Origin of the sequence: Pseudoxanthomonas sp. X-1 (assembly GCF_020042665.1) — a bacterium.
Taxonomy (GTDB): domain Bacteria; phylum Pseudomonadota; class Gammaproteobacteria; order Xanthomonadales; family Xanthomonadaceae; genus Pseudoxanthomonas_A; species Pseudoxanthomonas_A spadix_A.
The window spans coordinates 1-56,440 of sequence record NZ_CP083376.1; the positions used below are offsets into that span (position 1 = coordinate 1).

Genomic DNA, 56,440 nt, shown 5'->3' on the forward strand with positions numbered 1-56,440 from the left:
GACCGAACGCGTTGATCTCATCGGTGCAGCGCGGAAACCGAGAATCGGGCAATAAGCCAATATCTGATTTTCGGATATCGAAGGGGACCCGATAACTTCGATTCGCGGACGCGCTGTCCGTCATGTCGAGGAAGCAGGCCGTGACGCCTTCGAAAGCCTCCAGAAGGGCTCCTAAGATCAGAGGGGTTATCACCGCGCCGCCCAGCGCGAGCTACGCGTTCGGCGCGACACAGGCGCAGATCGATCGGTTCCATCAGCTGCTGCGCACGATCAGCGCGCATAGCGACATGGTGGCGGTGTGCGCGGGCGCGCAGCTGGACGACGCCAGCCTGAGCACTTTGGGGGAGAGCATCTTCCATGCGGCGCACGAGGTGCGGGTGCTGGTCGATACGATTTATGCGCAGCGGCTGCGGGGCGGGGAGCCCTGGCCGGCATCGGCGCTCGCGGGTTCCGCTCCGCCCCCGTAAGCGGCCGGCGCAGCGAGGGGGCAGCGCCGGCGTCGGCCATCCGTCCCGGATGAGGACGGTCACGGATGAGCTGGCCCGCAATCCCGCGTAGCATCGGCGGCAGCACCGCGCCGCTGAAGCGCGGGGACACCTTGCGATCCGTCCGCCTCGCCGCTTCTTGTTCTGGTGGGGGTGGGGCTGGTCCGCAAGGCCAGGTGATCTCACCTGCCGGCGCCAGGAAACCAAGCACCGGCAGCACCGCGAACGGGAGTCGCGCGATGGCATGGGAAGGCAGGCGGAGCGGGCGAGGGATCTCGGTGGCGGCCTCCGCGGCCGTCGTGCTGGCCCTGGGCTGGCTGGGCATCGGCTTTCTGCATGCGGCGTACCTCAAGTACGCCGCGCTGGATTCGCCGGCGTACGCGATGTTCCTGCTGCGGCGGGGCTGGCTGTGGTGCCATCTGGCCGGTGGCGGGCTGGGCGTGGTGCTGGGCTTGGTGCAACTGCTGACCCAGCGCTGGCCGCGGCTGTGGCGCGTGCATCGGGTGTCGGGCCGCGTGTACTTCGCCGCGATGCTGGTGGCCATGGTCGGCGCGGTCGGCCTGATCGCGACCTCGCCGGCACCGACGGGCATCCGCGTGGCCTTCGGCTCCACCTTGCTGGCGTGGCTGGTCACCGGCGGTGCGGGCCTGGCGGCGATCCTGCGTCGCAACGTGGCCGCGCATCGCCGCTGGATGCTGGGCGCGTATCTGGTCACGCTGGCCCCGGCGGTGTTCCGGCTGTCGCTTGCGGGCGTGGTGGCGCAGGGCGTGGCGCCATCGCCGGACCTGATCGCGTGGATGCTGTGGGGCAGCTGGGCGGTGCCGCTGTTGCTGTATGCGCTGTGGCTCAGGCTGGCCGGCGCCGCGCATCGCGGGTCATGGGCGGAGGGCGCCGCGCTGCGCCATGACCGCGCGTAGCTCAGGCGTTTGGCAAGCGCATCCGCCGGGCGGCCTTGTCGGGTTGACTGCGTGCCCCCGTCCCGCGCGGATATGGGTGTGTTCGGTGGACACGGCGCTGATCGCGCCGTGGGTGTGACGCTGCTGGCTTGAACTCCAATCCATCCGCCTGCTGAGGGATAAAAGCCTTGGCGCAGGGAAAGCTGGAGGCAATGCCTAGGTGGTCAGGGCGACGGATCGCCCGCCCCAAGCCGCGCCACCACGCGCCAGAACGCGTCGGCATCTTCCGGGGGCACCGCGTCGATCAGGACGCGCCGCACGGCGTCGGCGTGGACGCGGCGGGCGTCGCGGACGGCGTCGCGTCCGTCGGCGGTGGCGACGACCTGCCAGTTGGCGGTCGAGCCTTCGCGGCGCAGCAGCCCGCGCGTTTCCATGCGGGTCAGTTGACGCGAGAGCCGGCTGCGCTCCCAGCCCAGATCATCGGACAGGCGCTGCTGGCGGATCTGGCCCGCGGGCGTTTCGACCACGCGCGTCAGCACGGAAAAGTCCGCCGCCGACAGGCCCGTGTGTGCGGTGATCTCCGCGACGACCGCGGCCATCACGGCCTCGGTGGCGCGCTTCCAGGCGATCCATCGCTGCATGTCCTGTTCCGAAAGTCTGCTCATGCGCATCCCCGCCTTGTTGACATGGCAACAATAGCGGACGAATGCTATTGACATGACAACACAACGCACGGTGCTCATCACGGGCGGCACGTCCGGCATCGGCCTGGGGCTGGCCAAGCGCTATGCCCAAGGCGGCGCGCGGGTCGTGATCACCGGCCGCTCCGCCGAGCGCCTGGAGCAGGCGCGGGCCGAGCTGCCCGGCTGCGTGACCATCGCCGGCGACCTGGCGCGCGCCGACGCGCGCGAGCGCCTGGCCGACCGCATCGCCTCCGAGCTGGGCGGCCTGGATGTGCTGGTGAACAACGCCGGCATCCAGCGTCGGGTGGACATCGCCCACGACACTGCGGCCTGGCCCGAGCGTCAGGCGGAGATCGATCTGCTGTTCTGCGCGCCGATCCACCTGGGCACGCTGCTGGTCCCGCTGCTGCGCAAGGCCCGCCAGGGTGGGCAGCTGGTCAACGTCACTTCAGGCGGCGCGTTCAATCCGCAGACCTTCGCGCCGGGCTACAGCGCGGCCAAGGCGGCGTTGCACAGCTACACGATGAATCTGCGCCGGGCCCTGGCCGGGGCCGGCGTGACGGTCACCGAGCTGATCCCGCCGGCGGTGGCCACCGCCCTGGCCGGGCCGGGACAGGCGCACGGCGCGGATCTGGACGCGTTCTGCGATGCGGTGTTCCCACGCATCGAGCGCGGCGAGGCCGAGGTCGGGTTCGGCCCCACCGACACGCCGGAGTTCCGCGAGCGTCTATCCGCCGAACATGCGCGGTTCGAGGCGTTCGCGCGGCGTAACGGTTAGATGCTCGGGCTGCGCTTCATGCCGGCGTTGCGCCTCGTCGTCTGCGGAACACGAGTGAGGCAGCAGGCAGTGCCTGGTTGTCGATGTTCTGCACGTTCCATGCCGGCATCGGCGCCCGTAAGGTTCCACTCCGCCCGCGTAAGAACCGGTCGTATCGAGGGGGTGCAGCGCCAGCCTCGCCAATCCGGCCCGGATGAGAAGGATAACGGACGAGCGAGCCTGCAATCCCGCTTAGCATCGGCAGTAGCACCGCGCCGCTGAAGCGTAGTGGCACCTTGCGATCCGCCCGCCTCGCCGCTGGATACTGGCAATGTCGCTGTCATCGGGAGATCCTCATCTACTTCATCATCTTGTGCTCTTCGAGAATCCGAAATAGATGCGAGTAAATGGAGAAAGACATGCTTCTATGCGAAGGATAAAATTGCGGATACCTAGCCAAGACGAATGATCATCTGTGCTCATCAAACGATCCACCGAAGCACCATAAGGAACACCGGGATTGCAATTGCATTTTATGCGATTGATTAATTGATCAAGGAGTGACTAACTTGCTAGTTACAGTGGCCTTCCCAGTTAAAAACTACGTTGAGCTCATGGAAAGCTGGCCGGTCAGGGCTGGAGATACATCGCTGTTTCTAGAATGTGAGTCCGGTGTCGTAAAAATGGTATGCGTTTCCTACTCAGGTGTCGGAATCGAGAATGCACCACAGCTGGAGGCCTGTTCAGAGTCGAGCCCTGCAGCCAGGATCAGCTTGCCTGGAGGCATATATATAGAATCAACTGTAGAAAAGCTGATGGAGTGGCAAACTGTACTTTCAGGCCAACAAGTGTTCGACTTAGATTTTGACAATCCTCAGTTGAGATTTAGGGCTGAAAATCCTTCAGAGGATGGAATGATACCGATTACTTCCTTTGGAAGCTCGCGTGGCGAGATACTAAACGCGGCATTAGATTTCGACGCGATCGGTAAAGCTTTCTTGGTCAACTCAGTTGATCACGTGCGAGTTGAGTCGGTAGCTCACTTTCGTGAAGGTAGAATTGCTTACGCTTCAGGAAGGCACGTGGACGCCTATAATAATTACTATCTGTTTTTGGAGACCCGGTACTGTGATGGAAAATTTGGGAATGAAAGACAGACGAAGTTGCTATGCCAAGTTCCGGATTTCTTGAAGTATCTTAATGAAGCGATAGTTTACTTTCGGCAAGAGGCGACGGAAAAGCAGCCGAGAAAATCAAAGCATCTGGAGGAAGTTTTCAAGCCGGATTCGACGGCGTACAAAAAAATTGAGTCTCTCGTATTACTGCGGGGGCACCTACGACATCATTCATTAAAAAGCCCCCATCGATGGAATCCAAACAGGCAGCAGGAATACGAAATGCCTGCAAGATTTCTAGGTTTGGTGGTTGGCAATATAGTGTTGTCTGAGTCACTTAGAGATATTTACGACCCGGTCATTCAAGAAAAGTTCCGAGATATCTCCTCAAATGCTGGGCTCAAGACGGAAATTAAAGTTTCAACCTATAGGATTGATAGAAAGCCCACGTTGGTCGTGGATATGACATTCCCGACCACGGTCACTTCCACTCGACTTTGTCTAAGGGCTACGCGCGACACCATTGATCTTTGCGAAAATAAAGAGCAGTTGTCAGATACAACGAAGTTAGCAGCGGAAGCTAATGGACTCGAATTATTTGTCGCCGAAGTTGGCATTTGGGCGTATACGGTGACGCGATCAGTAAAAGGAATGCCGGAACGGAACTACATTAGATGCGTTTTTGAATACCTGAAGGCGGGGGCCGTACTGAGAGGTGAGTTTAAGTTGCCGATACAGCGTAGCACTATAGATGTTCTGTCTGGATGGCGACTACTTGAGAGCTGTTTTGACTGGATTGAGAACAGAGATCCAACTACCCGTATCGTGACTTTGAGGATCTTCCTTAACGAGTTCGAAAGCCCTCTCATTCGTTATGCAGTTGGAGCTCAAGTAAAGCGGTGAACACTCTAGATATTTTAGTCGACCGGTTAAATGCCGCTGATATATGACCTTATAACCTCTCGCAACATAGGACGGGCCCCGCGCAATAGCTGATGATTGCTTCTACGGTACGCACATATCTGTGATCAGGGCCGTGGCTCTGCGGGCGACGGATAGCGATGCGTGATCAGCTGGCCGATGGACTTGCGGACTGATTGGGGGAGGGGCGTGCCTGACCCGATGCGCAGCATGAAGCTACTGTTGGTGCAGTTATTGACCAGTACTCGAGGAAAGACAGACTTCTCACTGTCCACATACCAGCCCGGCAATGCTACCACCGGGATGACGCGCACCTGTTCGATGCCGCCTTCGCGCAGATAGCTTTCCAGCCATCTAGCTTGATAGTCGGCCTGCTCGATCGGCTTGATCTCGGTGTGCTGGGGGAAGAATAGCTGTTGGTTGTCGTAGCGAACCCGAGCTGACGCCTTGCCACGTTCTGCTGGCTTGCGGCGAGACTTGGTTTCGATCGCGAAAACCGCGCCGGGTGCGACCACGACGTGGTCCAGGTTGAATCCGTTGGCCGGGACGTCGTGAAAGACCATCGCGCCTTCGGCGATCAACGGCGTCAGGCATTGCGCGACGGCCAGCTCTGCGTGAAGTCCGTCCAGTGCTCTGCGGCGTGCCCTCGCGTGGTGAATCATGCGCCATAGTGCGAAGGCCAGCATCGCCCCCAGCACTACAACGAACATCAAGTCGCCCATGCCGAACCGGATCTTCGTCCAGTCGATACCCGTCTTGTCGATGCGCGCGAGCAGCCAGAGGGCCAGGAAGGTCGGACCGGCCACGGAGATCATGCCGGAGAAATCCAGCAGCTTCTCCTCGTGGCGCGCGATGCGCCGGCGCAGGCCGTCGCCTGGGAGATTGACCAGTTGAATGTTGAATGGAGCGCGCCGGCGGTCGAGTGAGCGCAGGAAGCGCCAGATGAGCAGGCCCACAACTACGAGTAGCATCGGCAGCAATACCGCGCTGCTGAAGATCAGATACATCACTGGAGCTGCTCCTTGCTGCACTTCGTCCTAGCTGGGAGTGTGGAGCAGACGATGGAGTCAAGCAATGGCATCTGGCGGCGTGAAAGACCGGGGTACTGGCAGAACCGCGAACGGGAGTCGAGCGATGGCATGGGAAGGCAGGCGGAGCGGGCGATGGATCTCGGTGGTGGCATCCGCTGCAGTCGTGCTCGCCCTGAGCTGGCTGGGCATCGGCTTTCTGCATGCGGCCTATCTCAAGTACGCCGCGCTGGATTCGCCGGCGTACGCGATGTTCCTGCTGCGGCGGGGCTGGCTGTGGTGCCATCTGGCCGGTGGTGGGCTGGGCATCGCGCTGGGGCTGGTGCAGCTGGTGACGCAGCGCTGGCGCGGTGCCTGGGCGGTGCATCGCTGGTCGGGGCGGGTGTACTTCGGCGCGATGCTGGTGGCGATGGTGGGCGCGGCGGGGCTGATCGCGACCTCGCCGGCGCCGCTGTCGATCCGGTTGGCCTTCAGCGCGACCAGCGCGGCGTGGTGGGTCACGGCGGGCTTCGGGCTGGCGGCGATCCTGCGGCGGGATGTCGGGACGCACCGGCGCTGGATGCTGCGCGCCTATCTGGTCACGCTGGCGCCCGCGGTCTTCCGGCTGGCGCTGGCGGGCGTGGTCGGCGCCGGGCTCGCGCCGTCGCCTGGCCTGATCGCCTGGATGCTGTGGGGCAGCTGGGCGGTGCCGCTGCTGCTGTATGCGCTGTGGCTCCAGCTGGCCGGCGTGTCGCGGCGCGCCGGATCGGGGATGGAGGGCGCCGCGCTGCGCCATGACCGGGCGTAGTCCAGGCGCTCGGCAGGCGCATGAACGTGGGCGGGTTTGTTAGATCGCCTGAGGACTGGCCGAGCCGGGCCACCCCATTCAGAACATGTCGCTTGTTGCGTCGTGGGCGTCGCGCTATTGGCCTGAATTGTTGTCGGGCATCATCAGCACCAGCGGCGTACACGCGCTGGCGGAACAGCCAAAGGTGCGTACCACGTTGCCACGGGTCCACGTCGCGGTGGCGGCGGCATTGATCGCATAGGACCAGGTCTTGCCTTCCGCCTGCAGCTGGCCGCTGATCGTGCAGGGCAGCGCGTAGAACGCATCGCCCGTGCCGTCCGGATACTCGCGGCTGGCGCCGAAGAAGCGCGCGACGCCTTCGCGATCCAGCTTCCACGCCTTGCAGGCCGCTTCCAGTCCCGGATCCGCTGCACGTCCCGCGTCCGGCACGTAGACCGACGTGCCCACGCTCAGCACCTGGACGTTGTCGCTGCCTGCGGCGGCCGGCGCCGCGCCGGTGTCAGCGGGTCGGGCCTGCGGGATGTTGCACGCCGCCAGCAGCGGCAGCGCCAGGCACGTACAGGCCATCGCCCTCGCCCGCAGTCTTGTAGGAAATGGTGTCGTGCTTGTAGATGTCATGGTTGTCCAATCCATACTGCTGCTGCAGCACGCCGACCAGGCGATGGATCGAGGCGGTCTGCTCGGCGGTCGGCGCGTCCCAGGTCTTGGTCGTCGCGTTGTAGGCGCCCACGACCTCGATCCCGATGCTGTCGCTGTTGTTGGGATAGCGGATGGGATAGGGGTTCGCGTTCTCGTGGCTGTTGATGGCCGTGGGCTTGAAGCCGGTCTGCGCGTGCCAGGTCTTGTCGGGCTCGATCAGCGTGCCTTCCTCGGCGCCGCGCGAGCGGATCTTGCCCACGTGCCAGGTCTGGTGGTCCAGGCTCGCGGTCTGATAGATCGTGCCGTCCTTGTCGATCAGGAAGTGCGCGCCGGCAGGCTGGCCACCGGCGTTGTAGCCATCCAGCGTGCTTTTCGCCGTGGAGGATTCGGTGCGGTGCATCACGATGGCTTCCGGCGAGGTCAGCGCGCCATGCTCGAGCGCGGTGACGCGCGCATTGCGGATCTCCGGGACCGTGAGCATGCCGTCCTTGTCCACCTGGGAGGCAGGCAATGCGAAGGGACGCAGGCTGTCCGCCGCGGGCGTCTGTGCGCTCGAGGTCGGCGCGCTGGCCCGCATGGGGTCCGCCCCATAAGGCGGCGTATAGGTGGCGAAGACGGAGGGGACCTTCGCGGACGGATCGCCGAGCACCACCTGGCTGATCTGCTCCGGGAAGCGCGGGTCCGCCTTGACCTGCGCATAGAGTGCGGCGGCGACGTTGGCGTTCTGATCGCCCTGCCAGCGGTGCAGCCCCTCGACGCCCCGCAGGAGTTGCTGATACAGCGCGTGGTCGGGGTGGGAGGGATCGCTGGGCATCCGGTTCGGATCTGCCATGTCAGCTCCTTTGCATGGTGGGGTGCGTCCCCTTGTTTCGATACTAGCGCACGGGATCGATCGCCCGGCGGGGCCAAATCGAGATGCATGTCCCCGATTCGCCGCTGCGCGACGCGGTGCGACGGACGTGGTGCAGCGGGTCTTCGCGGCGCAGTGGAAGCGCGCGCGGCTGTCTGCGTCGACCGGCCAGCCGCTGGCGACCTCAGGCCTCGGAGAGCGTCGCGCTGCGCACGTAGCGCTCCACCGGCTTGCCGTGCAGCTCGGTGTTGCCGTCGAAGCGCAGGCCCAGGCGCTCGGCCACGCGCCGCGAGGCGATGTTGCCGGGGTCGATGAGGGCGTGGACCTGCGGCTCGCGGCGGGTCTGGAAGGCGTAGTCGAGGACGGCGGCGGCGGCCTCGCCGGCCAGGCCCTGGCCCCAGAACGGGCGGTAGATGCTCCAGCCCAGTTCCAGGCCGTCGCGGCCCTCGCGCAGGAAGGCGCCGACATGGCCGGCCGGCTCGCCGCCCTCGCGCGGCGTCACCGACCACCAGCCGGCGCCGTACAGCTGCCACATGCCCACGTGCGAGCAGAAGAAGCGCCAGGCGGTGGGACGGTCGACGACGCCGAGGAACTCGGCGCTGATCGGATCGGACAGGTGCCGGGCGAAGGGCTCGAAATCGCTGGCGCGGTACTCGCGCAGGATCAGCCGTGGCGTCTCCAGCAGGGGAACGGTCACGGCGGAGGCGGGCGTGGCAGGCGACATGGAAGCGGGCCGATCGGGCGGGTGAGAAGCCGTATTGGGCCAGTCGGTGCCGATCCGGTGCAAGCGTGGTGCGTGGCTTTGCGGTCTTGCGCATGCGAACCGAGGGCCTGCTCGCTTTCTGATCAGGCGAGGGGTTCGAAGCTCTGCATTCGTGCGCGAATCGCGTGCGTGGGCGTCGAAGCGAAGGCGCCGGCATGCCATCTTCGGCCTCATGCCACCGGCCAACGCGCGAGCGCACGCTTGATCCGCCGCTCGCGCCAACCCGCCCACCCTCAGCGATACGGCCCCGGTCCCTTCCACACCAGCTCGCCGCGGTGATACACGCGCTGCATGTTGATGATGTCGCGCGAGTCGCCGATGCCCTTGAGCTCGGGCGAATCGGGCGGCAGCGCGCGGCACGGGCCGGAGCCGTTGCGCAGCACGATCTCCAGCGGGCACACCATCAGGTACTCGGTGCCGGGCAGGGGAATGAAGAACTCCTTCATGCCCTGCGCCATCCAGGTGCGCACGCGTTCTTCCACGCGCGGTTCGTAATAGGCCTGGTAGCCGCCGACCGACAGGCTGGCGCCATCCATGCCGCTGTCGCGGCCGCGGCCCTGGTTGAGCGCGGGGCTGTCGTCGAAGCCGGCGTTCTCCGGCGCGCTGTCCTGGGCGATGTAGCCGGGCGGGTGGCCCCAGTTGGGCGAGCGGCGGTCGGTCGGCGGCGGGTTGGCCGGCGGGCGCGTGGACGCCTGCGGCGGGGTCTGCGCCGGCGCGGGCACGGGCGGGCTGGGCGTGGCGCTGGGCGCGGGCGTGGTGTCGGCCTCGGTCAGCAGCGGGTCGGCCGGGTGGTCCACGCGCGTGGTCTGCAGGCGCGAGGCCGGCGGCGGCTTGCGCGCGACCTTCGGCTTGGGCGGGACCGGCGTGGGCGGGGTGGGCTGGCGCGAGGGCGGCGGGCTGGGCGGGGCCGGATCGGCCGGCGCGGTGCTCTCGCCGATGAAGTCCACCCGCGTGCGGCCGCCGGCCGGCGCGCCCTGGGTGGTTTGCACCACCGGCACGTCGGCATGCAGCAGCACCCACAGCATCAGCAGGTGCAGCAGCAGGCTCAGCAGCGCGCCGACCCAGGGGTCGACGCGGTCATTCCAGGGCCGGGTCCGCGCACGCGCGGGGTTCGACGCGTCGCTCATGCCGTCGGTGCGTCGAAGGGGCGGGACTTCATGGCGCTCTGGTGCGTGCAGCGGTGGGGTGTGCGCATCGTAGCGCGCCGGCGCGCGGCTTCCGTGGCAGGCGTTGACGCAAGGTCGCGCGGGTCGGGGCGGGCGCGGGCGGCGCAATGGCGTTCGCGCCGGGCTGCCCGGCGCGCTTCGGGAGCCGGGCGTGGCGCGGCACGGCGGGGCCAAGACATGCTCTGGACGCGCAGTGTGCGATCCACGTATACGACAGCCGTTGGATCGATGCGAACCCGGCGCGGAACGGCCCGGGTGTCGGGAGGAGCGGCGAGTGCAGAACGAAAGCGTGCAACACCAGGACTCCGCGAGGGGCCCCGACCTTGGGCAAGCTGCCGACCTGGCGATGGCGCCGTTGCGCGGGTTAGCCTGCGTCACCGATCGCGCCGGCCGCCTGCTGCAGCTGGGCCAGGACCTGCGGCGGCTGACCGTGGCCGATGAGGCCGAGATGCCGACCTCGCTGCTCGACCTGGTGGCGGTGCAGGGCCGGCCCGGGCTGCGCAACGCCCTGGATGCGCTGGCGTCCGACGCCGCGCCGCAGGCGCTGGAGCTGCCGCTGCGCACGCCGGCCGGCCTGCGCTGGTGTGCGTTCGAGGTCGGCGCGCAGCCGGCGCTGGACGGGGGTACGCCCACCCTGCTGTGGCAGGGCACCGACATCCACCGCTACAAGCAGCGCATCGCCGAGCTGGAACAGCTGACCACCGCGCAGTCGCGCATGCTCGATGTCAGCCAGGACTGCATCAAGATCATCTCCCTGGACGGCCGCCTGCTGCACATGAACCGGGCCGGCTGCCAGGCGCTGGGCGTGGCGGCCGACTCGGGCTTCGGCATGCCCTGGCTGCCGCTGCTGCCGCAGGACGTGCATCGGCCCGGCGCGCGGGCCCTGGAGCGCGTGCGGGAGGGGCACGCCGATCGCTTCACCGGCCGCAGCGAGGTGGAGGGCGGTGCGCCGGAATACTGGGACAACCTGCTGACGCCGATGCTCGACGAGGCGCAGCAGCCCACGGCGATCCTGTGCATCTCGCGCAACGTCACCGGCGAGCGGCTGGCGCTGGAGGCCGCGCGCGACAGCGAGGCGCGGCTGGTGGTCGCCGCCCGGGTCGGCGGGCTGGGCATCTGGGACTACAACGTGTCCGAGGATCACTTCGAATGCGACGAGACCTGGTGCCGGATCATGGGCCTGCCGCCGGGGCAGGCGGTGTCCACGCTGGAGGAGTTCCGGCGGCTGATCCATCCGGACGATCGCGAGCGCGCCACACAGGTGGAGACCCTCGCCGCCGAGATGCTGACCGGCGCCAAGCAGTATTCGACGGCCTACCGCATCGTGCGTCCGGACGGCGAGGTGCGCTGGATCCGGTCGGCCGCGCGGATGGAGACCCGCGGCGGCGCCGCGCCGCGCGCGGTGGGCTTCGCGGTCGATGTCACCGATGCGATGCGCGGCGAGCACGCCCTGCGCGACGCCAACCGCCGGCTGCGGCACGAGCGCGATGTCCTCAGCCGCGAGGCGCAGGAAGACGCGCTGACCGGCGTGGCCAACCGGCGCGGCATGGACCGGCAGCTGGACGATCTGTTGGCCGGCGCGGGCGGCGCACCGGTGTGCGTGGGCATGATCGACCTGGACGACTTCAAGGCGTTCAACGACCTGCACGGCCATCTGGAAGGCGACCGCGCGCTGCGCCAGGTGGCGCAGGCATTGGGCGAAGCGGTGCGGCCCACCGACCTGGTCGCGCGCTATGGCGGCGAGGAGTTCGTCTTCGTGCTCGCCGGCACGGCGAACCCCGAGCCCTTCCTGCGGCGCGTGTTCGAGCGCGTGCATGCGCTGGGCATCGCCCACGCCGGCACCCAGGCCGGCATCCTGACCATCAGCTGCGGCTGCGTGGTCTGCCACGACGCGGCGCCGGACCAGGTCGAGACCATCCTGGCCGCCAGCGACGCCGCCCTGTACGAAGCCAAGCGCCTCGGCCGCGATCAGTACGTGATCGTGCGCCAGGCGCCGGCGCCGGAGGGATGAAGGGCGCGGGGTTGCGCAGGCTGAGCGGCTGCTCGACCTCGTAGGCTGGCGGGCAGCTCGAGCTCGCAGGCAGGCCGAGTGCGCGATCGCAACAAGGCCTGGGTCGTGCTGCCTCCCCGGCATTGAAGCCACTGACAGACCTTGAGCCGCTCACGCACCTCCTGCCGTCGCTCCCGCGAAAGCGGGGCCCAGGGACTTCCGCATCGAAGCGTCGACGTCCATGGATTCCCGCTCCCGCGGGAATGACGGATGGGGAAGAGCTTGGCAGCGACGGCGCCGCGGGCCGTTCTGCCTCAGCACCGAGGAATTTGCGACCAGCGCAGCGCATGTGGTTGGAGCCGACATGCCGGCGATGGGGATCTCCCGGGAAAGCCCGTCGCCGCCATTGGCCGAAAAGGCCACAAGGGCGGCTCCCACAAGGGCGGTGGCTGACAGCCGGCAGCCAATCCCTCCCGACATTCCCGCGTCCGCGGGAATGTCAGGCCCCTGTCGTGCTCAGCGCCCGCTCGAGCGTTCCAGCACGGTCTTGACGGTGGGGTCATGCGCCATGGCCTGCATGAAGCGGGCCAGGTTGGGGTACTTGCGCCAGCTCTCGCCGGCCTTGTCCGACCAGCGTGCCATGACGAAGGCGTAGGCGTCGGCCACGCTGCGGCGGCCGGCGTAGACGTGGTCGGTGTCGCCGATCAGCGCGTCCAGGTGGGCCAGCACGCGCGCGATGCGTGCGGGTGCGGCGTCGCGCACCGCCTGCAGGGCCGTCTCGCTGGCATCGGTGGTGTAGCGCTCGGGGGTGAAGAAGGGCCAGAACGCCGGATGCATGTCGCCAGTCAGGAAGGCCAGCGTCTCGTTGAACACGAACTGCGCCTCGATGCTCGCATCGGCGCCGAGCCCGGCCTCGGGATGACGCTGGACGATGTACTGCAGGATGGCATCGGCCTGGGTCATCGCGCGTGCACCGCCGATGTCCAGCGCCGGCACCGTGCCCAGCGGATTGATGGCGCGGTAGGCGTCCGCGTGCTGGTCGACCTTCACCGCCTCGTAGTCGGCACCGGCCCATTCCAGCGCGATCCAGCAGGCCAGGGCGCAGGTGCCGGGGGCGTAGTAGAGCTTCATCATGAGACTGTTCCTTGCGTATGGCCGGCGGGTGCGCGGCGCATGATTCCACGCGCCGGGTCGACCTGCTGTCGTCGGGTGCCCTGCGGCGTCGCAGGCGCGTGCCATCGAGCGTGGTCAATGCGGATTCCGAGCGTTCCAACTGTCGTGCCGTCCGCGTCGTCCACTGTGCTGCTGGTCGGCGACCCGCGCGGGCGGGCTCATGCGGGTGCCGCCGACCTTGTAAAAGGCGGCAGCATCAATCCTTGCCGTGCCGGTCGCCTGCTCATGGTGAACGGTGCCGCATTCCTACGGCTCCCGGCATTGCGCCAGGACCAGCTCGCGCAGCCAGCGATGCGCCGCATCGCCGTGCAGGCGCGGGTGCCACATCTGCGAGACGGTGATGCCGGCCAGCGGCACCGGCAGGCCGAAGGCATGGAGCGACGCCCCGTCCGCGGTGCCCTGGCTGGCGGCATAGGAGGCGGGCACCAGCGCGATCAGGTCCGAAGCGCGGGCCACGGCCACCGCGGCGGGAAAGCCGGGCACCACCGCGACGATGCGACGCCGCAGGCCGAGCCGGGCCAGGGCGTCATCGACCGGGCCGTGGTCGCGCGCATGGCGCGAGGCGACCACATGGCCGTGCGCGACGTAGTCCTGTGCCGTGACCTCGCGCGGCCTGGCCAGCGGGTGTCCCGCGCGGACCACGCCGACGAAGTGGTCGCGGAACAGCGCCTGCACGCGCACTTCCGGACCCATCGCGTTCAGCACGCCGATCTCCAGGTCGGCTTCGCCCGCGCGCAGCGGCGCCGCGGTCTTCTGCGGCTTGGCCGCGAAGCGCAGCTGCACGCCAGGCGCCGCGTGCGCGACGGCGGCGATCAGGCGCGGGCCGAAGGCCTCGATGAAGCCGTCGTTGGCGCGGAGGGTGAACACGCGCTGCAGCGTGTCCAGGTCGAGTGTCGTCGGCGGTGGCTGCAGCACGGCGCGTGCGTCCTCGACCGCGGTGCGCGCACGGTCGCGGAGCGCTTCGGCATAGGGCGTGAGCACCATCTGCCGGCCAGCGCGCACCAGCAGCGCATCGCCGGTGGTGTCGCGCAGCCGGGTGAGCGTGCGACTCATCGCCGAGGGGCTCAGGCCCAGCCTGCGCGCGGCGCCGGCGACGCTGCCGCTGGCCAGCAGCGCGTCCAGGGCGATCAGCAGGTTGAGGTCGGGGGCGGACATGGCGTGCGGCGGCGGGTCGGAGACGCGTGCATGCCGTGCACTCTATCAATGCATGCCGTGCGTCTTCCGCATGCGTGGGGCCGCTCCTAGCCTGAGGGGACTGGCGCACGGCGCCGCACGAGTGGAGTGGCACCATGAAACCCTCATCCAATACCGTCCTGCTGATCGGCGCCTCGCGTGGGCTCGGCTACGCGATGGGGGAGCAGTTCCTGGCGCGCGGCTGGCGGGTGATCGCCACGGCCCGCGCGCATTCCACCGAGCGCCTGGACGCGCTGTCGCGCCGGCATCCCGGGGCGTTGCGCGTGGAGACGGTGGACATCACCGAGCCGGCGCAGGTCGCCGCCCTGCGCGCACGCCTGGAAGGCGAGGCGATCGACCTGCTGTTCGTCAATGCCGGCGTGGTCAATACCGATGACGACGCGATCGTGGCAGACGTGGCCACCGACGAATTCCTGCGGCTGATGCTGACCAACACCCTGAGTCCGATGCGCGTGGTCGAAGCGCTGCAGGACCTGGTGCCCTCAAGCGGCACGATCGGGCTGATGTCCTCGGGCCAGGGCAGCCTGGCCAACAACACCCGGGCCGGGCATGAGGCGTACCGGGCCAGCAAGGCGGCGCTGAACATGTGCATGCGCAGCTTCGCCGCGCGCCATGCCGACGACCCGCGCACGCTGCTGCTGATGGCGCCGGGCTGGGTCAAGACCGACATGGGCGGGCCGGATGCGCGGCTGACCATCGAGGAGAGCATCCCGAACCTGCTCGACACCATGGAGGCGCAGCGCGGCCGCGCCGGGCTGCAGTATCTGGACTATCTGGGGCGCACGGTGCCGTGGTGACGCAGGCGGCTCAGGCGTCGGCGGACTTTGCGGTGGGCGGCGGAGCGTCCTGCGGGTCGTACCAGAACGGGATGAAGTAGTCGCGCTGGCGCTGCACGCCGCGCTCCCCGCCGCCGGCGTTCCACAACAGGCGCAGGTCGTGCCGGCCGGGCGTCTCGCCCTGCAGATCGAGATAGCCAACCAGGCCGCGCATGCCCAGGTCGCGACGCTCCATCGGGACGAAGCCGGTCAGCGCGACCGGCCGGCCATCCAGCGTCACGGTCCAGATCTTCGCCAGGCATGCGACGGCCTGATCGGCGGCGGCGCGGCCCTGGGCCGCGTTGCGGCCGTGCGCCAGGGTTGGACAGGCCTGCTCGGCGCGCGGATTGTCCAGGCGCGGGCGATGCGGGATGAACACCCGCAGCCGTCCCTCCTCGATGCGGTCGGAGGGGATCATCGGATAGCGCAGCATCACATCGTCCGGCCCGCGCATGGATTCGTAGTGGGCGCTGAGCATGCCGTGGTCGACCGCCTCGCTGGTGACCACGCGATAGCGGCTGAGCAGGGAGAAGCTGGCCGAGGACACGATCTGCATCCCGCCGATCACCATCGCCGCGGAGAGGACGAGGAAATACACCGCGCTGAAGCCGCGGTTGCCCAGATTGCTCTGCAGGGTGAACTGCACCGGGCCGCCCAGGCGCTGCAGCGCGATCGTGGAGAACACCCGCAGCAGGCGATCCATCGCCCGCTCCAGCCCTTGCGCGGGCTGATCGCGCTGGGCGCGGCGCGCGACGAGCTTGTCGAGCACGAAGATCGCCATGCCGCCCAGCAGGAACGCGACATAGGGCACCGCGAAGGCGATGAACGTCGCGCGCTCGCTGTCCTCGAACAGGAGGCCGATCAGCGTCGCCGGGATCAGCAGCCCCAGGCCGAGCACGCCGATCCACGCCAGCGTCAGCGCGACCAGCACGGTGGTGGCGAACAACACCGAGGCGGTGCGGTCGACGCGATCGATCACCCGGCCCAGGTCGCCGATCGCGCCGCGATAGAAGCGGCGCGAGACGGGCCCCATCGCCGACAGGCGCTCCCAGCGGATGCCGCCGGGGAAGTGCGACTTCAGGCCGACCAGGCCGACCCAGTAGCCGCGGATCGCCAGATGGACGAGGAAGGCGAACCCCAGCGCGTAGCTCAGTCCGACGCCGATGTTGAAGGCGAACTGCAGCACGTACCAGGTCGCGCCCTCGGCGTGCAGCTCGCTGCCGACCCAGGCCTCGAACAGGCGTGGCGGCAGCGTGAGCAGGGCGAAGGCGAGCAGGCCGGAGATCAGCAGTTCCAGCTCGTCGGTGCGCTCGCGCAGGCGCTCGAAGCTGATGCGGCGGCCCGCAGGCATGTCGGCGTCGCCGTCCTGCACGGCCTGGTCGGTGTGGCTCATCCTGACTCCCCGGTTCCCCGCGGGCGAGTGTAGGGGCGTCCCGCGTCGGCGGATAGGTCGCGAGGTGCCGCATCGGCAACGGCATGCGTGCGATGTGTCGCCGGCGCCATGTCCATGACACTCGGCATCGGCGGGGCGGGCCACGGCGCAATCACGGCGCCAGCGCTCCCGCCCGCGGATCGCGGCCGCGGGCAGGATGCGGAGTGGACGGGCGCCCGATGTCAGATCGGCGGACCGATGCTACGGTGGTTCATCGCCCTGATCCATGCTGGAGCCCGTCATGCCCTTCGTCCACCGCGCCGCCGCTTCGGTGTCGCGTTCCCACACCCGTCTGGCCGCCGCGCTGGGCCTGGCGCTGCTGGCCGGCACGGCCTCGGCGCAGATCGTGCGCAAGGCCGATGTCCCGCCGCCGCAGGACGTGGCCTATCCCGGCCAGATCCAGCTCAAGGTCGATGCCAGCGACACGCGCCAGGGCATCTTCCGCGTCCACGAGTCCCTGCCGGTGCAGGCCGGCCGGGTCACGCTGCTGTATCCGGAATGGATCCCCGGCGCGCATTCGCCCAGCGGCCCCGTCGCGCAGCTGGCCGGGCTGAGCTTCAGCGCCAACGGCCAGCCGCTGCCGTGGAAGCGCGATCCCTATGACGTCTATGCCTTCCATGTGGACGTGCCGGCCGGGGTGTCCACGCTGGAGGCGGACTTCCAGTACCTGTCCAGCCGCGGCGGCGGCTTCCAGATGACCGACCGCATGCTGATGCTGGACTGGGACCAGATGTCGCTGTATCCGGCCGGCTACTACACGCGCGGCATCCAGGTGCAGCCCAGCGTGACCCTGCCGGCCGGCTGGCAGTTCGGCAGCGCCCTGCGCGCGGCGTCGAAGGACGGCGCCAGCACCACCTTCAATCCGGTGTCGTACGAGACGCTGGTCGATTCGCCGATCTACGCCGGCCTGCACTTCAAGCAGGTCGATCTGACGCCCAAGGGCGGCGCGCCGGTGATGCTCAACATCGTCGCCGACGAGCCCAAGGACCTGGAGATCACGCCCGAGCAGCTGGCCGCGCATCGCGCGCTGCCGGTGCAGGCCACGCGCCTGTTCGGCTCGCACCATTACGACCACTACGACTTCCTGTTCTCGCTGTCCGACGAGCTGGCCGGCAACGGCCTGGAGCATCACCAGTCCAGCGAGAACGGCCTGGACCGCGGCTACTTCACCGGCTGGAAGGACAACCCGACCGACCGCGACCTGCTGGCGCACGAGTTCACCCACTCCTGGAATGGCAAGTTCCGCCGCGGCGCGGACCTGTCCACGCCCAACTTCAGCGAGCCGATGGGCGATTCGCTGCTGTGGGTGTACGAGGGCGCCACGCAGTACTGGGGCTTCGTGCTGACCGCGCGCGCCGGGCTGTGGACGCCGCAGCAGTTCCGCGACGCACTGGCGATGGTGGCCGCCAACTACGACCGCAACCGGGTCGGCTTCCAGTGGCGCACGCTGGAGGACACCACCAACGACCCCACCGCGGCCCATCGCGAGGCACTGCCCTACCGCAGCTGGCAGATGAGCGAGGAGTACTACAGCGCCGGGCAGATGGTGTGGCTGCAGATCGACGCGCGCCTGCGCCAGCTCACCGGCAACCGCAAGTCGCTGGACGATTTCGCCAAGGCGTTCTTCGGCGTGGACGACGGCAGCTACGTGGTCCATCCCTACACCTTCCAGGATGTGGTCAACGCGCTGGATGACGTGGCCCACGACGACTGGGCGGGCTTCCTCAAGACGCGCGTGCAGACGGTGGCCCCGCCGCTGCTGGACGGCATCGCCGCCAGCGGCTGGAAGCTGGTCTACACCGACACGCCCAGCGAGTACGAGACCCAGTACAACCGCGCCGCGCAGTCGCCGCGCCACCGCTACAACTTCGCCTGGTCGATCGGCCTGACCATCAACCCGGACGGCACCATCAACGACGTGCGCTGGAACGGCCCGGCGTTCAAGGCCGGGGTCAGCACCGGCGCCAAGCTGGTGGCGGTGAACGGGCAGGAGTACTCGACCGAGACGCTGGCCCAGGCGATCACCGCCGCCAAGGGCAGCCAGGCGCCGATCACGCTGCTGCTGCAGTTCCAGGGCGGGCTGCGCACGGTGCAGGTGGATTACCACGACGGGCTGCAGTATCCGCACCTGGTGCGGGTGGACGGCACGCCGGACTACCTGAGCCAGATCATCCAGCCGCGGGGTTGAGGGCGGTTGGCGGGGCCGTGGCTGGCGGCGGACCAGCCACTGTCATCCCCGGAAAACTTCGACTCGTCCGCGCAGCCACATGCGTCGTTCCCGCGTTCTCGGGAATGACGGTGGAGAGGTCTGCGGGTGCTGGAGCGGCAGTGCGCAGCGCACGCGACCGTTCTTTGCCGGAGCGAGGGTGTGGGAGCCGGCCTTGCGCTCAGCGGCCGCGGGCGGCGCCTTCCACGATGCGGTAGAGCTTGAGGACCGCTTCCATCTCCGAGTCGGTCATCTCGCCGAAGGTCTTCTTGCGCAGGGCGTTCAACTGGCTTTCCAGCTGCTGGCGGATGGCTTCGCCGGCGTCGGTCAGCCAGAGCTTGTTGGCGCGGCGGTCGCTGGCGTCGTTCTCGCGTCGCACCAGCCCGGCCGCGGCCAGCTTGTCCAGGATGCGCACCAGCGAGGGGCCTTCGACCCCGATCAGCTGGGCCAGCTCGATCTGGCGCACGCCGCCACCGGAGCGACCGATCATCAGCAGCGGGGTGGTCATCGCGTTGGACAGGCCGTGGCCGGCCAGTGCCGCGTCGACCACCTTCTGCCATTGGCGGCCGGCCTGCATCAGGCCGGAGGACATGCGGAAGCGAAGCGGATCGGAGGCGGCCATCAGGGCGGTGGGGACGCGCGGGGAGTGACCGACATACTATCGATTGCGCGAAGGTTGTCACGCTGGATTCACCATCAGTGTTGTTCGACGCCGCCGGTGGCGGCCGGCTGGTGGCCGCCGGGAAGGATCGCCATGCGCTGACGCGACCTAGACAACGGCGCCCACATGCTCGGCCCTCCCCACCATGGCCCTGCCCCCCCCCCGATGCCCAACGCCCCATCCCCCAAGTACGCCAGTCCCTCGCGCGTGCGCGAAGGGCGCCCGTTCCCGCGCGGCGCCACCTACGATGGCAAGGGCACCAACTTCGCCTTGTTCAGCGCCAACGCCACCGCCGTGGAGCTGTGCCTGTTCGACGAGGCCGGCAACGAGACCCGCATCGAGCTGCCCGAGTACACCAACGAGATCTGGCACGGCTACCTGCCCGACGTCGGCCCTGGGCAGCGTTACGGCTACCGCGTGCACGGCCCTTATGCCCCGGCCGAAGGCCACCGCTTCAACCCCAACAAGCTGCTGCTGGACCCGTATGCGGTGGAGATCGAGGGCGACCTGATCTGGGCCGACGAGCTCTACGGCTACACCGTCGGGCACCCCGATGGCGACCTGAGCTTCGACGAGCGCGACAGCGCGCCGTTCATGCCCAAGGCCGTGGTGGTGCAGGACGACTACGACTGGGAGGACGACGAGCGGCTGCTCACGCCGTGGAGCCAGACCCTGGTCTACGAGACCCACGTGCGCGGCTACACCAAGCGCCATCCGCAGGTGCCGCAGGACCTGCAGGGCACCTTCGCCGGCCTGGCCCAGGCGCCGGTGCTGGACTATATCAAGTCGCTGGGCGTCAGCGCGGTCGAGCTGCTGCCGGTGCATGCCTACCTGGACGATCAGCACCTGCTGGACCGGGGCCTGCGCAATTACTGGGGTTACAACACGCTGGGCTTCTTCGCGCTGAAGTCGCGCTACCTGGCCAGCGGCCACCGCGACGAGTTCCGCGACATGGTCAAGGCCATGCACCGCAAGGGGCTGGAGGTGATCCTGGACGTGGTCTACAACCACACCGCCGAGGGCAACGAGATGGGCCCGACGCTGTCGTTCAAGGGCATCGACAACGCCAGCTACTACCGCCTGGCCGACAACCCGCGCTATTACATCAACGACACCGGCACCGGCAACACGCTCAACCTGAGCAACTTCCGCGTGGTGCAGTTCGTCAACGACTCGCTGCGCTACTGGGCGCGCGAGATGCATGTGGACGGCTTCCGCTTCGACCTGGCCACCATCCTGGGGCGCGAGCCCAGCGGCTTCGACCAGCGCGGCGGCTTCCTCGACGCCTGCGGCCAGGACCCGCTGCTGAGCCAGGTCAAGCTGATCGCCGAACCCTGGGACTGCGGGCCGGGCGGCTACCAGGTGGGGCACTTCCCGCCGGGCTGGGCCGAATGGAACGACAAGTTCCGCGACAACGCGCGCACGTTCTGGCGGGGCGACGAGGGCAAGCTGGCCGAGTTCGCCACGCGCTTCACCGGCTCGGCCGACCTGTTCGACCGGCGCGGGCGGCGGCCGTGGTCGTCGGTGAACTTCATCACCGCCCACGACGGCTTCACCCTGCGCGACCTGGTCAGCTACAACGAGAAGCACAACGAGGCCAATGGCGAGAACAACCAGGACGGCTCCAACAACGACGGCTCGTGCAACTACGGCGTCGAAGGCGAGACCGACGATCCGCAGATCAACGCCCTGCGCGAGCGGCAGATGCGCAACCTGCTGGCCACGCTGCTGCTGGCCAAGGGCACGCCCATGCTGCTGGCCGGCGACGAGCGCGCGAAGACCCAGGGCGGCAACAACAACACCTATTGCCAGGACAACGAGATCACCTGGATCGACTGGGACGCCGACCCGACCGAGGGCCGCCTGGCCGACTTCGTGCGCCAGCTCACCGCGCTGCGCAGCCGCTATCCCATCCTGACCCGTGGCCGCTTCCTCAACGGGCAGTACAACGAACAGGCCGGCGTGCGCGACCTCACCTGGCTCAACCCCGGCGGCAGCGAGATGGAGGAGGCGCACTGGAGCGATGGCGGCGCGCGCTCGGTGGGCCTGCTGCTGGAGGGCAAGGCGCAGGTGTCCGGCGTGCGCGAGTACGGTCAGGACGCGACGCTGCTGATCCTGATCAACGCCTATCACGAAGGGGTCAGCTTCAAGCTCCCCGATGCCGAGACGCACCTGAAGTGGGAGTTGGTGCTGTCCACCGACGAGGCGCTGGGCAGCGACGTGGTGCCGGAAGGGGCGCAGGACTTCCTCGCGCCGCCACGCAGCATCAGCGTGTTCGAGTGCAAGAGCTGAGGACCTGGCGCGGGCGCTGAGGGATCGGCTCCCTTCCCGTTCTTTCGGATGCAACGTGGAGCGTCGCTCGACCGGGCGACGCTCCTTTTTTTGTGCGTGTGAGCGCGTGGCGTGTTTGGCGATGAGCATGGATCGTCGTCGCGCGGTCGCGCTTTGTCATGCCCGCATGATGAATCGGCGCGGATAAGTTCACGGCCACTTTTTGCGCGCGCGGCCAGGATGGGTCACTCCCCGCACGCGCCATCGCCGTGCCCTTCGACCATCGACCGCAGGAGTCTCGCCATGCCCGACTATCCCCGCCCCCCGTTCCCGCCGCAGCAGCAGAGCTTCCCGGGCAAGACCAGCAAGATGGAGCCCAAGCCCGATATCGGCGAGGACAGCTACCAGGGCCACGGCCTGCTCAAGGGCAAGCGCACGCTGGTCACCGGCGGCGACAGCGGCATCGGCGCCGCGGTGGCGCTGGCCTTCGCGCGCGAAGGCGCCGATGTGGCCATCGCCTATCTGCCCAGCGAGCAGGACGACGCCGACCAGGTGGCCTCGCTGATGGAGCAGGCCGGCGGCAAGGTACTCAAGGTCGCCTGCGACATCAGCCAGCCGAGCGAGGTCGAGCGCCTGGTCGGCGAGGTGAAGTCCGCCTTCGGCGGGCTCGACGTGTTGGTCAACAACGCGGCCTACCAGAAGTACTTCCAGTCCATCGACGAGGTGACGCTGGAGGAATGGCGCAAGACCTTCGACACCAACGTGCATGGCACGTTCTACGTGACCAAGTGCGCGCTCGAGCTGCTTGGCGAGGGGGCGTCGATCATCAACACCGCCTCGGTCAATTCCAAGGACCCCACGCCCAACATCCTGCCGTATTCGACCACCAAGGGTGCGGTGGCCAACCTGACCCTGGGCCTGGCGCAGTGGCTGGCCGAGCGCAAGATCCGCGTCAACGCGGTGCTGCCGGGGCCGATCTGGACGCCGTTCATCCCGGCCGGCATGGCCGAGGACAAGGTGAAGAACTTCGGTTCGCAGACGCCGTTCGGTCGCCCGGGCCAGCCGGCGGAACTGGCTTCCACCTACGTCATGCTGGCCAGCGACAGCTCCAGCTACACCTCGGGCGCGTTGATCACCATCGCCGGGGCGCAGGCGGTGCTGTAAGAAGCGCTGATCGCACTGTCTCAGTGAGAAGGCCCGGGCGCGATGCGTCCGGGCCTTTTTCCATTTCTGGCAGCCGAAGCATTTTGATGCGGGCGGGTTCTGGCTTCGGAGGGCGCTGGCTTCGGAAGTGCAACGGTCCGGTGGGCGGTGGCCGCTGTTCCCTCGATCAGGACATCCTGCCCCCGCCTTAAGGCGCTCGGCTCCTGCCTCGCTCGTCGCGACCACTGTCCGCCGGACCGCTGCCGCGAGCATCGCGTCACAGGGCCTCGGTCGACGAAAGCTTCATCGAAGGAATTCAGAGCTATCGGCCGCGGGGCTTCTACGCCCGGCGCGAAGCCACTGTGCGAGCCGCCATGGCGGCGATGAGGCATTCCCGATGAAGCCTCATCAAGGCTCGAGCATTGTCAGGTAGAGCCCCATCGCCGCCATGGCAGCTCCACCGAGAACGACAACCGCAGCTGTTGTGGTGCGGGTGCAAGGCGCGCATCAACGGGAGGGTAAGGCGGCGAATGCAGAGCGCGCTGCGATCGAGCGAGGCTGCGCTACTAGACTTGCTTAGGTGCTCTCGTCCTGCGCGTCAGGAGCGAGCGAACGATCGTGCAGCGGGCAGCCGGACTTGCGGGCCCGGAAGTCCTGCGAGGCCTCGTAGGCGCGCTTGCGGATGCGCATGATGTCGCCGAGCGGACGATGGTCCTGCACGCCGTGCCACGGGCTGAAGCCCATCTGATCGTCGACCAGGCGGGCCTTGTCCTGGCTCCAGCCGACCTGCGGCGAGGCGATCAGGCGCGCCACCGTGCGGAAGGGGCTTTCCGCTTCGTCCCAGACCACGGTGGCGTCGTCGATGGGCATGCGCTCCAGATCGGTGGACAGCTGCACGCGCAGTTCCCACACGCCGCCCTGCGAGGCGAAGTGCGCACTGACCGCATCGCGCAGCGCATTGGCCTGCTTGAGGTCGACGCGCTCGTCGCGGTGGGCCAGCAGCGCCGGATCCACGGGCACCAGCTGCAGCTTGGCCACATGCGCGCCATAGCGCAGCGGCAGCTGGGTGAAGAAGGTCTCGCCCAGGATGTGGTGCGGCGGCTCGCCGCCCATCGACTTGAGCTTCGCGCTCTGGCCGCCGACCGCTTCGAGCGCGCGTTCGGTGCCGCGCAGCAGAGCCGACAGCACCTGCTTGGTGCGTTCGGCGCGGTCGGTGGTCGGCGCCAGCAGCTTGAGGCTGCGCAGGAAGGCCTTGGCGTTGGGCGCGTTGAACTGCGGGCCGTTGACCATGAGCAGGTCCTGGCAATGCGCTGCTTCGCTGCCCTCCAGGCGCTCGCCGGGCACGTCGAGGAACTTCAGCGCCAGCCCGCGCGGCGTGGAGACGCGGTCGGGCAGCAGATCGCCGGGCGTGGTGGAGAAGCGCATCACCGCCTCGTAGCGGCCCGGCTGTGCGAACAGGCCCTGCGCCAGTTCCGGCGGCAGGCCGGGCAGCACCTCCAGCGTGGCGGCCAGCAGGCCATGGCTCTTGGCATGCACGCTGCGCAGCGCGTGGTGGCTGTCCTCCCAGGTCTGCTGCGAGATGCGCAGCAACACCTCGCTCATCTCCTCGGCCAGCGCGGCCTCGTCCGGATCGGGGAGCGCCATCTGCGGCGCATAGGCGGCATAGCGGCGGGGGTCTGACATGGCGTGGGGTCCTGTGGCCGGCGGAGGCGGGCGAGATCGCGCGAGCCTTGCCGGGGCGCGGTAAATGCGCTGCGAAGCAGGAGGCGGAAAGACCTCACCCGGCGTTACGCGGGCGCGGAGCTTGGCGCGGATGTAGACCCGGCGGACCAGCAACGCGCCCGCTTGGCGAGCCGAGCAGCTCGGGATGCAGCCGCAGATCTGCCCCTCTCTGAGATCTGAAACGTCGCCGCGATCCACCCCCTCTTCGCTCCCGCGCACGCGGGAGCCCATGGACGCTGCGCCACCGGACCGCACGTCCATGGATCCCCGCGTTCGCGGGTATGGCGGACCGAGGCTGACGGGGGCGCATCAATCCGCGCGATGTACACGCGGTGCGAAGCCAGTCTGCACACGGCCCACACCAGGCGGACGCAATGCTCGCGCACCCCTTCGCCCGCCCCGACCAGGCCATGTCCCAGCTCCAGGTGTTCTTCCTCCATGCGCTCGGCGCCAGTGCGGGCGAATGGAAGCAGGTGATCGCGCGGCTGGGCGACCGGGCCGATTGCATCGCGCTGGATCTGCCCGGCTTCGGCGGCACCGCCGCGGGCGAGGCCACCGATGTGACGGCGCTGGTGGACTGGTTCTGCGCCATCGTGGCCGCGCGTGCGCCCTCGCGCTGGTGCGTGGTCGGGCACAGCATGGGCGGCAAGATCGCCACGCTCGCCGCCGCACGCGCACGCGAAGGCGCGCCGGGACTGGCCGGCCTGTGCGGGGTGGTGCTGGTCGCCGCCTCACCGCCGTCGCCCGAGCCGATGGACGAGCAACGCCGCCAGGCGATGCTGGACTGGTTCGCCGACGGCGCGCCCACGCGCGAGCAGGCCGCTGAGTTCGTCGACAACGACTGCGCGCACCGCCTGCAAGAAGCCCCGCGTGAACTGGCCATCGCCGATGTGCGGCGCAGCGACCCGCGCGCCTGGCGCGCCTGGCTGCAGCAGGGCAGCAGGCAAGATGTGTCCGGCCAGGCCGGCCAGATCGCGTTGCCGGCGCTGATCCTGGCCGGCGCCGAGGACGGCGACCTAAACGCCGACGCGCAGCGACGCCTGAACCTGCCGCATTATCCGGACGCGGGCGAGATGGGAGTCATCGCCGATGCCGCGCACCAGATTCCCCGCGAGCAGCCCGACGCGCTGGCGGCGCGGATCGACGCGCTGCTGCGGCGCGCGGAAGCCAGCGCCTTGCCGCCCCGGTTCATCGACCTGCTCAACCTGCCGCGCGTGCAGCCACGCATGCGCGCCGCGCTGCTGGCGCGCCATCGCGGACCGCCGCAGGACGCGCCGCGCGTGCTGTCCGACGCGCAGCGCGCGGTGCTGGCCGCCGTGGTGACCAGCGTGCTGGCGCTGGACGACGCGACGCAGGCGGCTGACCTCGCCCGTCGCGTGGACGTGGGCCTGGCCAGCCAGGCGGGCGATGGCTGGCGCTTCGCCGACCTGCCGGCCGATGCGCAGGCCTGGCCGCTCGGGCTGGACGCGCTGGAGGCGATGACCGGCGGCTGGCGCGCGCTCGATCCGGTGGCGCGGGAGGGGTGGCTGGCCCGCATCGCCCACGGTGAGGCACGGCCCGGCCCGCACAGCGCGCTGGATGGCGCGCAGCTGGCGCGCTGGTTCGAGGACGTGCGCGCCGAGATCGCGCGCACCTGGGCGAGCCTTCCGGCGACCATGGCGGCCATGGGCTACGACGGCTTCGCCACCGGCAACGCGCCAGGCGAAGGCGAGGGCTATGTCCTCGCCGAGGCCGACCAGCGCGAGCCCTGGCAGCTGCTGCCGGACACGCGCGGATGACGGCGGCGCGGGTGGACCGCGTCGAGGCGGTGGTGGTGGGCAGCGGCGCCGGCGGTGCGCCTCTGGCCGCGCGGCTTGCGCAGGCGGGGGTCTCGGTGCTGGTGCTGGAAGCGGGCACGGCGTTCGCGCCCACCGACCATCTGCCCGACGAGCTGACCACCGGCCTGTACTGGATGGAGGAACGCCTGAGTGGCGGCGCCACGCCGACCGCCTTCGGGGCCAACAACTCCGGCCAGGGCGTGGGCGGATCGACGCTGCACTGGGGCGCGTTCTGCCCGCGTCCAGACGCGGCCGAACTGCGCCTGCGCCGCAGCAGCGGCCAGGGCTGGGACTGGCCGATCGCGCACGCCGAACTGATCGACTACATCGCCCGGGTCGAGGCCTTCATCGGCGTGTCCGGGCCCTCGCCGTATCCCTGGGACCCGGCGCGTGCCTATGCCTACGCGCCGCCGCTGCGCAACGCGCCGGCGCAGGCCATGGCGCGCGGCTGCGCGGCGCTGGGCATCACCGCCACCGACAGCCCCGCCGCGCTGGTCACCGCCGCGCACGCGCAGCCGCACTGGGGCACACGGCGCGCCTGCACCAACTGCGGTGCCTGCCACCAGGGTTGCTTCTATGCGTCCAAGGCCGCCGCCGACACCAGCTGGCTGCCGCTGGCGCGCGCGCACGGCGCGCAGGTGCGCGCGGCCTGTCGCGTGGTCGATGTGCACCGCGACGCGCGCGGCCGTGTCGCCGGCGTGGTCTATCGCCACGAGGGACGCGAGTCGAGCGTGGGCTGCGATGCGCTGTTCCTGTGCGCCGGCGGCGTGGAGACCCCGCGCCTGCTGCTCAACCTGGGGCTGGCCAATTCCAGCGGCCAGGTCGGGCGCAACTTCATGGCGCACGTGGCCACCCAGGTGTGGGGCAGGTTCGACGCGGACATGCGCATGAACCGCGGCTACCCCTCGTCCCTGATCAGCGAAGACATGCGCGCGCCGGCCGATGCCGACTTCGCCGGCGGCTATCTGATCCAGAGCCTCGGCGTGCAGCCGCTGACCCTGGCCAACACGCTGGCCCGCGGCGCCGGGCTGTGGGGCCATGCGCTGACCTCGCGGCTGCGCGACTACAACCAGCTGGCCGGCATCGGCATCAACGGCGACTGCCTGCCGGCCGAGGGCAATCGCCTGACGCTGTCCGACGAGGTGGACGCCTTCGGCCTGCGCAAGGCGCGCATCGACTTCAGCTACGGCGCCAACGAACGCGCGCTCGATGCCCATGCCCGGCGTACGCTCACTGCCATCTGGGAAGCCGCCGGCGCGCGCGACATCCTGGCCGCCGACCGCTCGGCGCACACGCTCGGCACCTGCCGCATGGGCACCGATCCGGAACACGCGGTCGTCGATGCCGACGGCCGCAGCTTCGACATCGACAACCTCTACGTCTGCGACAACTCCACCTTCCCCAGCGCGCTGGCGGCCAACCCGGCCCTGACCCAGATGGCGCTGGGCCTGCGCACGGCCGAGCGCTTCCTGGCGGCCTGACCCGACCCCTATCCACCACGAGGAGCACACCATGGATCTCGAAATCAACGGCCGCATCGCCCTGGTCAGCGGCGCCGACTCCGGCATGGGCAAGGAAACCGCGCGCCTGCTGCTGCAGGCCGGCGTGCGCGTAGCCATCACCGACCGCGCCGACGGCACCCTGCCGCAGGCGCTGGAAGAGCTCGCGCCGCTGGGCGAGGTGATCGCGGTGCCCGGCGACGTCACCCGGGCGCAGGACGTCGAGGACATCTGGCAGCAGGTGCGCGCGCGGCTGGGCGAGCCGGACATCTACGTCAACGCCGCCGGCGTGACCGGCGCCACCGGCGACTTCCTCGAGGTGGACGACGCCGGCTGGCTGCAGACCCTGGACATCAACCTGATGGGCGCGGTGCGCATGTGCCGCCAGGCGATCCCGGCGATGCGCAAGCGCGGGTGGGGCCGCATCGTGTTGTTCGCCTCCGAGGACGCCGTGCAGCCCTACGTGGACGAACTGCCGTACTGCGCCTCCAAGGCCGGCATCCTCAGCCTGGCCAAGGGCCTGTCCAAGGCCTACGGCGGTGACAACGTGCTGGTCAATACGGTCTCGCCGGCCTTCATCGCCACCCCGATGACCGACGCGATGATGCGCAAGCGCGCCAAGGAGAAGGGGGTGAGCTTCGAGGAGGCCATCGACAGTTTCCTGGACGAGGAACGCCCCGGCATGGTGCTCAAGCGCCGCGGCCGCGCCGAGGAAGTCGCCGCGGCGGTAGTCTTCCTGTGCTCCGAGCGCGCCAGCTTCATCAACGGCGCCGGCCTGCGCGTGGATTCGGGCTCGGTGTTCACCATCGCGGGGTGAGCGCACGCGAAGGCGCGCGGTCGCCGGTTATCCCGCTTCAGCTCGACAGCGTCATCCCCGCGAACGCGGGGATCCAGGGACGTTCCGTCCGATCGCGCGAAGGCGCTGGACTCTCGCGTTCGCGGGAGTGACGGTAGGTTGGATTGTGGTCGCGGCTGGATCGCGGTGAGATCCAACACCGCGACGTCGATCCGAGGCTGCATCGCGCGCACGCATGCAGGAACGAAGCGCGCGACACCGCCCCTTCATCCCCCGCCTTCGATCTCCGCCAGCGTCGACAGCGCCATGACATGCGCCAGGTGGCTCAGCCCCTGCGGCGTGTTGCCCAGCAGCGCGCCGGTTTGCGGGTCGATCATCTCGCTCATCACGCCGTTGCATGGGGCCAGTGCCTGTCCCAGGCGCTCCAGCCGGCGGCGGGCTTCCACGGGATCGCCCAGGCGCGCATAGCTCTCCGCGATCCAGAACGAACACGCCAGGAAGCAGCCTTCCTCCTGATCCATGCCGCTGTAGCGATAGTGGAAATCCCCGGCGCCCAGCTCCCGGTCCAGCGCCGCCATCGTCAGTTTCAGCCGCTCCGGTCCGTCGAAACCGAAGCGCGCGGCCAGCGCGATGGCCGCATCCAGCCTGTCGCTGCCCGGGTACATCGCGAAGGCCTGCAGGTCCTCGGACCAGCAGTGCGTCTCGATCCAGTCCTTAATGCGATCGCGCTCACGGCCCCAGCGGTCGCGGCAGGTGGTCGGCAGCTGGCCCTGGTCGGCCAGTTCGACCGCGCGCGCAAGCGCCTGCCAGCAGCTGACCTTGGACATGGTGTAGTCCTGCAGCTCCTGCAGTTCCCACATGCCCGAATCGGGCAAGCGCCAGCGGTCGGCGCATTCGTCGGCGATGTGCGAGAGCAGTTCGGCGCTGGCCGGGTCCAGGATGTTGCCGCAGTCGACGAAGCAGTACGCGGTCTCGAAGATGTCGCCATAGATGCCGTGCTGGTGCTGCGCGCCGGCCAGGTTGCCGGTGACCACCGGCTGGGTGCCGCGATAGCCCGGCGCGCGCAGGGCGGACACGTCCGGCACCAGATCGCCATCCAGGGTGAAGACCACGCGCGAGCCATGCCGGCGCAGCTGCCGCAGCAGCCAGGTGAAGGCCGCCTTGGATTCGGCCTCCAGCCCGGCCGCGAGGAACGCCTGGATGGTGTAGCCCGCATCGCGGATCCAGGCATAGCGATAGTCGTAGTTCTTGTGCCCGCCGATGCGCTCGGGCAGCGAAGTGGTCGCGGCGGCGGCGATCGCGCCGGAGGGCGAATACAGCAGCAGCTTCAGCGCCAAGGCGCTGCGCACGAACGCATCGCGCTGGTCGCCGTCGAAGTCCACGTTGCGCGCCCAGTCGCGCCACTCGCGGTCGGTCAGGTCGATGCGGCCGTCGATCTCCTCGATGGTCGGGGCGACCAGGGGCTCGTCCTCGCCCACCACCAGCGCCACCGTGACGCGCTCGCCGGCGGCCACTTCCACGGTGCCGCACGCGCCGGCATCGGACCAGGCGATGTCCAGGCGGTCGTGGTGGATCATCAGGCCCAGCAGCCGTTCGACGTGGAAGACGGTATGCGGCCCGATGCGCGAGTGATAGGGGTTGGCGCTGCGCGCGCGCATGCCCAGCTTCATCTCCAGCCCGAAGCGCACCTGCCCGCGCACGCCGTCGATCCGGCGCGCCAGCTCCGACCAGGGCAGGCGGCCGGCGTTGCCGCTGTTGAGCGACTCGGTCAGGGTCGCCTCGCCGGTATCGGTGGTGAAGGTGGTCACCAGCACGTTGCTGTCGGGCAGGTAGCGGCGCTCGGCGGTGAACGCGCCCTCGGGCGCCAGGGTGAAGTGGCCGCCTTCGGACCCGTCGAGCAGCCTGTCGAACAGCGGTGGGCTGTCCATGTTCGGCGCGCACCACCAGTCCAGGCCGCCGTCGAGCCCGCTCAGCGCCACCGAGCGGCCTTCGCCCAGCGCGCCGTAGTGCTCGATGGGCAGCACGCCCTCGACCCGCCGCGGCGCGAGGGCCCCGGCGCCGCGCGCGTGTGCGTCAGCCGGCATGGCGCTGCCCGGTGCGGCGGGCGTGCGGGTGCCGGGCGTTCGATCGCGTCATGCCGGAATCCTGCGAAAGGGGGGCCCTGGACGTTAGGTGCGCCGCCGCCCAGGCCGGGTGAAGGTGTCCCGGCAACGCGGCGTTGCGCCGGGCGCGCGGGCGCGCCGCCGGCCGGTCCGGTACGATGCCCGCCCCCTTGAACGGTTGCAGCAGAAGGCCGGGCCATGAGCGATTCCGACAACATCCGCGGTGGCGTCAGCCGCGACCAGGCCGAGGATGCCGTGCGCACCCTGCTGCGCTGGGCCGGCGAGGATCCGCAGCGCGAAGGCCTGCTGGACACGCCCAAGCGCGTGGCCAAGGCCTATGGCGACTGGTTCAGCGGCTACCAGCGCGATCCTCGCGAGTACCTGGCGCGCACCTTCGAGGAAGTGGCCGGCTACGACGAGCTGATCGTGCTGCGCGACATCGAGTACGAAAGCCATTGCGAGCACCACATGGCGCCGATCATCGGCAAGGTCCATGTCGGCTACCTGCCCGACGGCAAGGTCGTGGGCATCAGCAAGCTGGCGCGCGTGGTCGACGCCTACGCCCGCCGCTTCCAGGTGCAGGAGAAGATGACCGCGCAGATCGCCCAGTGCATCCAGGATGTCCTGCAGCCGCGCGGCGTGGGCGTGGTGGTCGAGGGCGCGCACGAATGCATGACCACCCGCGGCGTGCACAAGCGCGGGGTCAGCATGGTCACGTCCAAGATGCTGGGCGCGTTCCGCGAGGATGCGCGCACCCGCGCCGAGTTCCTGCGCTTCATCGAGGTCGGCGGCAAGCGCTGACCCGATCGTCCGTGCGTCGCCGCCCCGCGCGGGGCGGCGCATGGCCTGGGCGGATGTGTATACTGCGCGCCCCGCAGGCGCGCTCTAACGTCGCTTACGGGTCTCCTTGGGGAGTAGCCAGCGCTTGCCGGACGGCGGGCGCGCAGCCGTCAACACACTTGGCCTGCACCGGCCATGGCGGATGCAACCACACCGGTTGGCGAGACCAACGAGCAGTCCAGCACGGCTGATGGCCGGCGTGCTGGGCGGTTCGTCGTGTTTCGCATCCCCGGCCTGGTGTCCACAACCCCCATGAATCCGGTTTCCATCCTGCTGCTCGGTCTGGCCATGTCCACCGATGCGTTCGCCGCCGCCCTGGGCAAGGGCGCGGCCATGGCCAGGCCCACGCTCGCCCAGGCGCTGCGCGTGGGGCTGATCTTCGGGGTGGTCGAAGCCATCACCCCGGTCATCGGCTGGCTGATCGGTTCGGCCGCGTCCAAGTACGTGCAGCGCTTCGACCACTGGATCGCCTTCGTCCTGCTCGGCGCGCTGGGCCTGCACATGATCTGGAAGGCGCTGCACGACGACGAGGAAGACGCCGCCGAGGCCGGCGAAGACCGCCACGGCAACGTGGTCACCCTGGCCCTGACCGGCCTGGCCACCAGCATCGATGCGATGGCCGTGGGCGTGGGCCTGGCCTTCGTCCAGGTGCCGATCTACCTGGTGGCCGGCGTGATCGGCCTGTGCACCTTCACCATGGTCACCATCGGCGTGCTGGCCGGACGCGCGCTGGGCGCGATGATCGGCCGCCGCGCCGAGCTGGTCGGCGGCGTGATCCTGATCCTGGTCGGCGCGGCGATCCTGTACGAACACCTCAGCGGGGCGGCCGGTGGCTAAGCCCGTGCCGAACACGTGCCCCTGCGACAGCGGCGCGCCCTACGCGCGCTGCTGCGGCCCGCTGCATGGCGGCGCACCGGCGGCGGATGCCGAAGCGCTGATGCGTTCGCGCTACAGCGCCTATGTGCTGGGCGACGCCGACTACCTGCGCGCCAGCTGGCATCCGTCCACGCGTCCGGCGCAGCTGTCGCTGGCCGACGCACCGGGCCAGCGCACCGTGTGGCTGGGGCTGAAGGTAGAATCGCACACCGTCACCGGCGCCGAGACCGCCGAGGTGGTGTTCACCGCGCGCCTGCGCGTGGGCGGCGGCTCGGCCCAGCGCATGCACGAACGCAGCCGCTTCGTGCGCGAAGGCGGGCACTGGTTCTACGTGGATGGCGACGTCGGCTGACGCGTCGCGCGCAAGCGCGCGAGGGGTGGTCAAGACCAGCGGCGCGTGATGGAGCGTTGCAGTGTTGCGGTGGGTTTCCCGCACAACGTGTCTAGCATCTGTCGCATGACGCACGCGCCTGCCTGCGCGCGTTCTTCCGACACTTCGCCAAGGAGACTCCCCCATGTCCCAAGCCCACGGCTATGCCGCCACTTCCGCCGATGCGCCGCTGGCGCCGTTCGTGTTCGAACGTCGCACGCCCGGTCCGCACGATGTGCAGATGGACATCCTGTACTGCGGCATCTGCCACTCGGACCTGCACACCGCCCGCAACGAGTGGCAGAACACGATCTTTCCCTCGGTGCCGGGCCACGAGATCATCGGCCGCGTCACCGACGTCGGCAGTGAGGTCAAGGGCTTCAAGGTCGGCGACCTGGCCGGCGTCGGCTGCATGGTGGACAGCTGCCGCACCTGTCCTTCCTGCGCGGCGGGCGAGGAGCAGTACTGCGACAACGGCTTCACCGGCACCTACAACGGTCCGCTGTTCGGCGGCGGCGAGAACACCTACGGCGGTTACTCGGACCATGTCGTGGTCGACGAGCGCTACGTGCTGCGCGTGACCCACGGCACCGACAACCTGGCCGCGGTCGCGCCGCTGCTGTGCGCCGGCATCACCGTGTACTCGCCCATGGCGCACTGGCAGGTCGGCCCTGGCCAGTCGGTGGGCGTGGTCGGCCTGGGCGGCCTGGGCCACATGGCGGTCAAGATCGCCAAGGCGCTGGGCGCGCGCGTGGTGCTGTTCACCACCTCGGAGAGCAAGCGTGAGGACGGCAAGCGCCTGGGCGCCGACGAGGTGGTGATCTCCAGGGATCCCGGGCAGATGGCCGCGCAGGCCGGCAAGCTGGATTTCATCCTCAACACCGTGGCCGCCTCGCACGACCTGGATCCGTTCCTCAATGCGCTCAAGCGCGACGGCGCGATGGTGCTGGTCGGCGTGCCGGAACACCCGCATCCGACGCCGACGGTGTTCAACCTGATCATGCGCCGCCGGACCATCGCCGGCTCGCTGATCGGCGGCATCGCCCAGACCCAGGAGATGCTGGATTTCTGCGCCAGGCACGCGATCGTGTCGGACATCGAGATGATCGAGCCCCGCCAGATCAACGAGGCCTACGAGCGCATGCTCAAGGGCGATGTGAAGTACCGCTTCGTGATGGATCTGGCCAAGCTGGACAAGGCCGCATAACCCCGCGCGCGACAGGCGGCGAAGCGACGCGCGGCTACACTGGCCGCCCGTCTTCATGTGCGATGTCATGACCCACACGCTGACCGAGACCACCCTGCACGGCCTGCCCGTGCTGCGGATCGACACGCCGCTGTGCACCGCCCAGCTCTCGCTCTACGGCGGCCAGCTGCTGTCGTTCGTGCCGGCCGGCGGCACCGATGTGCTGTGGCTGTCGCCGTTGGCACAGGGCGCGCCCAAGGCGATCCGTGGCGGCGTGCCGGTGTGCTGGCCCTACTTCGCCCGCGAGCATCAGCCGGCCGACGCGGTCCAGCATGGCTTCGCGCGGATCAGCCCGTGGACGCTGGCCGAGGCGCGCGAGGACGGCGACGGCAACGTGCACCTGGCGCTGGACCTGCCGGCGCACGCCTCCACGCCGCTGCGCCTGAGGCAGACGCTGGTGCTGGGCGCGGGCCTGCAGCAGGCGCTGACCACGCACAACCCTTCCGCGGAGGCGGTCGCCTTCACCGATGCGCTGCACAGCTACTTCCAGGTCGGCGACGCGCGCCAGGTCCGGCTGAGCGGACTGGACGGGCTGGACTACGACGACAAGTTCACCGGGCGGACCTTCCCCCAGTCCGGCGACTGGACCCTGTCCGACCCACGCGATCCCGGCCGCAGCGATCGCATCTACCACGACGCCGGCGGGCACTACGTGCTGCACGACCCGGTGCTGTCGCGGCAGCTGCGCATCAGTACGACGGGCAGCCGCGCGGTGGTGGTGTGGAACCCCGGCCAGGCCGGGGCGCAGGCCATGGCCGACGTGCCCGACGAGGCGTGGCCGGCCTTCGTCTGCGTCGAGGCCGCCAATGCCGGGCGCGATCGCGTCACCTTGGCCCCCGGCGCCAGCCACACGCTGGCCCAGGCGGTGGAAGTGTTGCCGGCTTGACCGGTCGGCCTTTCATGGATCGCGGCGGTCTCACCGGCCCCGGGGGCGGCGCTGACGCTCGCAGGCAAAGGGCCGGTCCGGGCGGACCACGGCAGGGATTCTGTACATCCCCGCGTGCGACCGATCCCGTTGCGCGCCTTGCAACGGACGGGCGATGGCGCGCACCTACACTGGTCCTCCGTCCCGCGGATGCGCCTGATCACCATGGATGACAGCATGCGTTCCCCGCCCGGGGCGCGGGAACCGCAGGGCTCCGCGCCGACCCACGAGCGCATCGAGATCATCGATGCCGAAGGCCGTGTGCGCCTGGCCACGGGTGACCCCGCCGATCCCCCGCCCGGCGGCTTCTGGCTGGCGTGCTGGCACCAGGCGCAGCGCGCACACGCGCGTCAGGCGCTGGACGCGGCCTGGGCCGGACGGCGGGCGCACTTCGTCGCGCCGCGGACGGACGGCGAGACGCCCTGCTGGGACGTCGGCCTCGGCCCGCTGCGCGACGCCTGCGGCGCGATCGACGCGGTGGTCGCGGTCAGTCGCCGGATCGGCGACCGGGACCGGCGCGAAGACTCCCCGGAGACAGGCGAGGCCTTCCTGGGCAGCGACCTGCGCCAGCTGGCGCAGGCGGCCGCCGAGGAACGCGCCCACGCGCAGGCGCTGCAGCGCAAGCTCGGCCGGGTCAGCGCCAGCCATCGCCAGGTCCGCGAGGAAAGCATCGGTCTGCACGACCGCCTGCTGCAGGCCGACGGCGACGCCGCGCTCGGCGCGCGCCGCGAGCGCGCGCTGCAGCACCAGCTCGACCTGGCCACCGTGGCCCGGCGCAGCGCCGAACAGGCGAGCCGCCAGGCGCAGAAGGGCGCGGCCATGGGCCAGCTGGTAGCCGGCATCGCCCACGACTTCAACAACATGCTCCAGGTCGTGCAGATGACCCTGGACATGATGGCGCTGCAGTCCGAGTCCGATCCGCACCAGATGCGGCTGCTGGCGCGGTCGCAGGAGGCGGTCGGCCACGCCGTGGACCTGGCCAGGCGATTGCTGGCGTTCGGACGCGAGCATCCCTACCACGCCGAAGCGCTGGACCTGGGGCAGGTGGTGGCCGACATGCTGCCGCTGATCGAGCATGGGCTGGGGCCGCGCATGGCCCTGGCGCTGGCCCCGGCCGGGGACGCATTGCCGATCCGCTCGGACCGGCACTCGATCGGACAGGCGCTGATGAACCTGTGCGTCAACGCGCGCGACGCCTGCCAGGGCCACGGACGCATCGACATCGCGCTGGGCATGGAGGACGTGCCCGCCGAGCGGGACGGCGCCCTGCACCGCGCCGGCGGCCGCTATGCCTACGTGGAGGTGCGCGACAATGGCTGCGGGATGGACGCGGCCACCCGCGCGCGCATCTTCGACCCCTTCTTCACCACCAAGCCCGAAGGCGTGGGCACCGGGCTGGGCCTGGCCCAGGTGTCCGGCCTGATGCGCCAGTCCGAAGGCTTCGCCACGGTGCAGTCCGAACCGGGCCAGGGCGCCTGCGTGCGGCTGTACTTTCCCGCGCTGCAGACGTGATCGCCGGCCGTCGGCGAACGCGCGCCCGGGGATGGCCGCACCGCCGCGCTGGTACGCTTGGCGCGATGTCCCGTCTCGATCTTCCGGTCCCGCATGCCTGCTGACGCCGCCCACGCGCCGCCTCCCCTCGCGCACGCGCTGCGCGAGGCGACCGCCCAGGCCCACGCCGCGGTCGAAGCCCTGCCGCACATGCACGCGCTGGCGCGGGGCATCCTGCCCCCCGACCAGTACGTGCGCGTGCTGCAGCGGCACCTGGCCCTGGTCGAACCCTGGGAGCGCACGCACGCGGCCTGGCTGGCGACGCTGGCGGCGCCGGGCTGGCGCTACCGCGCGCGCGGACCGGCGCTGCGTGCCGACCTGGTCGCGCTCGGCGCGGCCGCGCCGCCGGTGGCGCCGCTGGCCGAGCCCGAACCCGCGGCCGCGGCCTGGGGCCAGCTGTACGTGATCGAGGGGTCGCTGCTGGGCGGGCGCCTGATCGCACGCGCGTTCCGCACCGCGCAGCCGGCGCTGGCCGCCGCGCTGGCCTACTTCGACCTGGGCAGCGATGCGCCCGGCGCATGGCGCCAGTTCCAGGCCTGCCTGGAGGCGGCGCTGCCGTCCGATCCGCAGCGCCAGGCCGCCATCGGCGGCGCGCAGGCGATGTTCTCCCGTTTCCACCAGCAGCTCGCCACGCAGGTGTCCGCATGACGCTCTCCCCGGACACGCTCGACCTGGACGCCTGCGCGCGCGAGCCGATCCACATCCCCGGCTCGGTCCAGCCCTACGGCGCGCTGCTGGTGATCGAGCCTTCCAGCGGGCGCGTGCTGCAGGCCAGCGGCACCGCCGCCGAGCTGCTCGGCGTGCCGCATGCGCAGGTGATCGGCCAGCGTTGGGACGCGCTGCTGACGCTGGAGGCGCGCACGCTGCCGGCGGCCGACGCGGTGGGCGAACCGCTGCATCTGGCGCACGAACCGGTGGCCTTCCCCCAGCGCGCCGAGGCGCCGGACCAGGCCTACGTGGCGGCCTGGCATCTGTCGCCGGGCCAGTGGCTGGTGGAGATCGAGCCGCGCGACTCGCAGGCCTCCGACGCCGGCGTGCGCGACGTGCTGCCGGTGCTGCGCCTGGTCGAGCGCGACCGCCACATCCACGAGGCCAGCCTGCGCGTGGCGCGCGAGATCCACGCCCAGCTCGGCTACGACCGGGTGATGGTCTACCGCTTCGACAACGACTGGAACGGCGACGTCATCGCCGAGGCCAGGCGTCCGGAGCTCGAGGCCTACCTGGGCCTGCACTACCCGGCCACCGACATCCCCTCCCAGGCGCGCGCGCTGTACATGCGCAACCGCGTGCGCCAGATCGCGCACGTGGGCTACCGCCCCTCGCCGATCGAACCGCCGCTGGACCCGCGCGACCACGCGCCGGTGGATCTGAGCGACGTCAGCATCCGCAGCGTGTCGCCGGTGCATCTGGAATACCTGGGCAACATGGGCGTGAGCGCCACGCTGGTGACCTCGATCGTGGTCAACGACGCGCTGTGGGGGCTGATCGCCTGCCATCACTACGCACCGCTGTTCGCCAGCCACGCCATGCGCGATGTCGCCGATGCGCTGACCCGCGGTCTGGCCGCGCGCATCGGCGCGCTGCAGGCGGTCGAACGGGCGCGCACCGAGACCGTGCTGCACACCGTGCGCGAGAAGCTCATCACCGCCTTCAACGACGCCGACACGCTCTCCAGCGAGATGCTGACCGAGCTGGCGCCCGAGCTGATGGATGTGGTGGATGCCGACGGCGTGGCGATCTACCAGGGCGAGGAAGTGATCGGCTACGGCACGCTGCCGTCGATCGAGGACCTGGCGCGCATCCGCCGGCAGATCGAGGCGCGCGACGACGAGGTCCTGCGCGAAGGCGTGGTCGGCGCGCTGCACGTGGACGCCATCGGCCGCGCCTTCCCGGAGCTGGCCGATCTGGCGCCGCTGGCGGCCGGACTGATCTTCGTGCCGCTGATGCCGCTGGCGCGCAGTGCGCTGCTGTGGACCCGCCGCGAGCAGATCGAGACGATCAACTGGGCCGGCAACCCGGAGCTGGCCAAGCTGGTGGACATCCCCAATTCGCGCCTGTCGCCGCGCAAGAGCTTCGACCTGTGGCAGCAGACCGTGCGCGGCCAGGCGCGGCCGTGGTCGCCGCTGCACCTGGAGTCGGCGCGCAGTCTGCGCGTGCTGATCGAGCTGATGGAGCGCAAGCGGGTGCAGCAGGATTTCGGCCTGCTGGAGGCCTCGCTGGCGCGGCTGCGCCACGGCGTGGCGATCATCGAGCGCGGGCCGACCGGGATCGGCCGGGTGCTGTTCGCCAACGATGCCTTCGCCCACCTGGCCGACGAGGACGCCAGCGGCATGATCGGCCGCGACATGCGCGCGCTGCTCGACCCGTCGGTGTCCGAGGCGCAGCTGCAGGCGCTCAAGCAGGGGCTGCGCGCGCGCGCGCCCAGCAATGCGGTGCTGCCGCTGCGCGTGGCCAACGCCGAGCCGGTGCTGCAGCAGTTCGACTTCGAGCCGCTCCCGGTCGGCCACGGCCGCGAGGTCAGCCACTGGCTGCTGCAGCTGCGCGACCCGGACTGATCCGGGCCGCGCGCCAGCTCAGTTGGCCTTCTTGCCGGTGATTCTGCCGGCGTAGTCGCGCAGCGTCGGCAGCTGCGGCTTGGCGCTGCCATCGCGATTGGGCTGTACGTTGAACGGGTAGGTCGGCGACCACCACGCGCCGGCCGCCCAGTAGCTCCAGCCCAGCCACTGCTGCGGATGGGCCTGGATATGGGCCAGCATCGCGTCCAGCGCGGGGATGCATTCGGCGCTGGCGCCGAACTCGCCCAGGAAGCCGACCTTGTTGTTGGCCTCCAGCCAGCGCGTGAAGCCCTCCAGCCGGCGCGCGCCGATCTGCGGGTCGTCGCCGCACTCGGGCTTGGTGCCGGAGGAATCGCGGTCCAGGTACTGGTGCGCTTCGAACGCCAGCCGGTTGGCCGGGTCCTTCAGCCCGGCCAGCGCATCGCCGTTGGAGACGCCGCGACCGGCCGAGGCGTTGTTCCAGCTGTGCGCGCCGCTCCAGGCCGTGCCCGGGACCAGGATCAGGTTCTTCGCGCCGGTGCCGCGGATCGCATCGATCGCCGCCTGCGCGGCGGCGGCCCAGTCGTTCGCGCCGATGTCGTGCGGCTCGTTCATCAGGCCGAACAGCACCTTGTCGTTGTTGGCGAAGGCCGGCTCGCTGGCCAGCCGCCGCCACAGGTCGGTGAAGCCCGCGACCGGCACCGCCGCGCTGCCGATCGTCTGCCCGTTGTAGGCGCCGTAGTTGTGCACATCCAGCAGCAGGGTGATGTCGTGCTTGCCCGCGGTCTGCACGGTCTTGCGCAGCAGGTCCAGCTGGGCGCGGTCGAACTCGCCGTTCAAGGTCGGCTGCAGGCGCTCCCACAGGAACGGCAGCCGCACCAGGTTCATGCCCTGCGCGGCGAAGTAGGCGAAGTCCGCGTCGGTGGGGTAGGTGTAGTCCTTGTACAGCGTGCCGGGCTTCTTGCTCGACTGGAACTCGGCCCCGGCCAGGTTGACCCCGGCATAGCGCAGGGCCTGTTCGGCGTGGGCCAGCGGGGTGGCGAGGGCGAAGGTGGCGGCCAGCAGCAGGCTGGCGCGACGGGAGCGGATCGGGCGCATGGACGTCTCCGGATCAGGCGCCGCCGACCCGGCGCCGTTCCGCGCGCGGGCGGGTGCGACAGGCCACGATGCGAAACAGCGAAGGCGGCAGGTGGGGGACGGCCGCATCGTGCTACCGAGCCTAGGCGATCGCGCGCGACTGTCCCATGAAACCCGTCACGCATGGCGCAGCGGTCAGACCTTGCGCGGCTTCAGGATCAACAGCGTCAGCACGCCACCGACCAGGCCCCAGAACGCCGCGCCGATGCCGGCCAGGCTCAGGCCCGAGGCGGTGATCAGGAAGGTCACCAGCGCCGCCTCGCGGCTGCCCTCGTCCTTGACCGCCGTGCCCAGCGCGCCGCCCAGCGTGCCCAGCAGCGCGATGCCGGCGATGGCCATGACCAGTTCCTTCGGGAACGCCGCCAGCAGCGTCACCACCGTGGCGCCGAACAGTCCGACGACGAGGTAGAACACACCCGCCCAGACCGCGGCCATGTAGCGCCGCGCGCGGTCCGGGTGCGCCTCGGGGCCCATGCAGATCGCCGCGGTGATCGCCGCCAGGTTCAACGAGAACGCGCCCAGCGGCGCCAGCAGCGCGGTGAGCACGCCGGTCCAGCCGATCACCGGCGAGACCGGCACCTGAAAACCGGAGGCGCGGATCACCGCCACACCTGGCACGTTCTGCGAGGCCATGGTCACCACGAACATCGGCAACGCGATGCCCAGCAGCGCGGCCAGCGAGAACCGGGGCGTCACCCAGTCCGGCCGGGCCAGCGTCAGATGCGCCTGCTCCAGATGCAGCGTGCCCGTGGCAGCGGCCACCAGCACGCCGACCAGCAGGCAGGCGATCACCGCGTAGCGCGCCCACCAGCGGCGCATCGCCAGATAGGTCGCCAGCATCGCCAGCACCAGCAGCGGCTGGGTCTTCACCGCGACGAAGGTGTCCAGGCCGAAGCGCAGCAGTACTCCGGCCAGCATGCCGGCGGCCAGCGGCAGCGGAATGCGGTGCAGGGTCTTCTCGAACAGGCCGGAGAAGCCGGCCACCGCCACCAGCACCGCGCAGACCACGAACGCCCCGATCGCCTCGGGCAGTGGCAGGCCGGTCGGACTGGCCGCCAGCATCGCCGCCGCCGGCGTCGACCACGCGGTGACCACCGGCACGCCATAGCGCAGCGACAGCGCGATGCAGCTCACGCCCATGCCCAGCCCCAGCGCCAGGATCCACGAACCGATCTGCGCCTGACTGGCCCCCACCGACTGCGCCGCCTGGAACACGATCACCACCGAACTGGCGAAGCCCACCAGCACCGTAACGAAGCCGGCCGCCATGGCCGAGAGCGAGGAATCGCGCAGCACGCGCACGGGCGAGGCAGACATGGTCGGGACGAGACGAGGGGAGGGAGACGTTGAGCTTAACGGGGGACTCCAGCGCCGCCCACTTCGGTTGCATGCGCAACCGGATGCATCCGCAGGAACCTCGCCGGATCCTCGCGCTCGCGGGAATGACGAGGTGGTGTCAGGCGTGGGCGATGCAGCCCGCCGCTGCGTTCATCAGACACGCGTCGCTCCCGCTAACCGTCGCTCTCGCGAACGTTATGCGGTCCGGAGCCACGTCCATGGATCCCCGCGTTCGCGGGAATGACCATGGGGCTGTTCGTCGGGTGCGCTCAGGCCAGCAGCAGCTCGGCGATGCTCTGGGCTGCGTCGCGCCCTTCGGCCACCGCCGTCACCACGAGGTCGGCGCCGCGGACGGCGTCGCCACCGGCGAACAGCTTCGGATGCGTGGTCTGGTAGGGCAGGCGCTCGTCGCCGCCGGCGACGATGCGGCCGTTGGCCTGGCCTTCCACGCCCACCGCCGACAGCCATGCGGGCAGGGTCGGGGAGAAGCCGAAGGCGATGATCACCACGTCGGCGTCCAGCAGCGATTCGCTGCCTTCGATCAGTTCGGCGTTGCGGCGGCCGCGCGCGTCGGGCTCGCCCAGGCGGGTCTCGGCCACGCGCACGCCGACCAGCTGGCCCTCGGCACCGGCCTCGATCGACAGCGGCTGGCGATTGAACAGGAAGCGCACGCCTTCCTCGCGCGCATTGGCGACCTCGCGCGCGCTGCCGGGCATGTTGGCCTCGTCGCGGCGATAGGCGCAGGTGACCTTGGCCGCGCCCAGGCGGATGGCGCTGCGCACGCAGTCCATGCCGGTGTCGCCGCCGCCCAGCACGACCACGCGCTTGCCGGTGAGGTCGGGCAGGGTGATCTTGTCCTCCCAGCCGGCGATCGGCCGGCCCCAGCCGTCGCTGCCGGTGACGATGCGGCTGTTCTGCACCAGGAAGGGCAGCGCCGGCAGCACGTTGGGCAGGTCCTGCCCGGGCAGGCCGCCGTCGGTGTAGCGATACGCGCCGGTGCCCAGGAACACCGCGTCGAACTCCTCCAGCAGTGCATCGAGGGTGACGTCGCGCCCGATCTCCACGCCCAGGCGGAACTCCACGCCCATGCCCTCGAGCACCTCGCGGCGCTGGGCGATCACGCTCTTGTCCAGCTTGAAGCTGGGGATGCCGAACTGCAGCAGCCCGCCGATCTGCTCATAGCGGTCGAACACCACCGCCTGGATGCCGGCGCGCGCCAGCCGGTCGGCGCAGCCCAGGCCGGCCGGGCCGGCGCCGATGACCGCCACGCGCTTGCCGGTGGGCTGCACGCTGGACAGGTCCGGCCGCCAGCCGGTGGCCAGCGCGGTATCGACGATGTACTTCTCCACCGCGCCGATAGTGACCGCGCCGAACTCCTCCAGCGTGCAGCTGCCTTCGCACAGGCGGTCCTGCGGACACACCCGGCCGCAGACTTCCGGCAGCGGATTGGTCGAGTGGCACAGCGTGGCGGCCTCGTGGATGCGGTTCTCCTGCACCAGCTGCAGCCACTGCGGGATGGCGTTGTGCACCGGGCATTTCCAGCTGCAGTACGGATTGCCGCAGTCCAGGCAGCGGCCGGCCTGGTACTGCGCATCGGCCTTGTCGAACTTGCCGTACAGCTCGCCCCAGTCGCCGGACGTGCGCAGCTCCACCGGAATGCGCGAGGGCATCTGCCGGGGCAGGTCGAGGAACTGGAAGGCGTGCTTGCGGCTCATGGGGGTGGGATTCGGGATTCGGGATTGGGGATTCGAAGAGGCGGGACCGGGCGGGGGGATTGGGGAGGGATCGCTGCCGCCAATCCCGAATCCCCAATCCCCAATCCCGTCGCCATCAGGCGGCGCGCCTCAACGCGTCGGTCAACGACTCGATGCTGGCGGCCTTGGGTTTGACCAGCCAGAACTTGCCGATGTAGTCGCGGAACTCGTCCAGGATCTGCTGGGCCCAGATGCTGCCGGTGAGTTCGCGATGGCGCTGGATCAGGGTGTGGATGTGCTGGCGGTAACTCTCGAATCCTTCGCCGCTGATGCGGTGGATGTCGATCAGCTCGTGGTTGTAGCGGTCCACGAAATCGCGGTCCACGTCCAGCACGTAGGCCAGCCCGCCGGTGAAGCCGGCGCCGAAGTTCAGGCCGACCCGGCCCAGCACCATGACGATGCCATCGGTCATGTACTCGCAGCAGTGGTCGCCGGCGCCTTCCACCACCGCCAGCGCGCCGGAGTTGCGCACCGCGAAGCGTTCGCCGGCGCGGCCGGCGGCGAACAGCTCGCCACCGGTGGCGCCGTACAGGCAGGTGTTGCCCAGGATCGCGGTGTTGCGCGCCTCGAAGCGCGCTCCACGCGGCGGGCGCACCACCAGCCGGCCGCCGGCCATGCCCTTGCCCACGTAGTCGTTGGCCTCGCCTTCCAGCTCCATGTTCAGGCCGCCGGCGTTGAACGCGCCGAAGCTCTGCCCGGCCGTGCCGCGGAAGCGCAGCTGGATCGGGGCATCGCTCATGCCGTGGTTGCCGTGGGCGCGGGCGATGGCGCCGGACAGGCGCGTGCCGATCGAGCGGTCGGTGTTGTGGATCAGGTGGCGGTGGTCGCCGCCGGCCTTGGTGGCGATCGCCCGCGCCAGCTCCGAATCCAGCTGCGTGGCCAGGCTGTCGGGCGGCTCGTACAGGCGCTGCGCCGCGCAGGTGCCGCCGTCGACCTGGGCGCCGGCCAACAGCCGCGTCAGGTCCACGTGCACGCCCGGACGCGGGCTGTGGACGACCTGCTCGAGCAGGTCGGTGCGGCCGACGATCTCGTCCAGCGAGCGCACGCCCAGGCGCGAGAGCCACACGCGCACTTCCTCGGTCAGCAGGCGGAAGTAGTTCTCCACGCGCTCGGGCAGGCCGGTGAAGTGGTCCGCGCGCAGGCGCTCGTCCTGGGTGGCCACCCCGGTGGCGCAGTTGTTGAGGTGGCAGATGCGCAGGTACTTGCAGCCCAGCACGATCATCGGCCCGGTGCCGAAGCCGAAGCTGTCCGCGCCCAGCAGGGCGGCCTTGATCACGTCCAGGCCGGTCTTCAGGCCGCCGTCGGTCTGCAGCACGGTGCGCTCGCGCAGCTGGTTCTGCACCAGGGCCTGATGGGCCTCGGCCACGCCCAGCTCCCACGGCACGCCGGCATAGCGGATCGAGCTGATCGGCGAGGCGCCGGTACCGCCGTCATGGCCGGAGATGGTGATCAGGTCCGCGCCGGCCTTGACCACGCCGGCGGCGATGGTGCCCACGCCGGCATGGCTGACCAGCTTCACCGACACCAGCGCCTTCGGGTTGACCTGCTTGAGGTCGAAGATCAGCTGGGCCAGGTCCTCGATGGAGTAGATGTCGTGGTGCGGCGGCGGGCTGATCAGGCCGATGCCGGGCTTGGCGTAGCGCAGGCGCGCGATCAGCTCGTTGACCTTGTGTCCGGGCAGCTGGCCGCCTTCGCCGGGCTTGGCACCTTGGGCGACCTTGATCTGCAGCACCTCGGCATTGACCAGGTACTCGGGCGTGACGCCGAAGCGGCCCGAGGCCACCTGCTTGATCTTGGAGCGCTTCTCGGTGCCGTAGCGGGCCGGGTCCTCACCGCCCTCGCCGGAGTTGGAACGCCCGCCCAGCCGGTTCATGGCGATGGCCAGCGCCTCGTGCGCCTCGGGCGAGAGCGCGCCCAGCGAGATGGCGGCGGTGTCGAAGCGGCGCAGCACGTCGCCGGCCTCGGCGACCTGATCCAGCGGCAGCGGCGTATCGGCCAGCTTGAGCTGCAGCAGGTCGCGCAGGGTCGAGACCGGGCGGTTGTGCACCGCGTCGGTGTAGGCCTGCCAGTCCCCCGCATCGCCGGTGCGCGTGGCGCGCTGCAGCGTCATGACCACGTCCGGGTTGTACATGTGGTACTCGCCGCCGTGGACGTACTTGATCAGGCCGCCGACCTCGGGCTTGCGCAGGTCGTTCCAGGCGTTGCGGGTCAGCTGCCGGGCCTCGGTGTCCAGGCGCTCGAAGCCCACGCCGCCCACGCGGTTGGCCGCGCCGGGGAAGCACAGCTCCACCACCTCGCGGTCCAGTCCCACCACCTCGAACAGCTGCGCGGCGCGATAGCTGGCGATGGTGCAGATGCCCATCTTGGAGATGATCTTGGACAGGCCCTTGTAGACGCCCTTGCGGTACTTGCGGCCGATCTGGGCCACTTCGCCGCCGGCCTTGAGCAGCAGGATGCCGCGCCGGCCCAGGTCGAACAGGGTCTGGTAGGCCAGGTACGGGTACACCGCGGTGGCGCCCACGCCCAGCAGGCAGGCCATGTGGTGCGGATCGCGCGCGGTGCCGGTCTCGATGATCAGGTTGACGTCGCAGCGCAGGCCGACGTTGGATAGGTGGTGATGCACCGCGCCGGTGGCCAGCAGCGCATGGACCATCGGCCGCTCGGCGACCGGGTAGCGGTCGGACAGCAGGAGCATGACCATGCCTTCGCGCGCGGCGGCCTCGGCCTCCCGGCAGATGCGCTCGATGCCGGCCTTGAGGCCTTCCTCGGGCGCATAGGACAGGTCGATCAGCCGATTCTTGTGCGCGTACTGGTCCATCTTCAACAGCTGGCGCAGCTTGCGCTGGGACAGCACCGGCGAGTTGAGGATGACGTGGTTCACCGTCTCCGGGCCGGCGTGGAAGATGTTGGTCTCCCGGCCCAGCTGGGTGGACAACGACATGGCGATGCCTTCGCGCAGCGGATCGATCGGCGGGTTGGTCACCTGCGCGAAGGCCTGGCGGAAGTAGTCGTACAGCGGCCGGGTGTGCTGGCTCAGCACCGCCATGGGCGTGTCGTCGCCCATCGAGCCCGTGGCTTCCTGCTCGGTCTCGGCCAGCGGGCGCAGGATCTGCTCCACTTCCTCGGTGCTGAGCTGGAACAGCTTGTGGTAGCTGCGCAGGGTCTTCTCGTCGAAGGGCTCCTCCACCAGCGAGGGGTCGATCAGCTCGGTCTGCAGATAGGTCACGCCCTGCTGCAGCCATTGCTTGAACGGCGCGCGGCCGCGGTTGATGCGGTCGATCGCATCCGAATCGAGCAGGTCGCCGCGCTTGAGGTCGATGGCCATCATCTCTCCCGGGCCCAGCTTGCCCTTGCGGGTGATGCGCTCGGCCGGCAGCTCCCACACGCCCGCCTCGGAGGCGACCAGGAAGTGGCGGTCGGAGGTCAGCATCCAGCGCGCCGGGCGCAGGCCGTTGCGGTCGAGCATGCACGCCGCATAGCGCGCATCGCAGGCGACGATGCCGGCCGGGCCGTCCCACGGCTCGGTGTTCAGGCCGTAGAACTCGTAGAACGCGGCCAGGTCGGCGTCCTTGAACTCCAGCGAGGCCGTCGCCGGCGGCACCAGGATGCGCAGCGCCTGGATCAGCTCCATGCCGCCGGCGACCAGCAGCTCGAGCATGTTGTCCAGGCTCTGCGAATCCGAGCCGTGCATCGAGATCACCGGGTCGAACTGGGCGATGTCGAACTTCGGCGTCTTCCACACCTTGCTGCGCGCCTGCGCCCAGGAGCGGTTGCCCTCGATGGTGTTGATCTCGCCGTTGTGCGCCAGCAGGCGGAACGGATGCGCCAGCGGCCAGCGCGGCATGGTGTTGGTCGAGAAGCGCTGGTGGAAGACCACCGCGCTGGAGGTCAGGTCGTTGCGCTGCAGGTCCGGATAGAACACCGGCAGCTTGTCGGGCAGCACCATGCCCTTGTAGCCGATGACGTGCGGCGACAGGGTCACCACATAGAAGTCGGGCGTGGTCTCGCGCAGGGCCTGCTCGGCGCGGCGGCGCGCCAGGAACAGGGCCAGGGCGAAGGCCTCCACGTCCTGCTCGGCGCCGGCCTCGACGAAGATCTGCTCGATGCGCGGCAGGGTGGCCTTGGCCAGCTCGCCGCATACCGACTCGTCGGTCGGCGGCACGCGCCAGCCGCACACGCGCACGCCGGTGGCGGTCAGTTCGGCCTCCAGGCGGTCGCGGCAGTCGTGCGCGGCATCGCCGTCATTGGGCAGGAACACCAGGCCGGCGGCGAAGCGGGCGCCGACCTCGATGTGCGCCTCGCGCGCCAGCGCCCGCAGGAAGCCTTCCGGCTTGCGGATCAGCAGGCCGCAGCCGTCCCCGGTCAGGCCATCGGCCGCCACGCCGCCGCGATGGGTCATGCGCGACAGGGCGGTGATGGCGGTATCGACGAGCTGTCGCGAGGGCTGGTCGTCCAGCTGCGCGATCATGCCGAAGCCACAGGCATCGCGTTCGTCGTTGGGGTCGTACAGCCCGTGGCGGTTGCGGGGGGCCATTGGTGCTACCTCGAAAACGAAGGAGGGGCAGGCGGCACCCGAGCCCTTCGATGGGCGGCGCAGACGTGAAGAAGGTGTCACCGGACTTGCGATGACACCACAAGTTGGTGCGACGCCGCAACGCCTGCGCCACGTTGGTGCAGTGACGGTTTCAGGGGCAACAAAACCGCGGCATCCGACCGCGCTGTCCGATGCAAGCACGCCGTCGGCCGGCCTTCACACAGGCCGCCTGGCGACGCCGCAAGCAAAGCCTGGAAGGAGGGCACGTAAGCTAAGGCGATCGGCTAGGGACCTGATTAACTTCCACACGGCGATTAACAGATCGTCCTTCTTCTGTTGAGTTATCGGCTATTGGCATCTCGGCGCCAAGCCCTTCGACACGCTTGAACGATGACGGGTCAGCTCCATGCGCGATTAGCCAACCATGCACGGCTTCGGCTCTGCTGGCAGACAACTTCTGGCAATCGCTGGGAGCGCATTCTTCGGTGTCCGTGAATCCGAGAATTTCAAAACGAAGACTCCTATACTTCTTGACGATGAGCAAGTCTCGATTGATTGCCGCCACTGCAAAATCCCCATCCAGGGATGAATTCAGGGATTCAGTATTCCTCGGCTCACCTTTTTTGAAGTTGATTGGCGCCATTTCTAATCCTGAAATGGTCGGCGGCGCATCGTTCTGCGCATTTGCATGCCTTGCAACGGTGCACGCCCCGCAAAGGGCCGCGAGGAAGAGTCCAGCGATTTTCTTGCTCATCTACCGCTCCCGTTTGTATTCCCGTTGCAGGATGCATCAACGGAACCTTGCCCTTGGCGCTCAATTTGCTCCTCGTTGTAGCCGCCGCCCGGCGTCCATCCATCCGACCACTCTTGGCGGCATCAGCGACACGATTTAATGCGGTCTCAAACTTGCTACAACTGCCGCGACGGCCATCCGAGCAGATCCACCGACCATCGGGATCAGTGAATCTGTATGGATTGTCGTTTGCGTACCAATAGCGATTAAAGCTGACCCCCCCGGTTTGAATAGGCGGCAATGGGATCGACGCTGAGAAATCTTCCGATAACGGGATCGTAGTAACGCTGCTGCATGTAGTTCAGCCCGGTAGACGCATCCAAGACATGTGCGCTATATCCAGCCCGTCGGTATCTGGGCGGTTGAGTACGTCGCCATAAGGGGCGTACTCGGTACGTTCAATGACGTTGCCGTTGGTATTGGTGATGGCGACCGGGCTGCCCAGTGCATCGGTGTGAATGTATTCAACGGTCTGTGCGTGACCGATACGCACAGACCGGCCGCACTCAGGAGTGCGACTGTTTTCTCCCAGAAACAAAGCTTCCAACCGGGCGGAGCTTTCGTGGCCGCGATTCTGAGGCTCGCGTTCACAGAGTCCATTCCTTGGCCTGTTGTGAAGGCTGAAGAGTAGCCTCCCAAGAGGTTTGGAAATGGAGGCGCGTGTCAGCCGCAGCGCACGGAAACCGCCACGCCCTTCTCGTCGACCTCGATGTTGAGCCGGCTCTCGTTGAATTCCAGCGTCACCGGCTGGTTGGGCTTGAGCGTGCGCGCACTCTTGGCGCCGGAGTCCTTCTGCGCCTGGTCCACGTCGGCCGGGCCGGGCGTCTTGCCGACGATCCACTGCGCCTGGGTGGCGTCGCAGGCGCTGGCGTCGGCCGGCGGCGCGGCTTCCGGCGTCGGGGTCGCGGCGGCATCGGCGCGCTGCTCGGACTGGGCGAGCGCCTGCTCCTGCTCGTCGGGCTTCGGCGCGGTACAGCCGGCCAGCAGGAGGAGCAGCACCAGCGAAGAGGCGGAGGGACGGGACATGCGGGGGCTCCGTGGCGGTGAGAGGCTCATGTTAACCAGCCGACGCGACGGCGCGCGCCCGGGTTGACGGGCCTTTCATGCGCGAGCAGACAACGTGCCGACGGCATGGCTTCCTCCGCACCTTCCTCCAAACGCGATTCCGCGACGGCCGTGCCCTCGCCCATGGCCGGCGTGGCCAAGCTGGCCGGCCTGGTCTATGTCAGCGACGCCGAGCCCGGTTACTCGCGGCGACGCGCCGGCAAGGGCTTCGGCTATCGCGATCCGGAGGGCCGCGCGGTGCGCGACGCGTCGACGCTGGCCCGCATCCGCACGCTGGCGATCCCGCCGGCCTACACCGAGGTCTGGATCTGTCTGCACGAGCGCGGCCATCTGCAGGCCACCGGGCGCGATGCGCGCCGGCGCAAGCAGTACCGCTATCACCCGGACTGGATGCAGGTCACCGGCGAGGGCAAGTTCGACCGCATCGTGCAGTTCGGCGCCGCCCTGCCGCGCCTGCGCCGGCGCCTGCGCCAGGACCTCAAGCGGCCCGGCTTCCCGCGCGAGAAGGTGCTGGCGATCGTGGTGGCGGTGATGGCCGAGACGCTGGTGCGCATCGGCAACGCCAGCTATGCGCGCGACAACCGCTCCTTCGGCCTGACCACGCTGCGCAACCGGCACGTGGCCTTCGCCCGCGACCGGGTGCGGTTGAAGTTCCGCGGCAAGGGCGGGCTGGAGCACGACATCGGTATCGACGATGCGCGCCTGGTCAAGCTGATCCGCGCGGTGCAGCACCTGCCGGGGCAGGCGCTGTTCCAGTACCAGGACGACGACGGCGCGCTGCAGCCGGTCGATTCGGGGCAGGTCAACGCCTACCTGCACGAGGTCATGGGCGAGGACTTCACCGCGAAGGATTTCCGCACCTGGGGCGGCACGCTGGCGGCGTTCAAGCTGCTGGCGGCCACGCCGGTGCCCGAACCGCCCAGCAAGACCGCGTTGAACCGCGCCAAGAACGGGGTGATCAAGGAAGTCGCGCGTGCGCTGGGCAATACGCCGGCGGTGTGCCGCAAGGCCTACATCGATCCCTGCGTGTTCGTGGCCTGGGAGGACGGGCGGCTGCAGAAGGTCGCCGGCAGCGCGCGCGGCGAGCGGCAGTGGGAGCAGGCCGCGCTGAAGCTGATGGCCAAGGTGCACCGCGTCTCCCTGCGCAAGGCCAAGCGCGCGGCCGAGGCCTGAATCCGGCCGCCCGACACGACAACGCCGGCGCACAGGCGCCGGCGTCGGGACATCCGGGTATCGCGGATCAGGCTTACTGCATGGCCACCGAGGTGCCGCTGCAGCCGATGGCGGTGATGGCGTTGTGCTCGCCGACCTGCACGTGCACGGTCGAGCCGCCTTCGGTCGCCGGGGCGGCCTGATCGCCGGTGGACAGCGCCGTGCTGTCGCTGTCCACGCGGATGCGCTCCAGCGTCGGCTGCGCGGCGGCCAGGCCGACCGCGCCCTTGACCATGTCGGTATGGCAGGTGCCGGAAATGGTGCCGTCCAGCGGCGCGAACGCCAGCGGCGCCGAGGCGCAGGCGGACAGGGCGAGGGAAACGGCGGCGGCGGTCAGGACAAGGCGCATGGAACTCTCCGGTCGGGATGCAACGGCCTCCAGCATTGCCGCGCCCGTGTTGCGGCGTGATGAAGCCATGTGTCACACCGTGTCGGCCGCCGGGCCCGGACGACGGGCCTAGAGCCGCGCCAGGGTGCGGATGCGCACTTCGCCGGCCGCCACCCCGTGCCGCTCGGCCGCGCGCTGCTGCAGGTCGTGCAGCCAGGCCGCGTCCGCCCCCGGCAGCGCGTCGCCGGGTGGCCCGGCCTGGATCAGCTGGCCCCAGCCGATCGCCTGGCCGCCCACCCACACCTCGTAGTCGACGAAGTAGCGCACCGGTGCCGGCGCGCGTCTCGCGGCCGGCTCAGGTGCCCACATGGACATGGCCCACCTCACTGCAGCCCAGATGCTCCAGCGCGAGCGACAGGGCCAGGGTGTAGCTGTGCGCGCCATAGCCCTGGGCGCGGGCGATGCGCCGGCCGCCGCTGTCGGGCAGGCAGGCCTCGGGCTGGCCGGGCAGGTCGTCGTGCACTTCGATGTAGGGCAGCGGCTGCCGCGCGAGCAGATCGTGCAGGCGCGGGCTGGCGCCGCAGGCGCCGGGGTCGAGCAGCACCAGTTCGACCTGCGAGCGCTGGCACAGGGAGAGGGTCTGCAGCAGTTCGCGCTCGCTGGCGCAGCTGCGCAGGGCAATGGCCTTGCCGGCGCAGCAGGCCAGCTCGGCCAGGCCGTGCATCACCGGCGAGGGCAGGGATTCGGGCGGGGCCGGCGGGGTGGTGAGGTGGTCGGGACCGCGGACGATGACGATGGACATGGCGATGGCCCTCAGTGCGCCTGGTCGGAGGGGATGACCAGGCGCGCGGCCACGGCCAGGGCCATGGTCCGGCGCGCGGGGGCGTCGCGGTCGACATTGAACACGGCCAGGGCCGCGTGCTGCGGATGCGCCCAGTGGGCGAACTCCTGCGCGCTGTGGTCGTGCATTTCGATGTAGGGCGCGTCCAGCGCATCGAGCGCGTCGCGCAGGGCGGCGGCGTGGAGCGCGCGATCGCGCGCGGACCAGGGGCCGGGATCGAGCACCACCAGCGGCGCGCGCTGGCAGCGGGCCAGGTGCAGGCCGCCGACGATGGCGGGCAGGGTGTCGCACTGGATCAGATCGATGGCGAGCTGCGGATGCGGCGGCAGGGACAGCCGGCCGGTGGCCGGCCCTTGCAGGAAGACGATGGACATGGACGTGCAGGCAACGCACCAGGTGCGGGAGGCGCATCGTCCGCGCCGCGGGCGTCAAGCCGCCATGCGCGCACCCGGCCCGCACCGTAAATTCTTCGCAACATCGTGCCGCGCCGTGGCGGAAGCCGGAAATTTGATGCGTTCTTTACGCGGCGGCGGCGCGGCGCGCGTGGAGACTTTACGGGCCCGGGGCGGACGATGGCGGCCCTTCGGCGGAGGGGTTCCGCCATCGATGAGTCGTCCGAACATGCTGTCGCTCCCGCTTTCCCGCGCACTGCCGGCCCTGGGCCTGGCGGCGCTGTCTTCTCTCCCGCTGGCCGGCCACGCCGCCACGCTGGGGGGCAATGTCACCCTGACCAGCGATTACGTCTGGCGCGGCACCACCCAGACCCAGGGCGATTTCGCCGCGCAGGCCGGCCTGAAGGCCACCGCCGACAACGGCCTGTACGCCTCGGCGTGGGGGTCCAACGTCAAGTTCGCCCCCGACACGCACGCCAGCAGCGAGCTGGACCTGGCGGTGGGCTGGAGCGGCGCGCTCTCGCAGGACTGGGCCCTGGATACCAGCCTCATGCAGTACCGCTATCCGTCCAGCGCAGTCGATCTGAACTGGTATGAGCTGGGCGCCACGCTGACCTTCCGTTCCAACACCTGGCTGCAGGTCGGCTGGTCCGACGATGTGATGGCCACCCGCGCCAGCGGCACCTACGCCCAGATCGGCACGCGCGTGCCCCTGGGCGAGCATGTCCGCCTGGAAGGCGCACTGGGCCATTACCGGCTCGAGGATGCCTATGGCGACAGCTACACGCATGTGCAGCTGGGCGCGGTGTGGGCGTTCAAGGCGCCGTTCGAGCTGCGCCTGACCTGGCACGACACCGACAGCGCCGCCAAGGACCTCTTCCCCGGCCTGGCCGGCTCCCGCGTGGAAGCCGCCCTGCAGGCCGGTTTCTAGCATCCAACGGAGAACACGTCATGCCTGGCTGGCTTGCCCTGACCTGCGGCGCCCTGGTGATCCTCGCCGCCGCCTACCTGCTCTACGTCGTGCTGCGACCCGAAGACTTCTGAAGGAACCCACGACATGCTCGAGATCTTCCTGATCCTGGCCGCCGCGCTGCTGCTCGCCTGGCCGCTGGGTCTGTACCTGGCCAAGGTGATGCGTGGCGCGCCGATGCGCGGCGATGCGCTGTTCGGCCTCGTCGAAAAGCCGCTCTACGCGCTACTGGGCGTGGATCCCGCGCGCGGCATGTCCTGGCGCGGCTATGCCGGCGCCTTCGTGCTGAGCAACGTGGTGGTGGGCGTGCTGGTGTGGGCGATGTTCATGACCCAGGCCTGGCTGCCGCTCAATCCCGACGGCGTGCCCAACGTTCGCTGGGACCTGGCGCTGCACACCATGGTCTCGTTCCTGACCAACACCAACCAGCAGCACTACTCCGGCCAGGCCCAGCTGTCCTACCTGTCGCAGATGGTGGCCATCACCGGGCTGCAGGTGATCACCCCGATGATGGGCCTGGGGCTGGCGGTGGCCACGCTGCGGGCGTTCTTCGGCAAGGGCCGTGCCGCCGATGCGCAGGAAGGCGATGCCCGCGCGGTCGATGTGGGCAACTACTACAGCGATGTGATCCGCGCCTGCGTGCGCTTCATGCTGCCGCTGTGCCTGCTGTGGACGCTGCTGCTCGGCAGCCAGGGCGTGCCCTCCACGCTGCAGGCCGGCCCGACCGCCACGCCGATCGCGCACAGCGCGGACTTCAGCGCGCAGAAGCTGCCGCTGGGTCCGGTCGCGGCGATGGTTGCGGCCAAGCAGCTGGGCACCAACGGTGGCGGCTGGTATGGCCCCAACAGCGCGATGCCGCTGGAGAACCCGACGCCGTTCTCCAACGCGCTGGAGTGCATCGCCATCGTGCTGATCCCGATCGCGGTGGTGGTGATGGTGGGCGCGTTCACCGGCCGGCGGAAGCTGGCCGGGCTGATCTTCGGCAGCATGGTAGCGATGTCGGCCGCCTCCACCGCCGCGCTGGTCTGGGCCGAGGCCCATTCGGCCAGCGCCGCCAGCCCGCTGCTGATGGAGGGCAAGGAGGTGCGCTTCGGCGCCGACGCCTCGGCGCTGTGGGCGGCGCTGACCACCCAGACCTCCAACGGCTCGGTCAACGCCATGCACGATTCGCTCAGCCCGCTCAGCGGCGGGGTGGCCATGGTCGACATGCTGATCAACGCCATCTGGGGCGGCATCGGCTGCGGGCTGCAGCAGTTCGTCGTGTACCTGCTGCTGGGCGTGTTCCTGGCCGGGCTGATGACCGGGCGCACGCCGGAGCTGTTCGGCCGCAAGATCGAGACCGCCCAGGTCAAGCTGCTGGCGCTGCTGATCCTGCTGCAGCCGATCGTGCTGCTGCTGTTCACTGCGATCGCGCTGGCGGTGCACGCGCTCACGGCCAACTCCAATCCCGGCTTCCACGGCATCAGCCAGGTGTTCTACGAGTACGCCTCGGCCTTCGCCAACAACGGCTCGGGCTTCGAGGGCCTGGGCGACAGCACGCCGTGGTGGAACCTCAGCTGCACCCTGGTGCTGCTGCTGGGCCGCTACCCGGCGCTGATCGTGCCGCTGGTGGTCGCCGCGCAGCTGGCCGCCAAGCGCGCCGCGCCCGAGTCGCCGGGCAGCCTGCAGATCGAAACCCCCACCTTCGCCCTGACCCTGATCGCGGTGATCGCCGTGCTGACCGTGCTGCAGTTCATGCCGGTGCTGGTGCTGGGCCCGGTCGCCGACCACCTGGCGCTGATGGCGCACTGAAGGACGCTGAACATGAACTCCCAAGTCCATTCCCACCGCGCGCCCCAGCGCCTGCTCGACGGCGCGGCCATCCGCGCCGCGCTGCGCGATGCGGTGCTCAAGCTCAATCCCGCCAAGCTGGTGCGCAGCCCGGTCATGGCCGTGGTCATGGCCGGCACCCTGGTCGCGCTGCTGGTCACGCTGACCGGCAACGCGCCGCTGGGCTTCGGCCTGGCGGTCAGCGCGATCCTGCTGCTGACGGTGCTGTTCGGCAACTTCGCCGAGGCCATCGCCGAGGCGCGCGGCCGCGGCCAGGCGGCCTCGCTGCGCACCGCGCGCCAGGACCTGGTCGCGCGCAAGGTCGATGCCATCCAGGGCCATGCCAGCGAACGCAGCCTGCCCGCCGCGCAGCTGCGCCCGGGCGATCTGGTGATCGTCTCGGCCGGGCAGCAGATCCCGGCCGACGGCGAGATCGTGCGCGGCCTGGCCACCATCAACGAGGCCGCCGTCACCGGCGAATCGGCGCCGGTGCTGCGCGAGGCCGGCACCGACCGCAGCGGCGTGATCGGCGGCACCAAGGTGCTGACCGACGAGATCGTGGTCAAGGTCACCGCCGAGCCGGGCAACAGCTTCCTGGACCGCATGATCGCCCTGGTCGAGGGCGCCAACCGGCAGAAGACACCCAACGAGATCGCCCTGACCCTGCTGCTGGCGGCGATGACGCTGACCTTCCTGATCGTGGTCGCCACCCTGCCGGCGATCGGCGCGTTCGTCGGCGTGCGCGTCGACCCGCTGCTGCTGATCGCGCTGCTGGTGTGCCTGATCCCGACGACCATCGGCGGCCTGTTGCCGGCCATCGGCATCGCCGGCATGAACCGCGCGCTGGCCGCCAACGTGCTGGCCAAGTCGGGCAAGGCGGTGGAAGTTGCGGGCGACGTGGACGTGCTGCTGCTGGACAAGACCGGCACCATCACCCACGGCGACCGCCAGGCCACGCACTTCCATACCCTGGCCGGCATCGACGCGACCCAGCTGCGCGAGGCCGCGCTGCTG

48 protein-coding genes (1 of these 48 cut by a window edge) are annotated in these 56,440 nt (G+C 69.5%); 26 read left to right on the forward strand and 22 right to left on the reverse strand.

The window, feature by feature from the left end:
* The first annotated feature begins 176 nt into the window (after positions 1–176).
* Positions 177–467 (forward strand): hypothetical protein, encoded by a 291-nt coding sequence (locus tag LAJ50_RS00005; RefSeq protein WP_224096622.1) that lies wholly within the window; start codon positions 177–179, stop codon positions 465–467.
* A gap of 296 nt (positions 468–763) precedes the next feature.
* Complete coding sequence (locus LAJ50_RS00010; RefSeq protein WP_224096412.1) at positions 764–1,402, forward strand: DUF2306 domain-containing protein; 639 nt, start codon at positions 764–766, stop codon at positions 1,400–1,402.
* Between the two features lie 203 nt (positions 1,403–1,605).
* Here LAJ50_RS00010 and LAJ50_RS00015 read toward each other — a convergent pair whose 3' ends face one another.
* A complete protein-coding gene (locus LAJ50_RS00015) occupies positions 1,606–2,124 on the reverse strand; it encodes a MarR family winged helix-turn-helix transcriptional regulator (RefSeq protein ID WP_171044683.1) in 519 nt (172 codons plus the stop codon).
* On the opposite strand from LAJ50_RS00015, the gene LAJ50_RS00020 reads away from it, so the two are divergent.
* Both LAJ50_RS00020 and LAJ50_RS00025 read left to right on the forward strand, forming a co-directional pair.
* Positions 2,099–2,842: an SDR family NAD(P)-dependent oxidoreductase gene (locus LAJ50_RS00020; protein WP_138655158.1), complete on the forward strand. Its 744-nt coding sequence runs from the start codon at positions 2,099–2,101 to the stop codon at positions 2,840–2,842. The two genes, LAJ50_RS00015 and LAJ50_RS00020, sit on opposite strands and share 26 nt — an antisense overlap.
* Positions 2,843–3,435: 593 nt before the next feature.
* On the forward strand, positions 3,436–4,839 hold the full coding sequence (locus tag LAJ50_RS00025) for a hypothetical protein (protein WP_138655156.1): 1,404 nt from the start codon (positions 3,436–3,438) through the stop codon (positions 4,837–4,839).
* A 125-nt stretch (positions 4,840–4,964) separates the two neighbouring features.
* Here LAJ50_RS00025 and LAJ50_RS00030 read toward each other — a convergent pair whose 3' ends face one another.
* A complete protein-coding gene (locus LAJ50_RS00030) occupies positions 4,965–5,864 on the reverse strand; it encodes a nuclease-related domain-containing protein (RefSeq protein ID WP_138655154.1) in 900 nt (299 codons plus the stop codon).
* Between the two features lie 169 nt (positions 5,865–6,033).
* Between LAJ50_RS00030 and LAJ50_RS00035 the strand changes: the two genes are divergently transcribed.
* Positions 6,034–6,672 carry a DUF2306 domain-containing protein gene (locus LAJ50_RS00035; RefSeq protein WP_343227922.1) on the forward strand — a complete coding sequence of 213 codons (639 nt, stop codon included), beginning with the start codon at positions 6,034–6,036 and terminating at the stop codon, positions 6,670–6,672.
* Between the two features lie 114 nt (positions 6,673–6,786).
* On the opposite strand, the gene LAJ50_RS00040 is transcribed toward LAJ50_RS00035, so the two are convergent.
* The 4 genes from LAJ50_RS00040 to LAJ50_RS00055 all read right to left on the reverse strand — a co-directional run bounded on the left by LAJ50_RS00040 (position 6,787) and on the right by LAJ50_RS00055 (position 10,051).
* Positions 6,787–7,239, reverse strand: coding sequence for a hypothetical protein (locus tag LAJ50_RS00040; protein ID WP_138655150.1), 453 nt, complete (start codon positions 7,237–7,239; stop codon positions 6,787–6,789).
* Entirely contained in the window at positions 7,172–8,143 is a 972-nt protein-coding gene (locus tag LAJ50_RS00045) for a peptidoglycan recognition family protein (RefSeq protein WP_138655148.1), read from the reverse strand. The genes LAJ50_RS00040 and LAJ50_RS00045 overlap by 68 nt, the downstream gene beginning before the upstream one ends.
* A 202-nt stretch (positions 8,144–8,345) precedes the next feature.
* The gene (locus LAJ50_RS00050) at positions 8,346–8,858 is read right to left on the reverse strand and encodes a GNAT family N-acetyltransferase (protein ID WP_171044682.1); all 513 of its coding nucleotides are present in this window, start codon (positions 8,856–8,858) and stop codon (positions 8,346–8,348) included.
* A 299-nt stretch (positions 8,859–9,157) separates the two neighbouring features.
* On the reverse strand, positions 9,158–10,051 hold the full coding sequence (locus LAJ50_RS00055; protein ID WP_224096413.1) for a type II toxin-antitoxin system RelE/ParE family toxin: 894 nt from the start codon (positions 10,049–10,051) through the stop codon (positions 9,158–9,160).
* Between the two features lie 385 nt (positions 10,052–10,436).
* Between LAJ50_RS00055 and LAJ50_RS00060 the strand changes: the two genes are divergently transcribed.
* Entirely contained in the window at positions 10,437–12,101 is a 1,665-nt protein-coding gene (locus tag LAJ50_RS00060) for a diguanylate cyclase (protein ID WP_138654182.1), read from the forward strand.
* A 495-nt stretch (positions 12,102–12,596) separates the two neighbouring features.
* Here the strand turns inward: LAJ50_RS00060 and LAJ50_RS00065 are convergent, their stop codons facing one another.
* Both LAJ50_RS00065 and LAJ50_RS00070 read right to left on the reverse strand, forming a co-directional pair.
* A complete protein-coding gene (locus tag LAJ50_RS00065; RefSeq protein WP_205961545.1) occupies positions 12,597–13,214 on the reverse strand; it encodes a glutathione S-transferase N-terminal domain-containing protein in 618 nt (205 codons plus the stop codon).
* Positions 13,215–13,499: 285 nt separating this feature from the next.
* Positions 13,500–14,408, reverse strand: a complete 909-nt coding sequence (locus tag LAJ50_RS00070) for a LysR family transcriptional regulator (RefSeq protein WP_138654184.1) — start codon at positions 14,406–14,408, stop codon at positions 13,500–13,502.
* Positions 14,409–14,542: 134 nt separating this feature from the next.
* Between LAJ50_RS00070 and LAJ50_RS00075 the strand changes: the two genes are divergently transcribed.
* Positions 14,543–15,244 (forward strand): SDR family NAD(P)-dependent oxidoreductase, encoded by a 702-nt coding sequence (locus tag LAJ50_RS00075; protein WP_138654186.1) that lies wholly within the window; start codon positions 14,543–14,545, stop codon positions 15,242–15,244.
* A 10-nt stretch (positions 15,245–15,254) separates the two neighbouring features.
* Here the strand turns inward: LAJ50_RS00075 and LAJ50_RS00080 are convergent, their stop codons facing one another.
* Positions 15,255–16,655, reverse strand: coding sequence for a hypothetical protein (locus tag LAJ50_RS00080; protein ID WP_138654188.1), 1,401 nt, complete (start codon positions 16,653–16,655; stop codon positions 15,255–15,257).
* Positions 16,656–16,935: 280 nt separating this feature from the next.
* Between LAJ50_RS00080 and LAJ50_RS00085 the strand changes: the two genes are divergently transcribed.
* Positions 16,936–18,882 (forward strand): M61 family metallopeptidase, encoded by a 1,947-nt coding sequence (locus tag LAJ50_RS00085; RefSeq protein WP_138654190.1) that lies wholly within the window; start codon positions 16,936–16,938, stop codon positions 18,880–18,882.
* Between the two features lie 199 nt (positions 18,883–19,081).
* Here LAJ50_RS00085 and LAJ50_RS00090 read toward each other — a convergent pair whose 3' ends face one another.
* A complete protein-coding gene (locus LAJ50_RS00090) occupies positions 19,082–19,522 on the reverse strand; it encodes a MarR family transcriptional regulator (RefSeq protein ID WP_138654192.1) in 441 nt (146 codons plus the stop codon).
* 204 nt (positions 19,523–19,726) lie between these two features.
* Between LAJ50_RS00090 and glgX the strand changes: the two genes are divergently transcribed.
* Entirely contained in the window at positions 19,727–21,853 is a 2,127-nt protein-coding gene (gene glgX / locus LAJ50_RS00095) for a glycogen debranching protein GlgX (RefSeq protein WP_138654194.1), read from the forward strand.
* A gap of 282 nt (positions 21,854–22,135) precedes the next feature.
* Positions 22,136–22,996, forward strand: coding sequence for an SDR family oxidoreductase (locus LAJ50_RS00100; RefSeq protein WP_224096414.1), 861 nt, complete (start codon positions 22,136–22,138; stop codon positions 22,994–22,996).
* Between the two features lie 555 nt (positions 22,997–23,551).
* Here LAJ50_RS00100 and LAJ50_RS00105 read toward each other — a convergent pair.
* Entirely contained in the window at positions 23,552–24,658 is a 1,107-nt protein-coding gene (locus tag LAJ50_RS00105; protein WP_205961546.1) for a catalase family protein, read from the reverse strand.
* 449 nt (positions 24,659–25,107) lie between these two features.
* On the opposite strand from LAJ50_RS00105, the gene LAJ50_RS00110 reads away from it, so the two are divergent.
* Genes LAJ50_RS00110 through LAJ50_RS00120 form a run of 3 tightly spaced genes read left to right on the forward strand, consistent with a single transcriptional unit; the run spans position 25,108 to position 28,830 of the window.
* A complete protein-coding gene (locus LAJ50_RS00110; protein WP_138654255.1) occupies positions 25,108–26,475 on the forward strand; it encodes an alpha/beta hydrolase in 1,368 nt (455 codons plus the stop codon).
* On the forward strand, positions 26,472–27,995 hold the full coding sequence (locus LAJ50_RS00115) for a GMC family oxidoreductase (RefSeq protein ID WP_138654198.1): 1,524 nt from the start codon (positions 26,472–26,474) through the stop codon (positions 27,993–27,995). The genes LAJ50_RS00110 and LAJ50_RS00115 overlap by 4 nt, the downstream gene beginning before the upstream one ends.
* Positions 27,996–28,026: 31 nt before the next feature.
* On the forward strand, positions 28,027–28,830 hold the full coding sequence (locus LAJ50_RS00120) for an SDR family oxidoreductase (protein ID WP_138654200.1): 804 nt from the start codon (positions 28,027–28,029) through the stop codon (positions 28,828–28,830).
* A 245-nt stretch (positions 28,831–29,075) separates the two neighbouring features.
* Here LAJ50_RS00120 and LAJ50_RS00125 read toward each other — a convergent pair whose 3' ends face one another.
* Positions 29,076–30,893: a glycoside hydrolase family 15 protein gene (locus tag LAJ50_RS00125; protein ID WP_138654202.1), complete on the reverse strand. Its 1,818-nt coding sequence runs from the start codon at positions 30,891–30,893 to the stop codon at positions 29,076–29,078.
* A 216-nt stretch (positions 30,894–31,109) separates the two neighbouring features.
* On the opposite strand from LAJ50_RS00125, the gene folE reads away from it, so the two are divergent.
* The 8 genes from folE to bphP all read left to right on the forward strand — a co-directional run bounded on the left by folE (position 31,110) and on the right by bphP (position 39,274).
* Positions 31,110–31,712: a GTP cyclohydrolase I FolE gene (gene folE / locus LAJ50_RS00130; protein ID WP_130551397.1), complete on the forward strand. Its 603-nt coding sequence runs from the start codon at positions 31,110–31,112 to the stop codon at positions 31,710–31,712.
* Positions 31,713–32,003: 291 nt separating this feature from the next.
* On the forward strand, positions 32,004–32,588 hold the full coding sequence (locus tag LAJ50_RS00135; RefSeq protein ID WP_130551396.1) for a manganese efflux pump MntP family protein: 585 nt from the start codon (positions 32,004–32,006) through the stop codon (positions 32,586–32,588).
* Positions 32,581–32,979, forward strand: a complete 399-nt coding sequence (locus LAJ50_RS00140) for a YchJ family metal-binding protein (RefSeq protein ID WP_138654204.1) — start codon at positions 32,581–32,583, stop codon at positions 32,977–32,979. Before LAJ50_RS00135 ends, LAJ50_RS00140 begins: the two co-directional genes overlap by 8 nt.
* A gap of 163 nt (positions 32,980–33,142) precedes the next feature.
* Positions 33,143–34,204, forward strand: coding sequence for an NAD(P)-dependent alcohol dehydrogenase (locus LAJ50_RS00145; protein WP_138654207.1), 1,062 nt, complete (start codon positions 33,143–33,145; stop codon positions 34,202–34,204).
* A gap of 67 nt (positions 34,205–34,271) precedes the next feature.
* A complete protein-coding gene (locus tag LAJ50_RS00150; protein WP_130551393.1) occupies positions 34,272–35,129 on the forward strand; it encodes a D-hexose-6-phosphate mutarotase in 858 nt (285 codons plus the stop codon).
* Between the two features lie 216 nt (positions 35,130–35,345).
* The gene (locus LAJ50_RS00155) at positions 35,346–36,680 is read left to right on the forward strand and encodes an ATP-binding protein (protein ID WP_138654209.1); all 1,335 of its coding nucleotides are present in this window, start codon (positions 35,346–35,348) and stop codon (positions 36,678–36,680) included.
* A 93-nt stretch (positions 36,681–36,773) separates the two neighbouring features.
* Complete coding sequence (locus LAJ50_RS00160; protein ID WP_138654211.1) at positions 36,774–37,367, forward strand: biliverdin-producing heme oxygenase; 594 nt, start codon at positions 36,774–36,776, stop codon at positions 37,365–37,367.
* The gene (bphP, locus tag LAJ50_RS00165) at positions 37,364–39,274 is read left to right on the forward strand and encodes a bacteriophytochrome BphP (protein ID WP_138654213.1); all 1,911 of its coding nucleotides are present in this window, start codon (positions 37,364–37,366) and stop codon (positions 39,272–39,274) included. Before LAJ50_RS00160 ends, bphP begins: the two co-directional genes overlap by 4 nt.
* Positions 39,275–39,292: 18 nt before the next feature.
* On the opposite strand, the gene LAJ50_RS00170 is transcribed toward bphP, so the two are convergent.
* The 6 genes from LAJ50_RS00170 to LAJ50_RS00200 all read right to left on the reverse strand — a co-directional run bounded on the left by LAJ50_RS00170 (position 39,293) and on the right by LAJ50_RS00200 (position 49,835).
* Positions 39,293–40,351: a glycoside hydrolase family 5 protein gene (locus LAJ50_RS00170; protein ID WP_138654215.1), complete on the reverse strand. Its 1,059-nt coding sequence runs from the start codon at positions 40,349–40,351 to the stop codon at positions 39,293–39,295.
* 174 nt (positions 40,352–40,525) lie between these two features.
* Positions 40,526–41,707 (reverse strand): benzoate/H(+) symporter BenE family transporter, encoded by a 1,182-nt coding sequence (locus LAJ50_RS00175; RefSeq protein WP_138654217.1) that lies wholly within the window; start codon positions 41,705–41,707, stop codon positions 40,526–40,528.
* A 290-nt stretch (positions 41,708–41,997) separates the two neighbouring features.
* Positions 41,998–43,443, reverse strand: coding sequence for an FAD-dependent oxidoreductase (locus LAJ50_RS00180; protein WP_130551387.1), 1,446 nt, complete (start codon positions 43,441–43,443; stop codon positions 41,998–42,000).
* 115 nt (positions 43,444–43,558) lie between these two features.
* Complete coding sequence (gene gltB / locus LAJ50_RS00185; protein WP_138654219.1) at positions 43,559–48,016, reverse strand: glutamate synthase large subunit; 4,458 nt, start codon at positions 48,014–48,016, stop codon at positions 43,559–43,561.
* A 271-nt stretch (positions 48,017–48,287) separates the two neighbouring features.
* Positions 48,288–48,770, reverse strand: coding sequence for an OmpA family protein (locus LAJ50_RS00190; RefSeq protein WP_138654221.1), 483 nt, complete (start codon positions 48,768–48,770; stop codon positions 48,288–48,290).
* Between the two features lie 702 nt (positions 48,771–49,472).
* On the reverse strand, positions 49,473–49,835 hold the full coding sequence (locus LAJ50_RS00200) for an I78 family peptidase inhibitor (RefSeq protein ID WP_138654223.1): 363 nt from the start codon (positions 49,833–49,835) through the stop codon (positions 49,473–49,475).
* Positions 49,836–49,997: 162 nt separating this feature from the next.
* Here LAJ50_RS00200 and LAJ50_RS00205 point away from each other — a divergent pair, with 162 nt between their 5' ends.
* The gene (locus tag LAJ50_RS00205) at positions 49,998–51,047 is read left to right on the forward strand and encodes a DNA topoisomerase IB (protein WP_224096625.1); all 1,050 of its coding nucleotides are present in this window, start codon (positions 49,998–50,000) and stop codon (positions 51,045–51,047) included.
* 73 nt (positions 51,048–51,120) lie between these two features.
* Here the strand turns inward: LAJ50_RS00205 and LAJ50_RS00210 are convergent, their stop codons facing one another.
* The 4 genes from LAJ50_RS00210 to LAJ50_RS00225 all read right to left on the reverse strand — a co-directional run bounded on the left by LAJ50_RS00210 (position 51,121) and on the right by LAJ50_RS00225 (position 52,629).
* Positions 51,121–51,435, reverse strand: a complete 315-nt coding sequence (locus LAJ50_RS00210; protein ID WP_138654227.1) for a hypothetical protein — start codon at positions 51,433–51,435, stop codon at positions 51,121–51,123.
* Between the two features lie 108 nt (positions 51,436–51,543).
* Positions 51,544–51,789, reverse strand: a complete 246-nt coding sequence (locus LAJ50_RS00215) for a hypothetical protein (protein ID WP_138654229.1) — start codon at positions 51,787–51,789, stop codon at positions 51,544–51,546.
* Complete coding sequence (locus LAJ50_RS00220; RefSeq protein ID WP_138654231.1) at positions 51,770–52,216, reverse strand: 3-dehydroquinate dehydratase; 447 nt, start codon at positions 52,214–52,216, stop codon at positions 51,770–51,772. Before LAJ50_RS00220 ends, LAJ50_RS00215 begins: the two co-directional genes overlap by 20 nt.
* Positions 52,217–52,227: 11 nt before the next feature.
* The gene (locus tag LAJ50_RS00225) at positions 52,228–52,629 is read right to left on the reverse strand and encodes a hypothetical protein (protein ID WP_130551379.1); all 402 of its coding nucleotides are present in this window, start codon (positions 52,627–52,629) and stop codon (positions 52,228–52,230) included.
* Between the two features lie 247 nt (positions 52,630–52,876).
* Here LAJ50_RS00225 and LAJ50_RS00230 point away from each other — a divergent pair, with 247 nt between their 5' ends.
* The 4 genes in view from LAJ50_RS00230 to kdpB are tightly spaced (at most 20 nt apart) and all read left to right on the forward strand, a layout consistent with a single transcriptional unit that may run on beyond the window.
* Positions 52,877–53,578 carry a TorF family putative porin gene (locus tag LAJ50_RS00230; RefSeq protein ID WP_138654233.1) on the forward strand — a complete coding sequence of 234 codons (702 nt, stop codon included), beginning with the start codon at positions 52,877–52,879 and terminating at the stop codon, positions 53,576–53,578.
* Positions 53,579–53,598: 20 nt separating this feature from the next.
* Positions 53,599–53,691, forward strand: coding sequence for a potassium-transporting ATPase subunit F (locus LAJ50_RS00235; protein WP_130514578.1), 93 nt, complete (start codon positions 53,599–53,601; stop codon positions 53,689–53,691).
* A gap of 13 nt (positions 53,692–53,704) precedes the next feature.
* Complete coding sequence (kdpA, locus tag LAJ50_RS00240) at positions 53,705–55,408, forward strand: potassium-transporting ATPase subunit KdpA (protein WP_138654235.1); 1,704 nt, start codon at positions 53,705–53,707, stop codon at positions 55,406–55,408.
* A 12-nt stretch (positions 55,409–55,420) separates the two neighbouring features.
* Positions 55,421–56,440 carry the 5' portion of a potassium-transporting ATPase subunit KdpB gene (kdpB, locus tag LAJ50_RS00245; RefSeq protein WP_138654237.1) on the forward strand. The gene runs 1,023 nt beyond the window's last position, so 1,020 of the gene's 2,043 nt are visible here — the first part of the coding sequence; the start codon lies at positions 55,421–55,423; its stop codon lies off the right edge, out of view.

Excerpts from the sequence above, each read along its gene's own strand:
- glgX (WP_138654194.1), top strand. The coding sequence starts at position 19,727 with ATGCCCAACGCCCCATCCCCCAAGTACGCCAGTCCCTCGCGCGTGCGC.
- LAJ50_RS00090 (WP_138654192.1), bottom strand. The coding sequence starts at position 19,522 with ATGGCCGCCTCCGATCCGCTTCGCTTCCGCATGTCCTCCGGCCTGATG.
- LAJ50_RS00110 (WP_138654255.1), top strand. The coding sequence starts at position 25,108 with ATGTCCCAGCTCCAGGTGTTCTTCCTCCATGCGCTCGGCGCCAGTGCG.
- LAJ50_RS00105 (WP_205961546.1), bottom strand. The coding sequence starts at position 24,658 with ATGTCAGACCCCCGCCGCTATGCCGCCTATGCGCCGCAGATGGCGCTC.
- LAJ50_RS00045 (WP_138655148.1), bottom strand. The coding sequence starts at position 8,143 with ATGGCAGATCCGAACCGGATGCCCAGCGATCCCTCCCACCCCGACCAC.
- LAJ50_RS00040 (WP_138655150.1), bottom strand. The coding sequence starts at position 7,239 with ATGGCCTGTACGTGCCTGGCGCTGCCGCTGCTGGCGGCGTGCAACATC.
- LAJ50_RS00160 (WP_138654211.1), top strand. The coding sequence starts at position 36,774 with ATGCCTGCTGACGCCGCCCACGCGCCGCCTCCCCTCGCGCACGCGCTG.
- LAJ50_RS00060 (WP_138654182.1), top strand. The coding sequence starts at position 10,437 with ATGGCGCCGTTGCGCGGGTTAGCCTGCGTCACCGATCGCGCCGGCCGC.
- LAJ50_RS00015 (WP_171044683.1), bottom strand. The coding sequence starts at position 2,124 with ATGAGCACCGTGCGTTGTGTTGTCATGTCAATAGCATTCGTCCGCTAT.
- gltB (WP_138654219.1), bottom strand. The coding sequence starts at position 48,016 with ATGGCCCCCCGCAACCGCCACGGGCTGTACGACCCCAACGACGAACGC.
- LAJ50_RS00170 (WP_138654215.1), bottom strand. The coding sequence starts at position 40,351 with ATGCGCCCGATCCGCTCCCGTCGCGCCAGCCTGCTGCTGGCCGCCACC.
- LAJ50_RS00235 (WP_130514578.1), top strand. The coding sequence starts at position 53,599 with ATGCCTGGCTGGCTTGCCCTGACCTGCGGCGCCCTGGTGATCCTCGCC.
- bphP (WP_138654213.1), top strand. The coding sequence starts at position 37,364 with ATGACGCTCTCCCCGGACACGCTCGACCTGGACGCCTGCGCGCGCGAG.
- LAJ50_RS00155 (WP_138654209.1), top strand. The coding sequence starts at position 35,346 with ATGCGTTCCCCGCCCGGGGCGCGGGAACCGCAGGGCTCCGCGCCGACC.
- LAJ50_RS00080 (WP_138654188.1), bottom strand. The coding sequence starts at position 16,655 with ATGAGCCACACCGACCAGGCCGTGCAGGACGGCGACGCCGACATGCCT.
- LAJ50_RS00205 (WP_224096625.1), top strand. The coding sequence starts at position 49,998 with ATGGCCGGCGTGGCCAAGCTGGCCGGCCTGGTCTATGTCAGCGACGCC.
- LAJ50_RS00070 (WP_138654184.1), bottom strand. The coding sequence starts at position 14,408 with ATGTCCGCCCCCGACCTCAACCTGCTGATCGCCCTGGACGCGCTGCTG.
- LAJ50_RS00120 (WP_138654200.1), top strand. The coding sequence starts at position 28,027 with ATGGATCTCGAAATCAACGGCCGCATCGCCCTGGTCAGCGGCGCCGAC.
- folE (WP_130551397.1), top strand. The coding sequence starts at position 31,110 with ATGAGCGATTCCGACAACATCCGCGGTGGCGTCAGCCGCGACCAGGCC.
- LAJ50_RS00215 (WP_138654229.1), bottom strand. The coding sequence starts at position 51,789 with ATGTCCATGTGGGCACCTGAGCCGGCCGCGAGACGCGCGCCGGCACCG.
- LAJ50_RS00025 (WP_138655156.1), top strand. The coding sequence starts at position 3,436 with ATGGAAAGCTGGCCGGTCAGGGCTGGAGATACATCGCTGTTTCTAGAA.
- LAJ50_RS00030 (WP_138655154.1), bottom strand. The coding sequence starts at position 5,864 with ATGTATCTGATCTTCAGCAGCGCGGTATTGCTGCCGATGCTACTCGTA.
- LAJ50_RS00125 (WP_138654202.1), bottom strand. The coding sequence starts at position 30,893 with ATGCCGGCTGACGCACACGCGCGCGGCGCCGGGGCCCTCGCGCCGCGG.
- LAJ50_RS00055 (WP_224096413.1), bottom strand. The coding sequence starts at position 10,051 with ATGAGCGACGCGTCGAACCCCGCGCGTGCGCGGACCCGGCCCTGGAAT.
- LAJ50_RS00085 (WP_138654190.1), top strand. The coding sequence starts at position 16,936 with ATGCCCTTCGTCCACCGCGCCGCCGCTTCGGTGTCGCGTTCCCACACC.
- LAJ50_RS00020 (WP_138655158.1), top strand. The coding sequence starts at position 2,099 with ATGACAACACAACGCACGGTGCTCATCACGGGCGGCACGTCCGGCATC.
- LAJ50_RS00220 (WP_138654231.1), bottom strand. The coding sequence starts at position 52,216 with ATGTCCATCGTCATCGTCCGCGGTCCCGACCACCTCACCACCCCGCCG.
- LAJ50_RS00180 (WP_130551387.1), bottom strand. The coding sequence starts at position 43,443 with ATGAGCCGCAAGCACGCCTTCCAGTTCCTCGACCTGCCCCGGCAGATG.
- LAJ50_RS00230 (WP_138654233.1), top strand. The coding sequence starts at position 52,877 with ATGCTGTCGCTCCCGCTTTCCCGCGCACTGCCGGCCCTGGGCCTGGCG.
- LAJ50_RS00225 (WP_130551379.1), bottom strand. The coding sequence starts at position 52,629 with ATGTCCATCGTCTTCCTGCAAGGGCCGGCCACCGGCCGGCTGTCCCTG.
- LAJ50_RS00100 (WP_224096414.1), top strand. The coding sequence starts at position 22,136 with ATGCCCGACTATCCCCGCCCCCCGTTCCCGCCGCAGCAGCAGAGCTTC.
- LAJ50_RS00210 (WP_138654227.1), bottom strand. The coding sequence starts at position 51,435 with ATGCGCCTTGTCCTGACCGCCGCCGCCGTTTCCCTCGCCCTGTCCGCC.
- LAJ50_RS00065 (WP_205961545.1), bottom strand. The coding sequence starts at position 13,214 with ATGATGAAGCTCTACTACGCCCCCGGCACCTGCGCCCTGGCCTGCTGG.
- LAJ50_RS00190 (WP_138654221.1), bottom strand. The coding sequence starts at position 48,770 with ATGAGCAAGAAAATCGCTGGACTCTTCCTCGCGGCCCTTTGCGGGGCG.
- LAJ50_RS00175 (WP_138654217.1), bottom strand. The coding sequence starts at position 41,707 with ATGTCTGCCTCGCCCGTGCGCGTGCTGCGCGATTCCTCGCTCTCGGCC.
- LAJ50_RS00145 (WP_138654207.1), top strand. The coding sequence starts at position 33,143 with ATGTCCCAAGCCCACGGCTATGCCGCCACTTCCGCCGATGCGCCGCTG.
- LAJ50_RS00150 (WP_130551393.1), top strand. The coding sequence starts at position 34,272 with ATGACCCACACGCTGACCGAGACCACCCTGCACGGCCTGCCCGTGCTG.
- LAJ50_RS00200 (WP_138654223.1), bottom strand. The coding sequence starts at position 49,835 with ATGTCCCGTCCCTCCGCCTCTTCGCTGGTGCTGCTCCTCCTGCTGGCC.
- kdpA (WP_138654235.1), top strand. The coding sequence starts at position 53,705 with ATGCTCGAGATCTTCCTGATCCTGGCCGCCGCGCTGCTGCTCGCCTGG.
- LAJ50_RS00135 (WP_130551396.1), top strand. The coding sequence starts at position 32,004 with ATGAATCCGGTTTCCATCCTGCTGCTCGGTCTGGCCATGTCCACCGAT.
- LAJ50_RS00115 (WP_138654198.1), top strand. The coding sequence starts at position 26,472 with ATGACGGCGGCGCGGGTGGACCGCGTCGAGGCGGTGGTGGTGGGCAGC.
- LAJ50_RS00075 (WP_138654186.1), top strand. The coding sequence starts at position 14,543 with ATGAAACCCTCATCCAATACCGTCCTGCTGATCGGCGCCTCGCGTGGG.